This is a genomic window from Plantimonas leprariae (assembly GCF_008802405.1).
GTDB lineage: Bacteria > Pseudomonadota > Alphaproteobacteria > Rhizobiales > Rhizobiaceae > Plantimonas > Plantimonas leprariae.
In genome coordinates, this window is the sequence record NZ_VZDO01000014.1 from 108,307 (window position 1) to 157,373 (window position 49,067).

Below are 49,067 nucleotides of genomic sequence, written 5' to 3' on the forward strand. Positions count from 1 at the left end.
TGATGCCGACATGCTGGAACGGGCCGCCGCTGTCGAGATGCGCCCGGAAGTCCTCTGCGATCCGACCGAGCATCCGATCCGTGACGCGGACGCTGACCGACGGGTCCTGCAGGGCCGAATGGAACTCCTCCGCGGGAACGACTTGGCCGCCGGCGCCGATCACTCGTGCCAACGCCTCGACGCCGACTGTTTGGCCGGTGCGGATGTTGACGACCGGCTGGTAGTGCGGAACGAGCGAGTCCGACGCCAGGGCGGCCTCGACGAGCCGCAGGCTGCGCATGCGCCGCGCGGTGTCTTTGGACAGCCGTCGCTCGAAGGCGACGTAGCCGCCGCGCATCGTTTCCTTGGCATGGCAGAGCGCAAGGTTGGCGTTGCGGCGAAGCATGCCGGGATCGAGGTAGACGTTGCCGATCAGCGCACCGCCGATCGTCACGCGCGGCAGCACATCCTGGAACCCACCAAGCGGTCTCGCCATCGCGGTCAAAACCTTATTCGCGACGGCGTCGAGATGTTGCTGGTTGCGGCAGTCACGGATGATCACGGCGAACCCGTCGCCGTTCAAGCGGAACGCCGCGGTCCTCGTGCCGATGCCGCGCAGCCGTGAAGCGATTTCCGCGACAACCTTATCGCCGATCGTCCGGCCCTTCGCATCGTTGATCAGCTTCAGGTGCTCGATGTCGATCAGCAGCAGACCGGTCGGCGCCGGGGTAATCTGCAGATGCGAGGCCAGGAGCCGGTCGAAGCAGTGGCGATCCGGCAGGCAGGTGATGAAGTCGAGATGATGGATGCGATGGGACTGCTTGGCGGCGGTATCGAGCACCGCCAGGCGTCGCATGAGCTCGTCCTGCAGACGCTGCAGGATGACCGTGCTGGTATGCATTCGAAGAACTCCGCGGGGATCGCGATGCAACCTGTGCATTCGGAAGGGATGAGAAGCAGCTTGCCATTGCCCGGCCGGATCGTTCGACCGGGCAATGGCGTAAGCGAAGCGGTCAGCGGGCAAGCCGGCAGACTTGGACGAGGCTGTAGTCGTAGGCGTTCGGGTTGCCCATGATGCCGCGACAGGTTCGCCGGACGGCCGCCTGATCGTCCCGGTTCATCTCGCTGAACTGCGTGTAGCCGAAGAAGCTGCGCCTGCCGTTGTTGCCGACGTCGGTCGCGACGACGTTGTTGCCCGGCCGGTTGGCGATCGGCCCGATGCCGAGCGGATCGCTGTTGTTGGCACTGGTCCTGCCGGGGTTGGGAACACCTATGACGGGCCCGCTCGTCCCGGTGCGAGGACCGGTTCGTGTTCCACCGATGCCGATGCCGACACCGGCCCCGAGTCCGCCTGAAGCGAGCCCAACGCCAGCACCCGCTCGGACGCCGCTTCCGCCGCCGATCGAAGCACCGAGCCCGGCGGTCACGCCACGGCTGCCGCCAACGGATGCGCCTGTTCCGGCACGAACGCCGCCGGACCCGCCGACCGATGCACCAACGCCGGCCGACACGCCCTGACTGCCACCAACCGACGCTCCAGCACCCGCGTTGACGCCACGGTTGCCGCCGATCGAAGCACCGCCGCCCGCACTGATGCCGCTACTGCCCCCAAGGCTAGCCCCGACACCGGCGCTGATGCCGCCGCTGCCACCGACATTCGCACCGACGCCGGCGCGGGCACCGCCCGTTGCCGCGCCCACAGCGTTGCCAAGGCCACCGACCGCTCCCCCGACCGCACCGCCAAGTCCGCCGCCGAGACCACCACCGTTGCCATGCCGACTTTCGGCAGCGGCATGGCCGCAAGACAGGCCAGCTGCAACCGACAGTATCAACGCAGACGAAACCAACGTGGAAACACGCATTGCATCACCTCCTCCGTTTTCCCATTTGGGATTGTTTTTACGAAGGAATTACGCGCTCGACGGCCAAAAAGTTCGCTAGCAAATCAACTTGAAGTTGCTGTAGTTAATGCATTCTTACCTGATTGGATGGAGTTGCCCCGGCCGTTGTTTCCGCGGGACACTCGCCACTGCGTCAAATTTTCCGATACGAGTTCGCTGAGCTTTATCCTGCGATAAAGACCGCTCATTGGTTGTGCGGCTACGTTTCTACCTGGAAGGTAGCTGGATCGATATCGTCAGTGCATTTGGCTTTCGAAAGCTGTCCCTCGTCGGGTCTGTATGTCTGGGATGTCGCCGATGATCGCGTTGTCAGTTGCGCGACGACGGCTTCGCTGTTCGGCCTCTGCCCGGATGCGGCAGGCCGAGGGTTGCCGATCGCAACGTTCTTCGACCTCATCCATCCCGACGACCGGATCAGGATGCGGCAAGCGACCCTCGGTGGAAACGAGGGCGTCTATCGTTACCAGTACCGGATCAAGCGAGAAGCGAACGACGAGATTGCGGTCCGCACCGTTGGCTGGCGCTTCGCGGCTGAAGACGGAGCATGCAGCCGGCATGTCGGAACGATCGCCGCTCTCGATGCAGCTCCGATTGGCACGACGATCGACATCGTTGATCACTGTCTGGCGGCTTACCAAAAAGCCCAGACGTCCGACAAACGGTTCGTGCAGTACCTGCTCGGCATGGTGCTGATGGAACTCGGCTACGATATCGCGAAAGGGCGCTGACAGCCGAGGGGCATCAGTGAATGGTGCTGTCCGGCTCGGGAAAGAACTGCATCATGCCTTCAGCTTCGAGCGCGGCTTCGAAAGCTTCGTAGGCGTCCCTATCGGTCGTGAACGCCTCGTTCCATTCCGTCGACATGCCGGTTGGATCAGCCACCTCAAGCGTCCAACCGTCATCGCTGCCGGCGACACGATAGATGTAGACCTGAACGCTGGTGCCATCTCGCGTCACGCGTCCGCCGAGCGGCGAGAACTCCAGTTCGGGCTCGTCGGTCATAACTCCACCTGCCGCTAGTCGATGTTGACGCTCATCGGCCGCGTGCCGCCCGGTGGAAGCCCGAACAGCGCTCGGATCCAGTTCAGGAATGCACCGTAGGGTCGACCGAGCGCCAGCATCATCGAGGTGGCACCGAGTACGCCGCGCACCAGAGCCCATCCGGAGGCGCCGCTGATCGCGATGATCGCCGCGTAGATCGGGACCTGAAAGCTGACCAGGGCGAAGGTGTCCCATAGCAGCTGGGACAGGCGCCCATGTCCGGAGCGCTGCATCAACCAATCCCGCCACATGCCGTACGGACGGCCGACCGGCACCATCAGCGCCGCGCCCAGCAGCCGAGCGTGCAGCACCTGTTCCCATTCCATGCCGGCGATGAAGCGCTCGTTGATGACCCCGGTCGTCGTGAAGAACAGGATCAGGGCCGTCGTGTCAGCGATGAAGGCGCGACGGGTTTCGGTCAATCGGATCTCGCGTCCTTCCGCAACTTGACGACGATCCCGCCACCGATCTCGGAAACGAACTCGACGCCGGCCCTCTCCGAGTTCACTGAAACTTCTTGCACCGCTCGAGCTTCGCGAGGATTTGTTCCATCCGCCTTGCTCGGGTTTCCGGACGCTTGGCTGTCTGAAGGCGATAGTAGATCGGGTAGAGGTTCTTGCGATCGAGCGTCTGGAAGAACGCCCTGGCGACCGGGAGCTTCTCCAGCGCGTCGAGGAAGTCCTGCGGGATCGTCATTGTGGCCGAGCCCGCATATGCGTTCTCCCATCGTCCGTCCGCCTTGGCCGCTTCGACGTGCGCGAGACCAGCAGGCATCATCCGCCCTTCGGCCATCAGCCGCATCGCATATTCGCGGTTCTTGGTCGACCAGTTGGATTTCGGCTTTCTCGGCGTCAGGCGCTGCAGAAAGGACTCGGCGTCGAGTGGCCGCTTCTGGCCGTCGATCCAGCCGAACGCGATCGCTTCGACCACGCAGTCGGACCACGTCACGGACGGCGTTCCCGAGGTTGCCTTATAGATCCTGACCCACAACTCGCCGGCGCTTGTGTGGTGTTCCGCAAGCCAAGCGTTCAACTCGGCCGGCGTGGCGAAAGATCGATGAGCGTCGGGCATCAGCGTCATGCACCGGTTGGAATGAGCGAGTGGGACGCCTTGCGAAGCCTCACCAGACCAACGGCTACCTTCTCAACCTAAAGACGGCCCCACCGTCTACCAACCGCGGGTCATATCGGGTGCCGTCAGTGGCGCGAAAACGCCGATTAGTTGGCGAAGGCCAAGGTCAAGAGCCGGGCGAGCGGCGACATCAGTGAGGGATGCAGGCTCGCTTCTGGCGCGTTCAGTACCACCAATAGCCAGATACGGCGAGCGTCGTGATCACCGTCAGAGCATGGCGCGCCGCGCCAGTTCCTCGCTCGCGTCCACGATGAAAGCTGAGTAGTGCGCCTCGATCATTGCGACGGACGTGTCGTGCAGGCTGGCGACGAGCCGCACCGGAAGACCGGCCTGCAGGCCGCGAAGGATCGACGTGTGCCGGAGGGCGTAGGGTACGACGTCCGCCGCCACGCCGGCCGCAAGCTTCACCTTCGCCCACGGCCGGATCATTTCGCTGTCGGCCCATGCCCGCCGCCCGTCGCGTTCCCACTTCAGCGGCGCCGTCTGGCGCCAGCCCCAATGATTGAGCAGGACACCGTCCGCGGGTCGGCCCTCGAAGGCGGGCCGCAGACGCGTCATAGTATCGGTCGAGATAGGAACGGCAATTCGTCCAAGGGGCCCCGTCTTCCGACCCTTTCTCGATCTCGGCACCATGATCCGGCCGTTGGCGACCTGCACGTCGCCGACCCTTATCTCCGCGACTTGGCTGTACCGCGCGCCCGTGGCCGCCAGCACCAGCACAAGCCGTCCGAGATCGCCTTCCTCGTCGACTGCAAAGGCCGCGTCGATCAGCGCCCGGACATCGTCGGCCGTCAGGAACTGCTTTCGGGCGTTCGCGGACGAGGGGAGGGCGCGCGTCCCGACCTTGATCTCGCCGACGAGATGCGGCGGCAGCTCTCGCCGGTACTTCTCGGCCGCGGCGTTCAGCGCTGCCCGCAGGTCGTTGAGCAATCGGTTCACGGTCGACGCCGCGATCGGCCGCCGCCCGTCGTCTGCCGTCTCGCCGATCGGCAGGCGGTCCCGCCAGCCCTCGATCGACGAGGCGCGCAACTTCTTCAGCGGCAGATCGGCGATCGCCGCGTCAGACAGGACATGCCGCTTCAGGCGCCGTTCGGCGTCGGCGCCGTCCTTGGCGCTCTTGCGGACGCGCTCCTTCACGTAGGCGTCGATCGCGCTGCGCACTGTCGGGACGTTCGCCATGCCCGTCTCGGCCGCGGCGAGCGCCTCGTACTGCCGCCGGCTCCACTCAAGCGCCGCGGCAACTGCGGCGCGGTAGGCGAGGGCGCCCGATGCGCTGCCGTCGTCGTCCGCAGGGCCGAGCTTCTCTTCGGCGCGCTTGCCGTCCACGACGACCTTGCCGATCCACGCACCCGCGCCGGACGCAGGCTTGCGATAGCCGAGCGAAACGCCGCCGCGGCCGCCGCTGACGCCGCGCCAGTACGGGTTCCGTCTGACGGCGAGGCGGGCTCGCTTGGAAGGGGTGTCGATCTCGGCGTTCGGCACGGCAGGATTTCCATCCGTCCCACACAGCGTCCCACACAGACGTTGGCGAACGGTCCTGACGTATATAACACGAAAACTGCTGAAACCCCTATGGCGTAGGCGTCTCATAGACGTCACGGACGTCAATGCGTCGAAGAATTTCGCCTGCCGTCACCCTCTCACGGCGCAAACAGGGGTTCGATTCCCCTTGGGCGTACCAGTTTTTCCTAGCGAATACAGTACCTTGCCGCGGCTGTCATTTTAGCTCGGAAGTCGTGGGCTAAAAATGGGCTAATATGCTGGGCGCACCCTGTGGTAGCGGCCGGCTCTTGCGGTCCGCCGGCTATCTGCGAGACTGCCGCCATCTTGGAGGTGGCATGTCAGCAGTACCGGAAAAGATCGTTCAGTTGCGCGACGCGTTCGGCGTCGGCCGCGAGGTTCCCCTGAACTACGTCGCTCGCGCGGACGTCGACGGCAAATTCGTTGAGAGTCTGACGCGGGACAAGCACGTGGTCATCTACGGCTCCTCGAAGCAGGGCAAGACGACGCTGCGCAAGCACTGCCTGTCCGACGACGACTACATCGTGGTGAGCTGCGTTAACACGATGTCGCTTGTCGATCTGAACGGCGCGATCCTCAAGGCAGCGGGCTATCGGATCGAGCAGTCCCAGACGAAGACCGTCAACGGTGCTTGGAAGTACGGCCTGGAGTTCGCTGGCGAGGGGCGCGTGCCGTTCGTAGCGAAAGCCGGGGCAAAGGGTACGGTCGGTAGGGAGAACTCAGAGAAGCTCGACGTCGTATCGAGCCGACTGGAGATAGACCTCGCAGACGTAAATGACGTCATCACCGCGCTCAAGGAGGCGGGCTTCAACAAGCTCATCATACTTGAGGATTTTCACTACCTCTCGGTCGAAATCCAGAAAAGCTTCTCGTTCTCTTTGAAAGCCTTTCACGAGAACTCGCCCTTCTGCTTCATAGTCGTCGGTGTCTGGCGCGAGAAGAATCGGCTCATCTACTATAACGGCGACCTTACGAGCCGGGTGGTCAGCATAGATGCCGACGTGTGGTCGGAGCAGCAGTTGCGCGAGGTCGTGACGGCCGGGGAGCACCTGCTGAACGTCAGCTTCGACGCTGAGGTCGTGAACAACCTAATCCGTCACAGCGCGGACGCCGTAGCGCTGGTCCAGGAGGGCTGTTTCAAAATCTGCGAGAAGGCCGGCATCTCAGAAACTCAGTCGGTACAGAAGGACATCGGCACGGGACTGGACGCGGAAGCGATCGTCCGAGAAATCGTCAACGATCAAGCCGGCCGCTACTCCGCGTTCATCGCGAACTTCGCAGAGGGGTTCACGCAGACCGAACTCGAAATGTACAAGTGGCTTATCTTCGCGGTTCTGACCAGCTCCGTAGAGGACTTGGAGAGCGGACTGCGAAGGCAGCAGATATCCACGATCATTAAGGCAAGTCACCCCGAGGGCGCGCGACTCAACGAGGGTAACATAACGCAGGCACTTCAAGGTGCTGCATCCCTACAGGTTCAGAAAAACATCCGTCCGATAATCTTCGACTACGATCAAACGACGCGCGTACTCACGGTCGTTGATCGTAGCTTCCTGATATGGTTGGCCCACCAGAACCGCGACGATCTTCTGGCAGAAATCGGTATTGAGCCTGAATCGGTCGGCGCCTCCTAAGCCGCTTCTCCTACAGCGCCACGCGCCGGACGGCGATCTCCGCCTTCCGCTCGCGCTGCGCGTTCATCGCCGCGAGGTAGTCGGTGATCGCCGTCTCGGCGTGGGGCGGGACCTCCGGCGTCTCGGCCGCGCGGGCGACGTTGCGGGCAGCGTCGCGCCGTCCGACTGCCGCCTCGATGCATCGCGCAAGATGGGGCGTCCGACACGACGACGCTGCCGATGTCGCGGCCGAGGAAGTCGAGGCCACCGTAAAGGGCCATGCGGTTCGGTCGGCGCGCGTAGTCCTCGATCGCCGACAGCGTCTGGTTCGCCTCCTCGCTCGGCATCGCGGAAGGCAAGGGCGAAGGCGCGGCGGAAGCGACGGTTGGCAGAGGACTAGGCACGATCGGTGTCGAGGCTGATACAGGCGCAGGCACGGCAGCAACTTGCGGGGAGACTGTAGTCGGAGCGGTTTGCACCGCTGCAGGTGTTGGGTCGCTGGCGTTGTGGTTCAAATGGTAGGAGGCGATCTCCTCCGGCGTGAACACGTGCATGTCGTTAGCCGGTGTCCGGAACATTACCGTCAGCACCTCGACCGGCGTTTCGAAGCGATTCAAGACGTCGATGATATCGGAGATCGATAGCTGTGCGCTTGTCAGGTCGGGCGCATCCTGCGCGATCTGGTGAACGCCGAGCTTCCCGTCGATCTGCCGCGCGGCACCTGCGAGGAAGAGATAGGCGCAGGCCGACATGCAGATGGAATCGGCCGGAACAAACGTCGAAAGCCTGCGCTGATGGATGTCGTCGGCGATGAGCAGGCCCATCGAGACGAGGCCGCCCGGGCTGTTGAGCACCACGAGCTTCGCGGTCGGAGCCGCCATGAGCGCCCGACGGAAGTCGAGCGCCGATCTCGCCGTTGAGTTCGATCGCCTCCGGCCGGTCGGTGTCGACGCGGAAGGGACCGAACGTCTTCAGTGCGGCACTAGTCGTTACAAGCGAGCAGAGCAGCAGGAACATCGCGAGAGCGCAATGCCAAAACGCACGACCAGCCATCGACCGCCCTTCCAAATGTGGCGAATTCTTGGCAAAGCAACTTACGGATGTCTGTAAGAACTGGAAGGCGTGTTCGCGTCGCGTTGCTCGACCATCGGCGTATGTGATTGCCGATGCTGAAGACGTTGGCAGCGGGGTCATCGCGGCGAAGGGCGGTGTGCCGGCGCCGGGTCGAGCAAGGAGGCGAAGCCCGATCGACCGTGTAGCTTCGCGGCCACCGCGCGCTTGCAAAGTGTCCTTAGCTGCGCAGTGAGTTCGATTGGAATTGACGACGGCCTTTTGGTGAAGGCAGGAATGCGTTCCCGCTTCCCTTCGGTCAGACAATGTCCCGGTCGCGCAACTCGGTCCTCGCCGCTGCCTTAGCGGCCGCCTCGTTCCTGACGGTTGCCGCCGCCGGCGCCGACCCGCTCCCGCGTACGCCGGCGATCTCGGGCCAAGTCGTGCAGACGCGGGTGGGCGAAGAGTTCGAACCGGTGGAGGACCCGGTCCTGCGTGGTGTCGAAGTGCGTCAGGACGTCAAGGCCGGCGACGTCATCCGCACCAACGCCTACGGTCAGATCGCACTGCTCTTCGCCGACCGGACGCAGGTGCGCGTCGCGCGCAACTCGACGCTGGTGGTGAAGGACGTGCGCGCCGACGGCGGCGTGACGCTCGGGCTGGAAACCGGCCAGATCTTCGCACGCGCGACGCGTGGCGGCTCCGGCGTTTCCGTCGACACGGCCGCCGCGACCGCCGCGATCCGTGGCACCGACTGGACGATGACGGTCGCGGGCAGCCGCACCACGCTGTCGGTGATCGAGGGCGTCGTCGATCTTTCCAATGCGCAAGGGTCGGTGACGGTGCGGGAAGGCGAGTCCGCTGCCGCGACGCTCGGCTCCGCGCCGACGAAGGTCGTGATCGCGGGCGGCGACCTTCGTGAGCAGGTGTTGTTCAACCTGTCGCTGCGCAACGCGTTCGAACTGTTCCCTTCGTCCTCCCTCGATGCGCGTGAGACTTTGGCTGAGGCCCGCCGCGTCGATGCCATTCCGCCCGAGCGTCGCACGGCGGCGGACCGGGTGCTCGCCGCCGAGATCGCCTACGAGCGCGACGGCCGCGTCGAGGCGGCGAGCGCCATCGCCGAAGCCCGGCGCGGCGGCCGCCTCTCGGCGGGCGAGGAAGCGCGCCTGCAACTGCTCGAAGGACAGATCGCCGCCTACGAGCGGCGTTATGGCGACGCGGTCCGGCTGTTCGGCCGAGCGGAGCCGGGGCTCGAAGGCGAGCGGCGGGTGAAGGCGCGTTATCTCGCGTACTACGCCCGCTCGCTCGCCGATCCGTCGAAGTCCGCGGCGCCTCCTAAGGCCGATCCCGCCTCGCTCACCTCCGTGATCGGCGAGGCCGTCACCGCCGCATTCCTCCAATCGCCGCGCGAGTCGCTGCGCATCCTGCAGGCCGCCGAGCCGCGCTTCGGCGACAATGCCGAGTTCCAGGCAAGCATCGCCGACGTCGCCTTTCTGATCAACGAGGAGGCCATCGGCGAACGAGCGTTGGAGAAGGCCGTCGCTCTCGATCCGAACGCCCCTGGCGTCCTCGCCAGCCGCGCCGGCTACCGGGCGCGCTTCAAGGGCGACGCCAAGGGCGCTCTGGCCGACGCGCGCGAGGTGACGCGCCTGACGCCGGGCGACTCGGGCGCATGGGATACGCTCGCCGGGCTGGAACTGGAGCGTGGCGCGACACGTGAAGCCGAAGTGGCCTATCGCCGAGCGATCGAACTCGATCCCAACGATCCGACATCGCGCGCCAATTACGCACTTTTCCTGCTGGGCCAAAGTCGCAACGCGGAGGCGAAGGTCGAGATCGACGCGGCGCTGGCGCTCGATTCGGCCTTCGATGTCGGCTACGTCGCCAAGGGGACGCAGCAGCTTGCAGCCGGCGACACGCAAGGGGCGCTGGACAATCTGACACGCGCGACGGCTGCCAATCCGACCTCTGGCGACTGGTTGGCGCTGCTCGGCTCCGCCTACGCCATCGCCGGCGACATTCAGGCCGCCGAGCAGTCCTTCGAGATATCCGACCGCTTCGATCCCAGGAACCCGACGATCGCGCAGTTCCGGTCCGCCCTGGCGCTCGACCAGTACCAGGCCGACGAGGCGATCCGCTTCGCTCGTCAATCCGTGGACCGCACGCGGGCGCGAGGCGGCGACTACGAGCCGATCGAGTCCAGCCGCGACACCGGCACGGCCCTCGGTTCCGCCTACCGCTTCCTGTCGCTCGACGCCTGGGGACGGTACTACGGCGATCGCGTTTTCGATCCGTTCTCGGCCGCGAGCTACTTCGACCAGGCGCTGTCGGGCAGCGTCACGCCCTTCTTCGTCTCGACGGGCCTTGTCGATCCCGATCCGGTTTCCGATTCCGGCAGCGCCTTCGCGTCCACCATCCAGGGCTCGCTGCTCGACCCGCTGTCGCTCGCGAGCTCCAGCTTTCATCCCGCCTTCGTGCGCGCACCCTTGAACGAAGTCGAAATCGGCGGCGGCGCGACCTTCGCCGGACACGACGTCGGGGGCAACGGCACGGCGACTTACCAGTCGCTCGGCTACGGGCCGTTGCCTTATTCGCTGACGCTGTCCGCGAGCGGCAGCACGATCGACCGCTCGTTCGCCGACCAGGACGACGAGGCGATCAACGGCGCGGCGCTCTTCGGCTTCCAGGCGGGCCCGAACGACCGGGTCGTCGGTTCCTTCACGGGCGCGCACAACGAGGGCGGCTCCGCCTTCCAGGGTCTGCCGCTGACCACGAGCGACAGGCAGGACGGCGACAGCTTCACCGGCCTACTCGGGTGGAGCCATACCTTCGGCTACCGCAACGTCTTGAACGCGGCCGTGTTCGGCACGGTAGTGGATCGCTCGCAGTTCGACGCCTCGTTGATCGACACACCGTTCTTTCCGGACACCTTCCCCGACGCGAACCTTCGCTACGACCTGGACGGGGACACGAAGGACAGGCGCATCCAGGCGGGCGTGTCGCATCTCTACGGCATCGGCGACGACGTGGTGCTGCGCTACGGCGGCGAATTCGGCTACGAACGCCAGAAGGCGGACTCGATCGGCGATCTGACGCTGTCGGATCCGACGACGGTCCTGAACGCCCGAGCCTGTTTCGATGCGGTCAGCCAACGGTTCGCAGCCCTCAACCCGAACCAGGGCCTCGACGAACTGCTGTCGTTCCTTGCCCTCTTCGACCCGGCGTCGCGCCCGTCGAACTGCTCCACCGATACGGACGAGGATTCCGGCGTCGGCCGCCTCTGGCTCGACGCACGGGCCGATCTCGCGCCGGGGCTGCAGGCGGAAGGGGCGCTCTTCGCCGAGCGGGCCCTGTCCGGCGATGAGGACGGCGACACCGATCTGTCACCACGCGTCGGCTTGGCGTGGGCGCCGATCGAGGGCCAGTACCTGCGCGCCGCTTTCCTCTCGACCGTGCCGACCGCCGAGTTCAATACGCTCGCCCCTGTGGACGTGCTCGGTCTTCGCCCCGACGCGGTGCCGACGACCAGCGGGAGGACCGACACGGTGATCCTGCGCTGGGACTCCGAATGGACGGAGCGCTTCTTCACCTCGACCGAATACCAGCACCAGTCCGTGGATGGTCTCGAACTCACCGTGCCGGTCTATCTCAACTCGGTCCTCGTGCCGGACGCGCAGATCGACCGCTTGTCCGTCACCGGCAACCTCTGGATCGGCGGCGGCTTCGGCGCCTTCGCCACCTATTCCCACGTCTGGTCGAGCGGCGACCTGGACGGGGCGCGGAACGGACTGCCCTTCCTGCCGGAGGACCTGGCGCGCATCGGCCTGACCTATGTCAGCCCGGAACGACTGCGCCTGACGGTCGCCGAGACCTATATCGGCGAGCGTTCGTCGAACGTCGTCGACGCGAGCCTTGACGACGCTTTCGTTACCGACCTCAGCGGAAGTTGGGAAACGCAGGACCGGCATCTCGCCTTGGAAGTCGGCGCCTTCAACCTCTTCGACGAGGATATCGAGGTTGCACCGCTCGTGCCGGCTGTCGGGCGCACTGTCACCGCGACGCTGAAGGCGCGCTTTTGACGGGATTCGCTCGGTTCTCCCGGTCCGGCCGCCGCCGAACGGGGGAAGGCCTTCTCGCTGCATTCGTGGCCTTCGCAGCCGCGGCTCTGATAGCTCTTCTGCCGCCCTTCGCGGAGACGGAGGCGCGCATCTTCGACTTTCTGTCGACAGTGGCGCCGCCGCCTGTCGCGGAGGGAGCAGCGAACGATGTCGTGATCGTCGCGATCGACGAGCCGAGCTTCTCGGAGATCGGGCTGCAGTGGCCGTGGCCGCGCTCGCTCCATGCCGATCTCGTCCGGGCGCTCCGGCAGGCAGGCGCGACGGCGATCGGGCTCGATCTCGTCTTCGCGGAAGCCTCGAAGCCGGAGGAGGACACGGCTTTGGCGAGCGCGCTCGGACCCGACACGGTGCTCGCCAGCGACGAGAGCCTGATCGAGACGCCGCAGATGCGTCAATTCGTGCGCACGGAGCCGCTGCCCGAACTGACCGCGAACGGCGCAGCAACCGGTCTCGCCGCGCTGCCGCTCGATCCGGACGGAACGCTTCGCCGCCTTCCCGCCATCGGCGATGCCTTCGCGAGGAAGGTCCTCGCGACCGTCGATCCCGAGTCTGCACACCGGCTGGAGGGGCGTGGCGACGCGCTCCTCCAAGCGCGCGGGCCGGCGCGTACCTATCCGACCGTATCCTACTATCAGGCTCTCGACCCAACGGCCTTCCTGCCGCCGGACACGTTCCGGAACAGGATCGTCCTTGTCGGTCGGAGCCTCCAGACGGCAGTGGATGCCGACACGGGAAGCCCCGACACCTTCGCGACGCCTTGGACGATCCGCTCCGGTACGCTGCTCTCGGGCGTCGAGGTGCATGCGAGCGTGGTCGATGCCCTGCGCGAAGGCCGAGCGATCCTGCCGTTGAGTCGATCGGCCAGCCTCCTCTCCATTGCCTTCGCCGCCGTCCTGGCGGCAGCGATCGCATGGCGACCCGCCGATCGTCGCACAGTGATCGCGGGGCTGGCGTTCGTGCTCCTGATCTTCGTCGCGAGCTTCGCGCTGCTGAAGGGCGCCGAGGTCTACATGCGTCCGCTTGCTCCCGCGCTCGCCGCCTTCGGAACCGCTGCTGCCCTCGGCACGCGCGACCTCGCCGAGGAGCGCCGGCGGCGGCGCGAGATCGTTCGGGCCTTCTCGCTCTACCTCGCGCCGGCGCAGGTGGAACGTCTCGTCGCCGAGCCGGACGCCCTGAAGCTCGGCGGCGAGACCCGTCGCCTCACCGTGCTCTTCAGTGACGTACGCAACTTCACGCCGCTCGCCGAGACGATGAAGAACGAGCCGGAGAAGCTGACGCAACTGATGAACCGCCTCCTGACGCCGATGTCGGAAGCCGTGTTCGCCGAGGGCGGCACGATCGACAAGTTCATCGGCGACTGCCTCATGGCGTTCTGGAACGCGCCGCTCGCCGACGAAGATCACGCGCTCCACGCCGTCAGAGCCGGCCGCGCCATGCTGAAGGCGGTGGAGGATCTGAACCTGGCCCTGAAGGCCGAGAGCGCCGACCCGGCCTCGGTGCCCGAACTCAGCGTCGGCGTCGGCATCAACACCGGCATCTGCGTCGTCGGCAACTTCGGCTCCGAAAAGCGCTTCGACTACTCGGTGCTGGGCGACGCCGTGAACTACGCCTCGCGCCTGGAAAGCGCTTCGAAGCAGGCCGGGGTGCCCCTCCTCATCGGCGCTGACACGGCTGCAGCGGTGGATGAAGCCCTCGGACCGGTGCTGGCCGACCGCATCGAGGTGAAAGGCCGCAGCGGCCGGGCTCCAGTCTATACCATACCCCCAGGGCCGCCGATCCGTGTCGACGAACGTAGACGCTTTGACGCGATGGTTGAACGCCTCATCCTTGGGGAAATCATTGCAGCAAATGATCAAATCTCGGATACGCGGCTGAAGGATCTGCTTCTCGCGTACCATGATCGGGAACAGGTGAAGCGCGGATGAACCGAGGGCCCAAAGTTGCGATCGGCCGCGAGTCCGGGGAACTTCGAGCCGAAGAACTTCTGACTGCTCTGACGATGCCTCGGCTCGCCGGTCGCTCGATCGGCAACCCAGCGAACTCGGCCGGAGTGCGCGTCAGCTTGGTCACGTTCGACGCTATGCTTCGGCGCGGCCGGCTGGCCTTCGCCCTGTTTCCGTTCGCTGCGGTGCTGGCAGGCTGCGGCTACGGACCGTACGATTACGGACGCACGCCAGTCGCTCCGACCCGCGTCGATCCGGTCCGGCTCGGTGCGCCGCCGTCGCTGGATCCTGGCATCACGCGTCGAGCCGGCTCGTACATCCGCCCGAGCGGACCATACATCAACCGCCCGGCATATCGCGCCCCGCGGTTTTGAACCAATCGCAGCGGATGCGGTTGGCTGTCGCCGTCCTATTCGAGACCGTCGACGCGGGCGACGACCTTCGCCTGGTCGTGCTCCACGCCAGCCATGCGAGCCTCGGCGAGCACGTCGGTTCCGACCTCGATAAGTTCGAGGTCTGCATCCGATGTCATGGCGTTCGCCGCCTGCTTCGCTTCATCGACCGAACGGGCGATGGCGAGAACGCGGGTTTTGCGAAGGCCGTCGGCCGGATTGAGGTCGTCTGTCGAGAACTCGAACAGATATCCAGTGTAGCCGCTGTCGGACATGAAGCGTCACTCTCGTCTGTATCCCTTCGAAGCGAGGTCTCACGCTGGCGCGATGGTGTCCAGTGTCGCCACCGGGTTGCCCTGCCCAGCAAATATGAACCCCGCTGGATGGATGCCGAGCGGGGCTCACCTCTTGTAGATGACGGACGCATGCGGGACCTAGTAGCCGCGGTAGTTGTGCTTCTTCTGGTAGATGTTGCGGGATGAACGGTTCTGCATCCGCTCGATGCGCTGGCGCTCACGCGGGCTCACGTATCCGTCGTAGCGGGCGCGTGCCTGTGCACGGTCGATCCTGCGTTGCTGTTGCGCCAGCCGTCTCGCTTCTCCCGGTGTCAGGCGACCGGTGCGAACGCCGTTCCGGATGCGCTGCTCCTGCCGGTATTCGCGCGCGTCGCCGCGATACATCTGCGCGACACTCGGAACGCTGCCGATGACCAAAAGCGCGAGCGCCCCGATGATGATCTTTCGCATGCCATTCTCCATTCCAGTCCGGACCCAAGCCGGTTGGCCGAGCATGCGTTCCGGCATCTGAACCTCGGATGAGTGACGAAAGTGTAATCCGAGCCACGCACTCGCTCCTCAACGCCTAGTACGTCTAGCGTAGGCTCGGGACTACGAGCGGTGCGGCCACGGCCGTTGCGCGACGCGAGAGGCCGAGGCGAAGGAGCACGCCGCAGCGCGTGGGCTGACCGTTGGAAGGCATCGTGGGAATGGCGACGACAAAGAGGCTGAGCGCTCTGCGGATGCGCCGACCGCCTGCGGAGAATGTAGTTAGCGGTACTTGGCGCGCTGATCCAACCAACCGCCGACGAGGATGACCGCTACTGCCGCGATGGCAGCGGCGGTTCTTCCCGCACCGATGGCTGCCAGCACGACCGCAGCCACCAGCACAAGCACCCAAACCAGCCAGACCGAGTGTGCCCACGGCAACCGGTGGCGTGGCGGTGGCGCCTTTGAGTTCGGCCTGAAGCGATGCACATTGCTCATATGAACGATATCGCTGGCTTATCGCCATACCGCAACCGGCCGCTGGGAACGCAAATTTTCGATATATCTTGATTTGCGACCTATCTAGATATATCTGAATTGCATGAGACATGATCATCATCACGACGGCTGCGGCCGCAGACATTTCTTCGAGGGCATGTTCCGGCACCGGGACCACCGGTCGGGGCATCCCGAACACGGCCCTGGTCGACGGCACGGCGGCCGGGGCGGCCGGCTGTTCGACTATGGCGAACTGCGCCTCTTGATCCTCGCCCTCCTCGCCGAACAGCCGCGGCACGGCTACGAACTCATCAAGGCGATCGAGGAACGGCTTTCGGGCAGCTATTCCCCGAGCCCCGGCGTCATCTACCCGACCCTCGCCTGGGCGGAGGACATGGGCTACGCGGTCGCGGACCCGGAGGGCGGCGGACGCAAGACCTATCGGCTGACGCCCGAAGGCGAAGCCTTTCTTGCCGCCAACCGAGCGGCTGCGGACGAACTCCTGTCACGCGGCGGTATGGGCGGCCCCGGCGGCCGCCCCGATCTGCCGGCGCCAGTGTTGCGGGCAATGGAGAACCTGAAGCTGGCGCTACGCCTGCGCCTCCGAGAAGGAGCGCTGACTGCCGGCCAGGTCGAGGCGATTGCTGCCGCCCTCGACGCGGCGGCGCAGGCGGTGGAGAGAAGCCGATGAGCGACGTCGCGGCCACGGTTCCGCCGTCCGGCGAGGTGTCGGGGGTGCACAGCGTCGCATCGGTCGCGACGCCGCACGCGTCGCGCTACCTCCAGCAGCTTTGCAAGCACTTCGCCCACAAGCGCGCCGTTTCATTCGACGAGCGCCACGGCCGCATCGACTTCGCGATCGGCATCTGCGATCTGGAGGTCGTGGACGGGGCGTTGCGAATGCGCCTTGCCGCTCCGAACGGTGCGGATCTGGCGCAACTCGCCGATGTCGTGCAGCGCCATCTGGTGCGCTTCGCTTTCCGGGAAGAGCTGGCAATCCGCTGGGAAACGCGCTGACAAGTCAACCGACGCGCGATGAACTCGTCGATAACGCATCCCGGGCCCGCCCGATGTCGGCTGGATCCAGCCCAGGTGCCGGCGAAGTCCATCAGGTCCGCTTCGCTCGTCATGAGAAAATCGAGCAGCCCGATCTAGAATGCCGGCTTGAAAGACTAACCGCGAGCTAGCTTCAGATTTGCGTTTAGCCGTTGGTTGCGCGTTAACTCGAAGCGGCGGATGGCGGGGGACGGTGGGTAGCCGATGTCGACTGATACGAGGGAAACCGGGCACGGCAAAACTCAACCAGGCATCCAAGCAGAAGCATGCTGCATCGCCGCCGGCGCTGTCGAGGCCAGCAGCAAGCACCAGAACCCCGACAGCGTCCTTTCGACCTGATGGCATTGCTTGCCAGCATTCGCGAACCGTGCGCACTCTTGCAGCAGCAGGAGGAAGACGATGCTGAACTCCGGTGCCGTGAACTCATCCGTTGTTGCGTCAGTCGAAAGCTTCGCCGAGGTGTCAAGCGCGACGGGCAATGCCATCATCTACGCCCAGCGGTATGCTGCGGACGGCAGCACGATCGGAAGCCCGATCCAAGTTACGTCGGACGATGTCGCGGCAAACCCGGTTTCGACGACGCTCCTGTCGGACGGCAAGTTCGTTGTCGCCTACAACTCTGTCGATCCGAACGACACGTCGACACCGTACCCGTTCTTTCAACTGGCGACGAAGGAGTTCGGCGCGGACGGGGCACCCATCGCCACAAACGAATTGGGCCTCAACGACTTCAACACGTTCAAAAACTACAAGGCCGTTCCTCTCAGTGATGGTTCCTATGGCTATCTCCTCGAAACCTTCGTGGACGATCGGGGCAGTTTCTCGGACACGAAGACGTTCGGCTTCGTCGATGCCGCCGGACACCTGGAGGAAACCGTCCTGGCGGTGACGTCCAATGGCGATACGCCACTGCCGCAACTGCATCAGAGCACCGGCTCGATCAGACTGCTGCCCGATGGCGGCTTCGTGGTGTCGTTCACGGAGGCCTATACCGAGGGAAGTCCCGACTATCCGCCGCCCGAGCCGGTGCCGACTGGCGAGCAGCAGTTCAACCGCGTTTACGACCGCGACGGAGATCTGAAGACCACCGTATTCGTCGACTTCGACGGCACGAAGACCATCGAGCGCTTCGATCCCGCTACCGGCATGGAGACAGCCTCCGCCATCTTCAACACGGACGGCTCGCGCCTCACCACGCAGTTCGGCATCACCGGCCGCTATTACGTCGAGCAGTCGATCGCGACGGACCCGAGCGGTGCGATCACCGAACAGAAGCGCTACTACGGCGATGCTGAGCACACGCTGGCGTTCAGCTTGACGAACAACCCGGACGGTACGACGGAGGTGCACAACTACGACACGGCCGGACGGGAGACGGTGCGCCAGATCGGCAACCTGCGTGCGGAGCACGACGTCTACCAGTTCGCTTACGCCAATGCTGCCGGCACAGCCCCGTCGACCACGACGTTGACGCACTATGGCGCGGACAACACGAAGACGTTCGTCGACATCACGAAAGCCGACAGCAGCCACAGCCAGCGCAGCTACGCGGACGGCGTGACGCTGATCTCGCACGAAGGCGTTGCCGACACGCTCTCCGGGTTTGCGAAGGGTTCGGACGCTTTCGCCTTTGGCCCCGACTTCGGCAAGGATGTGGTCAACGGCTTCGCGGCAGGTGCCGGCCCGAACCACGATGTGCTACGCTTCGACGCGGCCCTCGCCGCGGACTATGCCTCGTTGCTGAGCCACATCACGCAAGTCGGACCCGATACGTTGATCTCGTTCGGTAATGCGGACAGCGTCCTGCTCAAAGGCGTCTCGACCGCCAGCATCCTACCGGAGAACGTGCAGTTCACGCACGATGCCGGATTGCTGGTCTAGCTCGGCGATGCTCCCGCTGAACGAGGAGCGGAGCCACAATACTGGATCACCGTCGTTCCGCCTTCAGCTTCTCCGGCCTCGGCAGGATGTCGGTGGTCTCGATCGCTGTCCTCTGCGCTTCGATGACGGCGACGAGCTGCTGCGCCTCGGCCGGCGATAAGTCGCCGTAGGACGCGGCCTCGATCACCGCGGCGATGGCATCGCGGACGCCGTCCGCCGTCGAAGTGTCCGGCAGCGCGATGGTGATGCGCTGCTGCATCGGCGCAAGGCGCGGATGCACGAAGGGCGCGACGGCGTTCGCCGCCCACGCTCGGTCCTTCGGGTCGGCATTCTCGTCGCGGAAGATGCTGAACAGGTATTCGGCCGGCGACTGGCCGGACGTCATCAGCTCGGCAACGGTTTCGATCGATCGCCGGCTCGCCGTGCCTGCCTTCCGTCCTGAGCCTTCCCGTGCCCCTCCGCGCGACCTGCCGTTTGATTTCCTATGATTTTTTCAAACAGCCGGCGGCTTGGTGTAGCCGACAAGCTGAATTACGAGATCATTGGTACGCTGCACCACGCCCATCGCGGCGAGTTGTTCGGCCCGGTCCTCGTCTTCGTGCCCCATGCGCCGATGCAGAGGAAGACGCGACCGTACTGCGGCAGATCGGTGCCGCTGACGCGCTCCAGCTTCGCCACGCGGTTTTCTAGCGTTCCCATCTCAGCACCTCGGTCCTGTCACTCGCGGAATGAAGTCGGCCGGCACCACGTCGGTGACCGGCCAGGGCACGATGACGCGGCGGACGATCATGTCATCCACCGCGGGATGCTGGCCGAGCGCGGCGAAAGCCTACGCCTCGTCGTCGGCTTCATGCCCCCACCCGGACGACCGTCGAGAACGCGCGGCGCGTCGGATGGCGGGCGGCGTGGCGTTTCTCCAGCTTGGCGATACGGTTGCCGATGGCGTTGCTCATCCGATCCTCCTACTGCATCCGCTCCGAGTAACGATCCGAAAGTTGCAGGAGGCCGATAGCCAACCAATAAGTTCTTGCAATCAAAGGTTTCGCGGCCGTCGGCACATCGACCGCAAGCCAAGAGTAAGGAATACGGCTTACAAGCTCACTCGAACAATGGACTGTCTAGCCTTAGGCGCTGCGAGAAGCCATCCATGCTTTCCAAAGGCGCTCTTCGTCTTCTCGCTCTCGCGACTTGCGTTCTGACGACCGAGGCCTCCGCGGCAGAAGTCACAGCGCAAGATGTCCAAGTCATCGGCAGAGCGATCTCCTTCAAAGAGGGCCGCAAACGCGGAACGATGTCGTTGGCGATCGTCTACGTCGCTGGCAGTGCCCGCTCGCAAGGCGAGATGCGCGCAGCCATCGATGTCCTCGGAACAGGGCTGAAGGTCGGCGATAGCGTGTTCAGGGGTGTCGCGGTCGAGCAGTCGAGCTTCGCCTCGGCTGCTGGCTACGACGGGGTCTTCACTACAAGCGATGTCGACCAGAACCGTCTCCGGAACGCGCTCAACGGTCGCGGCGTCCCATGCTTCACTCTGGATGCTCAGCAAGTGAGGAACGGAGCCTGCACGATCGTGGTGCGCTCCCGGCCAGCGGTTTCGATTTCAATCAGTGCCGACAATGCGGCGGCGGCGGGCGTGCGCTTCGCCACCGCCTTTCTCATGATGGTTCGTGAAATATGAAGCCGCTCGGGTTTTATGTTCTAGCGGCGTCGATGCTGGCGATTGCTGCCACGGCGCAAGCGCAGACCGTCGACTACACCGCGTCCGAGCAGATGTTCGGCGAGCCGGTGACGGTTTCGGCGACGGGCAAGCCGCAGCGGGCGAGCGAGGCGCCGGCCAGCATCGACATCATCACCGCCGACGACATCCGACGCTCGGGCGCGACCGATATCCCCTCTATCCTGCGCTTCGTTCCGGGGATCGACGTGCGGCGTTACGGCCAGTTCGACTCCGCCGTTGGCATTCGGGGCTACAATACCGCGCTCAATCCGCGCGTCCTTGTCCTCGTCGACGGCCGCCAAGTCTATCAGGACGATTACGGATACACCCTGTGGTCGCAGATACCTGTCACGCTCGGCGAGATCCGGCAGATCGAGATCATTCGCGGCCCGAACGCAGCGCTCTACGGCTTCAACGCCGTGTCGGGCGTGATCAACATCGTCACTTTCGATCCCCTGCGCGATAAGAAGAACAGCGTCGATCTGCGCGGGGGGACCCAGGCCCAGGTCTATGGGGAGGCGGTCGCGACGCTGCAGCCCTCCGACCGGCTGGGAATGCGCTTTTCGGCAAAGGGAACGCGCGCCGACGAGTATTCCGGCTACCGCGCCAGGGACACAGTCGACCATCCCGATGTCGAGACAGGCGCAGCCGACATGCGCTACCGCATCAACGATAAGGTCGAACTCGACCTGTCGGCCACGGTCGGCGCCATCGATACGGATTTCTATCCCGACCTCGGCTCCTACCTGCCGCTCGACGTCGTCTCGAACAGTCTGCGCGGGCTTCTCAGCGCCGACACCGACTTCGGACTGATGCAGCTCGACCTCTATCGCAACGGCATGGACTTCCGTTCGAGCGGCTCGAAGATCGACCTCGCATGGCAACAGGACGTCACTGTCCTGAAGGCCAGCGATCTCGTTCGCCTCGGCAGCGATCATACGGTCCGGATCGGCGCCGAGTACCGGCACAACTCCATCTCGTCCGACGACTATTTCGGCGGCGAGATGCATAGCGATCTCCTGGCCGGCTCCGCCATGTGGAACTGGCAGATCCTGCCCAGCCTGTCGCTGACGAATGCCGTTCGCCTCGACGGAATGCGGATTGAACGGGACGATTCCGATCTCGTCATCCCGCATATCGGATCGCCTTTCGGCGACCGCGACCTTCTCGAGCCGAGCTTCAACAGCGCGTTGCTCTACTCCCCGACGGATTACGATACGTTCCGGCTGACCGCCGCGCGGGCGCTGCAACTGCCGAGCCTCATCTCGTTCGGCTTGTTCTACTCGAAGGGGCCATTTCTGGGAGCCGGCTCGACCGATCTCGATCCGAGCGCCGTCACCAACTACGAGGTCGGCTACAGCCGCAAGCTGCCCGTTCTCGACTCGCAATTGAACGTGTCCGTCTTCATTCAGGACACCGACAAGACGATCGGATCGCCGTTCGCTTCGCCTTTCACCTTCACGCCCGAAGGCCAGATCCTGACGTTGGCACGCAACTTCGCCGGCAGCAGCGCTTACGGCGGCGAGATCGGGATCGAGGGCCAGAACGCTGCCGGCTGGCGCTGGAACCTCAGCTACTCGCTGGCCGAAATCGACGATCGCTCGCCTGCCGCCATCCTGTTCGATTCCCCATCGATCAACTACGCCGAGCAGAACCCCGTCCACTCGATCATCGCGGGGCTTGGCTTCACCTGGCAGAAGCTGGAACTCGATACGCAGGCCCGCTGGCAGTCTCGCTTCGAGGACTTTCGCTTCGACGACACGGTGGCCGCCAACATCGCCGTCGATGTTCCCGACTATGTCACCGTCAACGCCCGCGCTGGTTACAAGCTGAACGACAACGCGACCGTATCGCTGACAGCCGAGCAGCTGAATGCTGCGGATATTCGGACTTCGGCCGGCCGACGCAACGAACGGCGCCTGCTTGCGGGTCTCAAAGTAGAATTCTGACGTGTTGCCGCCTTCGGCAATGGAAAGCGATGCGAGATGAGTCACCTGTTGGCCGATCTCACCAGTTACCACGACCCTTATTGGGCCATTCTCGTCCTGCTTGCCGCCGTACCCGGCATGACCGTGATGCTGAACCTGCTGCATGGCGCGCATCGGTCGAGCGGCCGGCGGCGTGCGATACTTCTGATCCTCGGCGCGATCGTATCAGCCGCAGCGAACTGGGGGGCATTCCTGGCCTCGCTGAAAAGTGCCTATCCTCAAATCGAAGTAGCGGTTCCGCTCGGCCACACCGTGGCTGCACTGGCGACTTCGTTCACCTGCAGCTTGCTTGCCGTCCGTATCGCTGCGATCGGTCGCCGGTCGGGAAGGAACGTACTTCTCGCCGGCTCGCTGCAGTCGTTCGGACTGTCCTGCATGATCTTCGTGAGCATGTCGGGAATGGTCAGTCCGTTCGCCCTTTCCTACGATCTCACCGCCGTGCTCGTGGTGATGATTCTTGGTGCGATGCTCTCCAGCTTCGCCATCTGGGAAAACAGCAACACCTCACGCCGTCATCCGCTAATCATCGCGGTCGCACTCGGCGTCGGTTCCATCGCAGCGGTGGGGTTCGGCTCGCTCGCCGCCGTCCTGTCGTTCGGCGATTGGATGGACGCCGTCGCCCAACCCGACGACCTGACGTCGTCGCCGATCGTGGTCATTGGCGCCGCCGAAGCCGCGACGGTCCTCGTTCTCAGCCTGATTGGTTCGCTGGTCGACAACCGCGTCGCCGCACGTGACAAGTTGGAGGCGAATCGACTTCGGCAACTCGCCGACAGCACCTTCGAAGCGATCCTCATCCATAGGAACGGCGTCGTGCTCGACGGCAACGAGGCGTTCTCGATGCTGCTCGACGTCGCGAGCGGCGGAACGGTCGGCCTCGATATCCGCAATCTCGTTCCAGACGAGGCGCTGGCTTTCGCGATGCCTCTCGCCGGCTCTCGCCGGCAGGAATGCGAGATTCGCGTGCGAGGCGGCGAGCGCCTCCCGGTGGAGATGCTGTCGCGTTCGATCACGTATCGCGGCGAAGCTGCGGTCGTCACGGCGCTGCGAGACATCAGCGAGCGCCGCGCATCAGAAGCACGCGTCCGGTTTCTGGCTCACCACGACTTGCTGACCGAACTTCCCAACCGGGTCTTGCTGAAGGAAAGGCTGGACGACGCCGTCGCGATCGCGACGGCGACGGATGTGCCGCTCGCCGTCCTTTGCCTCGATCTCGACGGCTTCAAGCTCGTCAACGACACGTTCGGCCACGCGATCGGCGATGAACTCCTGCAACAGGTTGCGGTGCGCCTGCGCGCCTGCCTCGGCCCGGGCGAGTTCGTCGCGCGCATCGGCGGCGACGAGTTTGTAATCTTGCAGCCTTCGGGAGCGCAGTCCGCGGCGGCGAGCGATCTCGCGCAGCGCGTCATCGCCGCCCTGAGCGCCGCATTCGATCTCCAAGGACGGCGGGCCTGCATCGGGACCAGTATCGGCGTCGCGGTCTTTCCGAGCGATGGTGACACGCCGGCTTCACTGCTGAAGCGGGCGGACATCGCGCTGTACCGCGCCAAGCATGGAGGGCGAGGCTGCTTCCGATTCTTCGATGCCGAGATCGACCACGAGGTCGATGACCGCCCACAACTGGAACGGGAACTGCAGAGCGCGATCGCCGGAAACGAACTGGCGTTGGCTTATCAGCCGATTTTCGATCGGGACGAGAAGCTTCTTGGCTTCGAGGCGTTGATGCGCTGGACGCACCCGACGCTCGGCCCAATCTCTCCCGCGCGGTTCATCCCGATCGCGGAGGAGAGCAAGCTCATCGTCCATATGGGCGAATGGGCGCTTCGAAAGGCCTGTCGCACGGCGGCGGATTGGCCTCTGCCGCTCCGGATCGCCGTCAACCTGTCGCCGATCCAGATGCTTCAGAAAGGCCTCTGCAGTACCGTGGAGGCCGCCCTGAACGAAAGCGGTCTTCCGCCCGAGCAATTGGAGTTGGAGATCACGGAAGGGGTGCTGCTTCAGGATGCCGATGCCGCCAACTCCATCATCGGTCAACTTCGCGCCCTCGGGGTCCGTATCGTCTTGGACGATTTCGGAACCGGCTATTCCAGCCTTTCCTATCTGCATCGCTTCCAATTTCAGAAGCTGAAGATTGATCGGTCCTTCGTGCAGCGGCTGAGCGACGACCGGAATGCGCAGGCGATCGTGAAGGCGATCATCTCCATGAGCCGCGACCTCGGGATCGCCGTGACCGCCGAGGGTGTCGAAACCGCGGAGCAGTTGCAGCAACTGCGACTCCAGGGATGCGATGAACTCCAAGGATACCGCCTCGGACGGCCGCTGCCGCACGACGAGACTGGCGCGTTCGTCGCAAGATACGGGACCGAGGCAGCGCTGGCTCAGTTGCAGACGCTACGTGAACGTATGGCGAGCGAAGTTGAACAGCGACGCTTGGCGAACTAAGACGCGAGGTTCTCCTAAACGCGGGCCAAACCAGTCAACGCAAGATATCGCTGAACGGTCGACTCGTCCCGATGGCCGTTCCGGAGCAACTACAGCGCCTGATGATCGCCGCGGCGCAGCATCAGCACGGCGGGCATCGAAACCTCGATCGGCGAGCCAGGCCCCATCTGCCTTCCGATACCATGCTTGGCGTTCAGGCGCCGGATCGTGTCGACGGACAGGCGGACACGCCGAGCGGCCTCTTTTGGCGGGACGGCTTCATCCTGCGTCATCAGGAACGGTGGGCGCCTGTTCACAGCGCCAGCCCCGGTTTTGCTGAAACCCCGATAAGATCGGTAAGATGATAAGAAGCGGGGTTAGGCACAGGCCCCGCTCCCTTCGTTTCTTACCGTCTTATCGTTCTTATGGGGGGTATCGGGCTGCACCGGAATAGGATGCGAACGATCGGGATGCGCGTACTGTGCGTGGCCGGAAACCAACACTTCGCCGGCCTTTCGCAGCTTCGACAGCAGCGGGTCGACGTTGTTGCGCCTCATGCCGGTGTCGTTGGCGATCTGCACAGGGGTAAGAAGCTCATCGGCGATAAGAAGTGCCGATAAGATGCGCCCCCTTTCGTCCGAGCGTCTCACTTCGCCGGCCTCGCCGAGGATGGTCCACCAGCCGGCGTCGAAACGGATGGCGGTTTCCTTCTCCTCGGCATCGCGGCCCCGCACATACGGCGTCGTGCCGTTGCCGTCCCGGTCGAGAACGAGCGTCGCGTCCGCGCAGGCCGACAGGCCGTTCGAGCCGGACAGCGCCTCCAGCGGATCAGCAAGTCTCCTCGGCCGGGATCAATCCGCCGAAAGGGTAATGTTGGCATCAATCAACCGAATTGACGCGATACCACAAACGGTCTTCTCATCTGACGGTGTCAGCATTCGCCAAACAATCGCGAGCAGGAAAGATGCGTCATTCGTTAGTCTCGTTGGCGCTCGGCATGGTTGCTGCTTTTCCCTTCCCATATGGTTCGTATGAGTTCTCACTGCTTTCTCCATCCCGCGCGCTGGCTTATGATGCACAGTTCGCTCAGATGCTTTTCGCAGGAGCCGGATACGCTCATAACTCCCGTGTGATGCTACCTCCCGGCAATCTCCGGACTGCTGACAGCTTCCGTCGCGATACGGAAACGGTATGGGCTGAGTCGATCAGTTCGACGTGGTCTGTCTTGCCGCCGCAGCTGCTCGGGGCGGCCCGGCAAGCGCGGGCGAATTCCTACTGCGAATCCTGCATCAGCGCGCAAGCAATCATGATGACGGGTCAAATGGACGTGCCTCAACCGACCGCGTATTGAGGCTCAACACCCGCGAGCCGTTCAGAAAGAGTTAGGCCGAAGCCGTGCCGGATGCCTCCGTTCGTCAGGAGGACCGGAGCGCGAACGGTCAACGAAAGGAATCAGGCCCGTCTATGCACAGATGGGTAGAACAAGTTGTCGCAGTCCGATCGTCTGGCTTTGCATCGAGGAAATTCTCTCTCGACGACGTGGTCTCATGGGCGTACCAATTCTCGCGGAGGAAATACAAGTCCGGTCATGCTTTAAGTCGCCGAAGTAGAATGCGACTTCGGTTCTAGCTGCGCCTGTGTGAATGCAGGAGGAGGAAGCTGGAATGGTGGCCAACGTCATGGTGATCGTCGAGCGTCAGTTCGACTATCCGCGACAAACCCTTTTCGAAGCATGGACGGCACCCGAGCAGTTGTCGGAGTGGCGCGGAAGTCCCGGCTGGCACGTCGAGAAGGGAACCGTCGCTGCGGAGCTGAAGCTCGGCGGAAAGCACCATCATATGAAGATCCGCGATAGCGATGCGGCAACGCGGGTCGGCACCGATGGCATCTATACGGAGTTCTTCTCACCCGACGTATTCGTATCCCGTGAGCGGATCACCGGCGACCCGGGCATCGACCCCGATCGGCCACTCGAACTCCGGGTCGAATTCAACAAGATGGGGCGCGACGGGACGTTGGTCCGCATCGTGCAGGGGCCCTACGAGGCGACAGTCGCGGGCTACCACAGCGAAGGCTGGGAACGTGAACTCCTGCGATTGCAGGATTTTCTCGATCGCGCGGGAGGGCGCACCCGATGACCACGGCAACCATCGCGAGCGCCTCGGCCGCCGAGCCTACTGCCGGTGCGGCGCTAACTCATACCACTATCGCTCGGCAGAAGCCGCTGATGGACATGCGGCAGATCCTGCTCATGAACCTCGGCTTCTTCGGCATCCAATATTCGTTCGGGATGCAGCAGACGGCCGTCAACCCGATCTTCCAGTTCATCGGAGCCAGGCCCGACGATCTGCCGATCCTGAACCTCGCCGGCCCGATCACAGGCCTCCTGATCCAGCCGATGATCGGCGCGCTCTCGGACCGGACCTGGTCGGAGCGCTGGGGACGCCGCAAGCCGTTCTTCCTCGTTGGCGCAATCGGCTGCTCGATCTGCCTGTTCCTGTTCCCCTTCGTCTCAGCCGTCTGGATGGCTGTGCTGCTCCTGTGGCTGCTCGACGCCAGCAACAATACGGCGATGGAGCCTTACCGCGCTTTCATCGCGGACAAGCTGCCGCCCTCTCAGCTCGGCAAGGGCTTCCTGGCGCAGAGCTTCTTCACCGGGTTCGGCATCACGCTGGCCAACATCTCGCTGTTCGTCTTCCAGACCGTGATCACCGGTGCGACGGCGGCCGGCATCCCCTACTGGGTGGTCGGCTCGTTCATGCTGGGGGCGGTCTGCTCGATCGGGTCGGTGCTGATCTCGATCCTCTCGACCCCGGAAATCCCGCCCACCGAGGCCGAGCTGAAGGCGATGCGCGAGCACAAGGGCAGTGCCTTCGGGTTCATCCGGGAAGTCTGGGATGCGATCGTCGAAATGCCGATCGAGCTTCGCAAGCTCGGCCTCGTCTACCTTTTCCAGTGGTACGCGATGGTCTGCTACTGGCAGTTCGTGACGCTTTCGATGGCGCAGTCGGTCTGGGGAACGACCGACGCCCATTCCGAAGGGTTCAAGCAGGCGGTTGGTTGGACCGGCCTCGTCAACGGCTGGTACAACATCGTCACCTTCTCGGTCGCCTTCTCGCTGGTGGCCTTCGCCCGCCGGCGCGGAGCGCGGATCGTCCACATGGCGTGCCTGCTCTGCGCAGCGGCAGCCCTTCTGATCTTCCCGCACCTGACCAACAAGTACCTGCTGTTCATCCCGATCGTCGGGCTCGGCATCGCCTGGGCCTCGATCATGGGCGTGCCGTACATCATGGCGGTGCGGATGATCCCCTCGACCCGCTACGGCGTCTACATGGGCATCATCAACATGATGATCGTGGTGCCGATGCTGATCCATTCCGTGACGTTCGGCTCCATCTACTCGAACCTCCTCGGCGACAACCCGAACAACGCCATCACCTTCGCCGGCATCCTGCTTGCTGTAGCGGCGGTCGCGATGCTTTGGATCAAGGAGCCGCCTATCGTGCGGGACGTCGATGAGGTGATGGTCATGCCGAGCGGCCATTGAGGGGCGGGGAACCGTGATGAGCGACATGACCGATTACCGCGTCGTCGTCGTCGGCACCGATGGCAGCAGCCTCGCTGATCCGACCGTCGCGCGCGCTGCCTGGCTCGCGAAGCACGACGACGCCGATCTCGTGATCGTCTGCGCCTACAGCGGCCTTTCAAGGCGGGCTGAAGCGAAGAACGTGGCGACCCTTGGCGGCGACAGTCGCGGCGGCGAGGTGTTGGGCCGAACTGCGGCCGGCGATGCGATCAGTAGGGCGGTTGCGATAGCAGCGGCACAAGGGGCGACCGTTGCAGCGGCTCTGACGATGGAGGGTGATGCCGCTGCCGCTCTGATCGAAACCGCGGACGCTCGGAATGCAGAGCTTCTCGTGCTCGGTGCGCGCTCCGATCGCTCACTTGCCGAACGCCTGCTAGGGACGGTCGCCACCGAGGTCGTCAAACGCGCGCGTTGCGACGTGCTGATTGTACGTCCAACGGAGCCGGGTGAAATCCCGGTCCCTGAAGATGCAACAGGCAGGTAGTAACAGGCCAGCCACCCGAGATGTTTGGAATTTCGATATAGCGACGGACGGTGGCGTGGTTGCGATGTCCATGCCGCGGCAGCTAGTGCACCGCCGCCGGATCGATGCCCGGCTTGTCGTGCATTCCGAACCGCTCGACCATCGTGGCGCTCGCCTCGTTCAACCCGACGACTTCGACGATGCGGCCCTGGTTGCGCGCCTTGAGGACGACGCGGTCCAGCGCGCCGACCGCCGAGATGTCCCAGAAGTGCGCGCGGCCGACCTCGATCACGATGCGCTCGACTGGCTCCAGGACGTCGATCGCTTCCGCGAAGGTCGCGGCGGAGGCGAAGAACACCTGCCCCTCGACGATGTAGACCCGCGTCCGGCCGCCGTCCGACAGGGCGGAGGTCACGCGGCTGAGGCGCGCGACCTTGCCGGCGAAGAACACGCCGGACAAGAGCACGCCGACGAGAACGCCCTTGGCGAGATCGGCCGTCGCTACCGTCATCGCGACCGTCGCCAGCATCACGATGGAGGACGGCACCGGGTTGGTCCTGAGCCGCGCCAGCGAGCGCCAGGAGAAGGTGTTGATCGACACCATGATCATCACAGCCGTCAGCGCCGCCACCGGCACGATCGCCAGAAGATCCTGCAGCGCGACGAGGAGCACGAGCAGGAACACGCCCGCCACCAGCGTCGAGAGCCGGCCCCGCCCGCCGGACGAGACGTTGATCACCGACTGGCCGATCATCGCGCAGCCGCCCATGCCGCCGAACACGGCCGACGTCATGTTGGCGATGCCCTGGCCGACGCATTCGCGGCTCTTGCTGCTCGGCGTGTCGGTCATGTCGTCGACGATCTGTGCCGTCAGCAGCGACTCCAGCAGCCCGACCGCCGCCAGCGTCAGCGCCACCGGCAGGAGGATGCGCAGCGTCTCGAACGTGTAGGGCACCTCCGGCAGGCCGAACGACGGCAGCGCCGACGGTAGTTCGCCGAGATCGGAAACGGTCCTGACGTCCAACCCCGCACCCCAGGCGACGAGCGTCACGACGGCGATGGCGACGAGCGGCGACGGTATGGCTTTCGTCAGGCGTGGCAGGCCGTAGATGACGACGAGCCCGAGCGCGATCAGCCCGTAGGTGGCAGACGGCACGCCGATCAGTTGCGGGAGCTGGGCGAGGAAGATGAGGATGGCGAGCGCGTTGACGAAGCCGGTCATGACCGACTGCGAGACGAAGCGCATCAACCGCCCGAGCTTGAGGATGCCGCAGACGATCTGGATCGCGCCCATCAGGATCGTCGCGGCGAAGAGGTACTGGACGCCGTGGTCGCGCACGAGGTCGATCATGATGACGGCGGTCGCGGCCGTCGCGGCCGAGATCATCGCGGGCCGGCCGCCGACGAAGGCGATCACGGTCGCGATCACCACCGAGGCATAGAGGCCGACCTTCGGGTCGACGCCGGCGATGACCGAGAAGCCGATCGCCTCGGGGATCAGCGCCAAGGCGACGACGAGACCGGACAGGATGTCGCCGCGCGGGTTCGAGACCCAGTCGCGGGCGGAGAAGATGGCTGTTCGCATGGAAGATCCGCAAAGGAGAGGTGCCCGCCGAGGCTGACGCCGGCAGGTCGCGAAGAGATCGCGTCGATTGCGTTGTCCGGCGGATCGGCGGCCGGAAGAGCCACCCGGAGTTTCACCGGGTCCAGTCGAGTGATGGCGTCATAGCCGCTAGCGGCTTCCGGACGCAACCCGATCGTCATCCCGAACCGCGACGTCGGGCCCGTTCAGTCATTCGATGCGCAAAACGAAGGGAAGCGGGACGAAGGCAGCCGGCTCACGGTGGAACTCGCTGTTCGGCCGGCTCGTGGGCGTCCCCTCACATCGTCTGCGTCGCAGCGACTGTCCGCCACCGATCACGCCCTGACGAAGTGAGGGTCGTGATCAGGCCGCGAACCGGGCGAGCGTCACCTTCCGCTTGCCGTGCTGGTACGGACCGACGTCGAACGCCTCGCCGCTCTCGACCTGATCGGCCATCGTCTGCCCCATCGGACCGCCGACGGCGACGAGGGTCCGCCCTTCGCAATGGCGGGCGATCTGGAGGCCGAGGCTACGCATGTGGGCGCGAGCGAAGCAGTAGACCGCCAGAGCGGCGCGCTGGCCGCCGGAAAGCTGCCGGACGATCTCCGCGACGCGCGCCTCTTCCGAGCGCATCAGCAGCGACAGGACATCGAGCGGGACGGGACTGGTCGGCTCGTTCGGGCGGTAGCGGCTCGTCATCGTCGTTCTCGCAGCGGGTCTGCGCTGATGCTACCTGCGCGAGCTTATGCGGTGCTGGAGTGCATGCTGGCGTTGAAAGGCAAGGGCAGGCTTCGTCGAAAGCGACGCGAGGCATCGGCGCCTAGATGAGCTGGTCGTTCAGTCCGTTCCTCATGACGGCGAGGGAAGGCAGCTTGTGGCGCTGATAGTGCCTGATCGTCGCCTCGATGATGGCCCGCACACCTTCCGTCGCTTCGACCTGCGCCAGCCATGCCTGCAAGGCCGTCACCATCGTCTCCGACGTCGGCGCAGCGCCTCGGTCGGCGACGTCGACGATGCAGTTCGTGATGATCCTCTGAGCGCTGACATGATCGGTCAGGGCTTGCAGGGCCATCATCACCGGCTCCTCCATCGCCACGCCCGAAACCTCGAAGGTCTCGCTGCCGTTCTTGATGGTGATCGTCGCCATCGAAACACCCTTGTGCCGCACGGTCGCTCAATAGCATGAGGGCAGCAGACAGCGCTCAGGCGTCCTGATCGCCGGAGAGCAGAAGTTGCGGCTCCTGCGAGAATGTCCAGCCGTCGCCGTCGCGATCGAGCCGCCAGATCGGGTCGTAGCGATCGTCCGGCCATTTCGCCGGATGCGACGGCGGGTTCGGCAGAACGTCGATGCATTCGCCAATCTGCGAATGCTCCCACGCGATCAGCACCGTGCCGGAACGCTTCATGACGTCGGCCATCAGTTCGCTGGTATCGTACTTCAGATGCTCGAAGCACGTCTCGACGCTGCCACGCGATCGCAGGAAGTCGATGAGCGGCGCAACGGTCTGCGGCGGCCGCAGGCTCTCGCTGTCCGGTCCAACCCCGGACGCGAAGATCGTATCGGGGACGAGATCGGCCTCGCCATGCGAGGGACAGATACGGCGCACCAGGGCGCCGGCCCGCTGCCAGCCGCGGACGGTCAGGCTCTCCTCGTTCGGAACGCCGTGCTGATCGAAGCCGGGCGTCTCGTGCAGTTCGGCGTGACGGATGAACAGGATCCGGTGCGGACCGGCGGAGAAGGCGGCGTTCATAGGCATCTACGGATTATGGCCGGAAGCGCTTCTTCCACAAGGGTGCCTGCGGATCGCTTCACGAAAGTCGGTCTGCAGCGGGTTGAGGTCCCCCGACGCGCCTTCCGGGGCGAAGCAGCGTCTGGCTATGTTCGCCGTTCGAACTATCTGCCTGGTCGAACGGCGTTCCGATGGGAGACACATCCGTGTTGTGGGCAATTGCGATCGTACTGGTAATCGCGTGGATTCTCGGTGGCTTCGTCTTCCACGTCGCCGGCGGGCTGATCCACATCCTCCTCGTGATCGCCGTGGTGGTCGTGATCTATCAGGTCATCACCGGACAGCGCCGGGTCTGACAGTTCGTCGACCGGTCATCCGCCCGCTTCGCGTGCCGCGTATCCGCCTCCGCAAGCAGGGCAAGCGCAGGCCGATCATCGTGGACGAGTTGGAGGTGTCACGGGTTCGCTGCGCTTCGTCTCTTCGATGCATCCGCGGGTTTCTTGCGAAGCGCGCGGCCTAGCGGCTGTCGACGGCAGCGGGCGGTGAGGGTCGATCGGCGTGCAGGATCGTGTCGCGGTCGATCCATCCCAGCGCGACGACGGCGACGACGCCGACCGCCAGAACGGCGCCGATAACGAGACGAGCCATCATTCGGGCCCGTGCTGCGCTTCGTCGAGCTGCTCGCGCAGCGTACGTCCAAAATCCGCCAGCGCCTGTTGCACGCCTGCGAGAAACTGCCCGGCGACATCGGGATCGTCGGGCGAAGACGCGGAAACGGCATCCACGAGCGCCAGAACTTCCTCCTCCGCCTCGACCGGAAACAACCCCTTCGCAACGGCACGCTCGACGTAGAGCGCGCGGACGAGCATATCCAGCGCCTGCGTTTTCGCGTGCAGATCCTGCGCCGCGCCGGCGAGCGCCTTCAGGACGCCGTTGATCTCATTCATCGATTTTCCTTCCACGGTCAGCAGTTCGCCTCGCGGCTGTTCTCTATGTCAGGCTCTACATGGTCCAGCTATCGCTTCGGCCAGATCCATCGCGGCGGATCGACGTCCGGCGCGCCGGTCTCGCCGAAGCTCTTCTCCAGCCGGATTTCCTTGATGCCGCCCTCTTCGCGGAGCGCGTCGATCAGCATTTCGCTGTGGCTGACGAGAACGATCCGGCAGTTGGCGGAGGCCGAGGCCAAGAGCCGGGCGAGCGGCGACATCAGGGAGGGATGCAGGCTCGCCTCCGGCTCGTTCAGCACCATCAGTTCGGGCGGTCGCGGCGACAGGAGCGCGGCGACGAGCAACAGGTAGCGCAGCGTGCCGTCCGACAGCTCCGCCACACCGAGCGGACGCAGCAATCCGTGCTGATGCAGTTGCAGGCCGCCGTGACTGGACTCCTCGACGTCGAGCCGCGAGCCGGGGAAGGCCTGACGCACGGCCTCGTCCAGCGCGCCACGATCGCCGATCGCCCGGATCGTCGCGAGCGCGGCGGCGAGATCGGCGCCGTCGCCGGCCAGAACCGGCGTGTAGGTCATCACCTGACGTCGGCGGGCAGGGGCATCCGGATCGGTGCGCAGCGCATCATAGAAGCGCCAGTCCCGCATGCGCTCGCGCATGGCGAGAAGCTCGGCGCCGTCGAGGGGATCGGCGCAATGCGTCACCATCGAGTCGAACGGCGACAGGTCGTGCATCGCCTCGCGCCATTCGCCGGTGCGCGCGGTGCGCGCGGTGCGCAGTTTCACGAAGGCACCGCGGCGCTCGGCGAAGACCGAGGCGCGGCCGAGCACTTCGCCGGTCCACATCACCTCGACCTTGATGGCCGGATCGAGCGGAAACGGGTTCTCCTTGCTCGGCATGCCGAGATCGATCGCGTAGCCGAACTCATCGCCTGAGAAGCCGAGCTTCAGGCTGACGGGCCCCTTGCGCACCGTCCCTTGCACCGGATGCTGCCCCGAACGCACGGCTCGGCCGATCGTCTCCGGCCCCGCCCAGAGCGTCGAAGCCAAGCCGCCCTCGGCGGCGAGCGTCTGGACGAGCCGCCCTTGCGCCGTTTCCGCCAGCAGTCGGAGCGCACGATAGAGGCTCGTCTTGCCGCTGCCGTTGGCGCCGGTCACGACCGTCAGCCGTCCGAGCGGCACGACGAGGTCGCGCAGCGAGCGATAGCCGGAAACGGCGAGCGTCGTAATCATGGTCAAGACATAGCTCGCCGCGCCGGTTCCTCGCCCGCGTCCGCGATGAAGGCCGAACAGTGCGTCTCGATCGTTGCGACGGACGCGTCGTGCAGACTTGCGACAAGACGCGCCGACACTCCCGCCTTCAGCCCGCGCAGGATCGGCGTGCGGCGGAGAGCGTCGGGCAAGACGTACGCCGCAACGCCGGCAGAATCGCCCGAGGCGGTCGGATCAGTTCGATCGGTCGATCCGGATGCGCGGCCGGAAGCCGCTGCGCGAGCCGAACTGGCCCGATCCGCTTCCGTAGCCGCGGTCCCGGTCGAGCGAGCCGCGATCGAAGGCGTTGTTGCGGCGGAGGAAATCCTGCGATCGGTTGTAGGACGCGGGTCGATCGTAGCGGCGGTAGTAGGGACGCCGGGCGTTGTAGTAATCCACCCTGCGGTAACCGCGGTCGTAATCGTCGCGATACACGCGGCGATGGTGGTCGTAATAGCCGCGGTCGTATCCGGTATCGATGCAGCCGGCGGAGAGGAGGGCGGCCAGGCCGGCAAGGGCGCTCCGCAAGAGCGTGGTGAGTTTCATGGCGATCGTCCGCGTGGACCCCGGACATGGGGCGCGGGTGCGGAAAGGCGACCGCGGGGGATGGGCCGCAAACTTCAAGGGCGCCTGACGTGATCTCGCGGGATCGTTCCGCCTGGTCTTCTCGCCGTTCGCCGTGTTGCTGATGCGCCCCCATGCGCTGTGCTCGGCGCGGCAGGCGAAAATCCCTTGCCGGCCGTCCACCCGGAGGGTTTGTCAGGCGCTCCGGGCCGTGTAGTGCTCCGCCAGCCGCAGGACGTCCTCGCTGGAAATACCGAGCAGTTCGCCGAGCAGCGCGATGCGCATACGGGTGCGGTCCGCGTTCGAATACAACGGCTCATCCGCGCCCGTGACCGGCCGAAGCAGGCCGAGGCTTTCGTAGCGGTGCAGCGTCTGCGGATCGGTCCCGAGCTGCCGCGCCAGTTCGTCGGCGCGGTATGCCGGTTGGTTCGCCGCCGCCGGGGAGTTCAGACCGAGGATTTGCGTCAGGCTGGCCCAGTCGTCGGAAGATCTACGGTCCCCTTCATCGGCTGGATCTTCCATGTCGTCGAGCTCGCTTTCGCTGCTTTGGCGCCGGACAGATTTCAACGTAGATTTCGAAGGTGAACGGAACCTTACTCGTGACGGAAAACTCGTGTTTCGCGATTTGGAACTATTCGGCTGCCTGCTCGTCCCGAGCCTTGCGCGCCCGAGCCTTGCGCGATTGTCGAAGTGCCGCAATGACGTCTTCGTAGATCGGCTTCAGATCCGCCTCGGTATCCGGCAATGCGGCCGTCAGCCGGGAAAGCGCCGCGTCCTCGCCAAGTTCCGCAGCGAGTGCCGCTGCGACACTTCGCGCGAAACGATCCACCAATGCCGAGTCGTCGTTCCTGGCCATGCCGGGATTGCACCGCAAAGAGCTTAACGCAGCCACTCACGTCCGTGGCAACGGTGGAATTCCCTTCCGGGTGTGGCTTAAATGCCGTGGCGGAACATCGGCGCCGCGAGCGGCAGGCCCGAGGCACTCAACCGTCGGCCGGCGGAAGCGGTCCGTTTCGCCGAACCGCCGCTTGCCGGCCCACCGCCGCCAGTTCGTCCGCCCGCTCGTTGCCGGGCGTCCCGGCATGCCCTCTGGTCCAGCGGATGTTGGCCGATCCGGCCTGCAGCAGGTCGTCGAGGGCCTGCCTGAGGTCGGCATTGGCGAGCGCTCCCCCACCGCGCGTCCAACTCGCCTTCCGCCAGCCGTGCCGCCATTCGAGGCAGGCGCGGACGACATATTGCGAATCGCTCCAGACGATCGCGGGCGCCGCCGGCGCCAGCCAGCGCAGCGCGCCGATCACCGCCGTCAGCTCCATGCGGTTGTTCGTGGTCGCCGCCTCGCCGCCATGGGCGCAGTGCACCTCTGCGCCGCCGCGATAGACCGCGAAGCCCCAGCCGCCGGGACCGGGATTCGGCTCGCAGGACCCGTCCGTGAAGATCTCCATCGCGTCCCGCGGCATCACGACCAGCGCGGGCGTGGCGGCGAAGGCGAGGAGCGGGTTGAGGGGAACGGCCGAGGCCGCCGTGTCCGGCGCGAAGCCCTCCGGATAAGGGCAGGCGGCGGGAACGCCGCAGCGCAGCAGCTTCCGGCGCCAGCCGCCGGGCGGCGGCCATCGCACGCCCCAGGCCCGAAGCTGCGCGGCGCTCCAGCCGCCGCCCGGCAATCTCGCCGCCGCCATCTCCGCCTCGGTGATCGGCCGCCGGCTCATGCGCCGCTCCGTGACGCGGCGGATCGCCGGCGGCGGCAATGCCAGGCCTCGGTTCGCGCCGTCCGGTGGTCGTCCGACATGGCTGTCGTCGGTTCAGCGTCGATGTCCGCTGGCGGAATGCCACGGCGCCGCACCCCGCGCCGGGCCGAGGATTTCAGGTTCGCCGACGAGCGGGACAGGCTAAGGTCGCGCCCGGCGGGTCGTTTCGGGATCGGATGCTGCATCAGTTGCGAAGGTTGCGACAGTTCGATTGGCCCGGCCGAGCGGCGGTGGCGGCGGTTCGCCGCGTCACGTCGCGCGACCTGCGGCTCTTCTCCGGCCTCGCGATCGGCGGCTTCATCCTCTGCCATTTCCTGAACCACGCGCTCGGGCTGATCTCGGTCGACGCCATGGAGGCGGCGCGTCCCTTTCTGTCCGGCCCGTGGCGCTCGCCGCCGGGCACCGGGCTTCTCTACGGCTCCGTCGCGGTGCATTTCGTGCTGACGTTGCGCGCCCTCTACCTCCGCCACAGCCTTCGCATGCCGGCGAGGGAAGCGGCGCAGACCGCGCTCGGCCTGGTCCTGCCGTTCCTCCTGATCGGGCACGTCGTCGGCACCCGCATCGAGTTCGCCGCGACCGGCATCGAGGCCACCTACCCGGATATCGTCGCGAACTTCTGGGTCCGCAACCCGGTCGCCGGCGGCCGGCAGGTCGTGGCGCTCTTGATCGCGTGGCTGCACTTCTGCCTCGGCCTCTTCTTCTGGCTGCGGACCAAGCCGGGTTTCCCGGCGTGGCGCCCGACGCTGTTCGCCGTCGCCCTGCTCGTGCCGGTCCTGTCGGTGCTCGGCTTCGCGGAGGCCGGCAAGGAACTCGCGAACAGAGCCGGTCCGCTGCCGGAGCGGACCACGCACGCGCCCGAATGGGTCGATACCGTGCTGGCCCTCGGCCTCGCGGTGCCGCTCGCGCTCGTCGTCGCGGCACGGGGCGCCCGCGGCATCTACCGGCGGCGGGACCGCGTGCGCATCGCCTACCCGGACGGCCGCACGATCGAGATTCCGCGCGGGTTCAGCATCCTCGAGGCGAGCCGCAGCGCCCGCATCCCGCACCAGGCGGTCTGCGGCGGCCGGGCCCGCTGCTCCACCTGCCGGATCGAGATCGTCCACGGCTTCCACGGCCAGCCGCATCCGGGCGAGCCGGAGCGCGCGACGCTCCAGCGCATCGGCGCCGGGCCGCGCGTCCGCCTCGCCTGCCAGTTCCGCCCGTCGCGCGACGTCGGGATCGTGCCGCTCGTCCACCCGGCGGCGGCGGCCAGCGTCGCGCTCGAAAGCGGCCGGCTGCGATCCTACGGCGAGGAGCGGGAGATCGTCGTCCTGTTCTGCGACATCAGGGGCTTCACCAGCCTCGCCGAGCATCGGCTGCCCTACGACGTCGTGTTCATCCTGAACCGCTATGTCGAGCTCGTCGGCCGCGCCGTCACCGGCAACGGCGGGGCGGTCGACAAGTTCGTCGGCGATGGGGCTATGGCGTTGTTCGGCCTGTCGTCTCCCGCGCCGCAGGCGGCGCAGCAGGGCCTGGCCGCTGCCGAGCGGATCCTCGCCGACCTCGCCGAGCTGAACGAGACGCTCGGGCGCGAACTGCGCGAGCCGCTGCGGGTGGCCATCGCCCTTCACCAGGGGCCAGCGATCGTCGGCGAGGTCGGCTACGGCACGGTCGCGAGCCTGACGGCGGTCGGCGACACGATCAACGTCGCGAGCCGGCTGGAGGGACTGGCGAAGGCCGCCGACGCCGAACTCGCGGTGTCCGATACGGTGATGCAGTCCGCCGGGTTGTCGCCGGGCGGTTTCGAGACCAAGGTGCTGCCGGTGCGGGGCCGGTCGCGATCCCTGAAGGTCTGGCTCCGGCAGTCCCGGGACGGCTGAGGGACGTCGCCTCCCGCCGAACGGACGAACGCGGAAGGAGACGCGCGATGGATGCGCCCGCACGACCGGCGAAGCCCGTCGTCAACCTCGCCGACCTCGAGCTCGACCGCTGGACGCAGGGCGAGCGCTACGCCTCGGCGGATGCCTCGTTCGGCAGGCGCATCGGCCTCGCGAAGCTCGGCATCAGCTACGGCGAGGTGCCGCCGGGCAAGAGCGGCTGCCCGTTCCACAACCACCGGCAGGAAGAGGAGCTGTTCGTGATCCTCGAAGGCGAGGGGACCTACCGCTACGGCGGGGAGGAGCATCCCGTCCGTGCCGGCGACGTGCTCGGCGCGCCGGCGGGCGGTCCCGAGACGGCCCACCAGATCGTCAACACGGGCAGCGGTCCGCTGCGCTATCTCGGCGTTTCGGCGAATGTCGAGGCGGAAGTGGTCGAGTATCCTGACTCCGGCAAGTTCCTCGCCGTGTCGCGGCTGCCGGACGGATCGCGCTTCCGTTTCGTCGGCCGGCGCGAAGGCGAGGCCGACTACTGGGATGGCGAGCCGGGCGCCTGAGCGGCGACCTCAGACCCGGCAAGGCTTGCGGCCGCCGCGGCCGTCCCTGAACGTGCCGGTTTCCGGATCGTAGCTCGAATGCCGCTGGAGGCAGATCCGGTCCTTCTTCGACAGCCGCTTCACCACGGTGCCGCGCCGGTCGCCGTCGTCGTCGAAATAGCCCCGCCGGCCGTCGCGCCGGTTCCCGTAGTCCCGGTCGTCGTAGTCGCGGTCGTCGTACCGGCCGTAGCGACGATCGTAGGAGCGGTAGCCGTCGTCGCGCCCGTAGCGGCGGCCGCGGTCGTAGTAGGGATCGTCGTAGCTGCCGTAGTCGTCGTCGTAGCCGCGCGAATAGCGGTCGTCGTAGCCGCCGTACTGCGCCGTCACCACCTGCGCGCCCGCCGGCGCGATGCCCTGCGGCGCGAGCATCGTTGCCATCAATGCGACCGCCGCCACCAAACCGCGCATGTCGAGAACCTCCCGTTGATTCCGGCAGATTACGTAGCGCAAGCCGAACCGGAGATGAACGGCCGTGGTCAACCGCCTGTTCAGTCCTTCGTCGCATAGTCGCCGGCGACGAACCCTTCGGAGGAGGACGGCGGCCATGATGGCGAACATCGGCAACCTTCCGATCGTCGCGATCCTCGCCGCGATCGCGATCGGCGCGATCTGGAAGCCCGGCCTCGCCGTGTCGACGCTCGGCCTCCTCGTCTTCCTGATCGGCACCCTGCCGCTCGCGGGACTGGTCCGCGTGCCGGGCGGCTATGCCATGGCGGTGGTCGGCATGGGGGCGTTTCCGACCGCGATCACCGGCATCTTCGTCATGGCCTTCGGGCGGCTCGTCTCATCCGTCGAGGGCATCCTGAGGCGTCTCGGCGCGGCGCCGGCCGCGCAGGTGGCGGAGGGGGACGCCGTGTCGCGGCGCGAGCCGACCTTCCGGCGCGAAAGCCGGTTCGAGTTCTGATCAGGACGCGACGAGGCGGATCTCGCCCGCCCGGAAGCGGCCGAGCGCCTCGAACAGGATCGCGCTGCGCGTCGCGTAGACGAGGCGCGGGCCGGCGACGAAGGCGAAGGAGCGGAACGTCACCTTGCCCTCGTCGATGCTCTCGATGAAGACGGTCGGCGGCGGCTCGGCCAGCACCGCCTCGTGGGCCTCGTAGACGCCGATGAGCGTTGCCCGGACGGCGGCGACGTCGACGTCGAGCGGCGCGGAGAAGACGATCTGGATGCGCCCGAGCGGGTTCGCCATCGTCATGTTCCGAATCGATTTCGTGATCAGCTCGGAGTTCGGCACGATCAGCGTCGAGCGGTCGGCGATCTGGATCTCGGTGGAGCGGACGCTGATCCGCCGGACGTCCCCCTCGTCCGAGCCGATCCGCACCGTGTCGCCGATCTTCACCGGGCGCTCGGCGAGGAGGATCAGGCCCGACACGAAGTTCTGCGTGATCGCCTGGAGGCCGAAGCCGATGCCGACCGACAGGGCCGAGACCACCAGCGCGATGCGCTCGACGCCGATGCCGAGCGTCGTCAGCGCCCAGAAGCCGGCGATGATGATGCCGGCATAGCTGACGATGGTGGACACGGAGTTGCGCGCGCCGGGATCGAGGTCGGTCGCGGGCAGGAAGCGGTCGTCCAGCCAGCGCCGGACACCGCGCATGACGCCGAGGCCGATCACGAGCACGATCACCGCCTTCAGGATCGAGCCCGGCGCGATGGTGAAGCCGCCGATCTGGATCTCGGACGAGTTGCCGAACTGGTAGAACAGCGAGCTCGCGCCCGGCCCGAGCGGCCCGGACAGGAGGATCGCGGCGACGCAGAGGATGGCGATCCGGAGCACCGCCGAGGACACCACGCCGAGCTGGCCGACCTGCGTCCGGCGGAGGCCGAGGCCGGTATGGAGCGAGCGCCCGAGTCGGCTCTCGCTCGACAGGAACGTCGTGCAGAGGTCGTCGGCGACGACGAGGAGGAGGTAGGTCGAGGCCGCGACGATCGCGGTCCAGATCGTCTGCCGCGAAAGGAACAGCGCGAAGTTGACGTAGCCCTGCAGCGCGGCTGCGATCGACACCGCGACGGCGATCCAGGCGGCGAGCGTCGCGACGGTGACGAGCGTCGTCCGGGCGCTCGGCTCCCGGATGGCCGCTTCCGGGTGGCTGCGCCGCTGCCGGACCAGCGCGACGAGAACGGCGACGATGAAGCCGCAATAGCCGAAGGCGACGACGTAGTTCAGGACGATCGCGGCGGGCTGGCTGATGCCGACGGCCTGTCCGCCCTGCACCAGGAAGACGCCCGTGAAGGTCAGCCCCGCGCCGATGCCGGGATAGGGGCGTAAGCGCCGCGCCGCGGTCTCGTCGAGCGGCAGGAGCCGCCAGGACGGCTGGCCGGCCAGGAGCAGGCCTTCACCAAGCGAGACCACGAAGGCCCCGACCGAGGCGGTGATCGCGATCGTCCAGGCCAGGGGGCGGGTGCCGCGGGTCAGGATCTCGGCCCAGTCGAGCGCGAGGGTGACGAGGAAGAAGGCGAGCGCCGCGGTCAGCGCGCCGACGGTGACGAACCAGAGCGCCAGCGCCGAGCGGCGCGCCCGCGTGCCCGGCACTTGGCGAACGGCGAAGCGGCGGCCGGCCTCGCGCAGGCGCCGGCGCACCGGCACGATGAGGACGAACGCGAGCCCGAGGGCGCCCGCCACGGCGAGGAGCCGGAGGCTGAGATCCCCCGCCGGGATGCGCGCGGCCGAGACCCGGACGAAATCCCACAACCGCGCGCTGTCGTCGTCGAGACGGCCGGCGAAGTCGGCCCAGAGGGTCGGCGACAGCGGCGAGGCGACCTGTTTGAACGTGTCGCGGTTGAAGGCTTCGTTGATCTCCCGGATCATCCGGTCGATCATTTCCTTGGCGTCTGCGCCGACGATGCGGCCGCGCTTGATCGCCGAATCCACCGTGCCGCGCTCTTCGTCGAGCCGGGCGCGCTGCTCCTTGATGTCGGGCGCTTCGGCGTCCGTCGCCGGGCCGAGCTCGGCGATGCGCGCGTCGAGCGCGGCGAGGCGCGGCTCCAGCTCGCCGACGGCCGCGTTCGCAGTGGAGCCGACCGTCATGCCGCGGTCACGCAGTTCCGCCTTCTTGGCCGAATCGGTCGACGCGTCCGCCTCGCGGCCGATCTCCTCCAGCGCGCTCGCCTGCGCGTCGATCACGGCGATCGGATCGGGCGCGGCGGCGCCGGCCGGCGCCGGCTGCTGCGCGCCGGCCCGGACGAGGCCGAGGAAAAGCAGCGCGAGCGCGAGCGCGACCGCCGCCGCGAAACGTCCGATCGATGGTCTGCCGTGCATAGCTGCCCCGTCGTGCCGCCGCGTGATGCCGTCGCCGTTTAGAGGCTCTCCGACAGGATGGAAACGGCTTCGCTCAGTTCCCGCCCTGCCATGGACCCAGCCGGCCGAGCGCCCAGCGCCGGCCGTCGCAGGTGAATTCGGCGAGCGTCAGCGGTTCGACGTCGAGGGCGCGGGCGGCGCTCGGGTGCGCGCCGAGGACATGGAGCACGGCCGCACGCAGCACCGCCGCGTGAGTGACGGCGAGCACCCGGCCGCCCGCTTCGCGCCGGCCGTCGAGCCAGATCCCGATCCGCCGGATCACCGCCGCGAGCGGCTCGCCGCCGGGCGGTGCAGGGTCGTCGCCGGCGATCCAGCCTTTGAGCGCGTCCGGTTCGCTCGCTGCGATCTCGTCCAGCGACCGACCTCGCCAGCGTCCCCAGTCCTGATCGCCGAGAGCCGGCTCGGGCGCGGCCTCGACCCGGAGCGCCTCGGCTGATTCCCGCGCCGCCCGCGCCGGGCTCGCGAAGGCCCGGTCGAGGCGCGGCAGGCGCTCCGCCAGGCGGCGGACAGCGGCGAGCCCCTTGTCGCTCAAGGATTCGTCGTCCGGAAAGCCGACTGCGGCCTCGCCGGCGGTCCGGCCGTGCGACAGGAGAAGGAGACGGGTCGGCATCTTGGCTCCATTGACAGAAGGGCACCGCCGTTCCAAGGCTGCGGATAGCGACCGCGGTGCGGAAGCCGGTGGGAACCCGGCACGGTCGCGCCACCGTGACCGCTCGGGGCTGGCCCCGTAGCGGAAGTCGGACCCGCCCGCGGAGATCGCGCCGCAGCCGTCCGGGACGCGTCATCCCGAGGGAGCCTTTCGCATGACCAACGCCGTTCTCGCGCCGGCCGCCCGGCCGCTCCGGATTCCGCTGCGGGAGATCCTGCCCTGGGCGGTCTTCGCCGGCCTGCTGCTGCTGCTCGCCATCTATTTCGTCGGCGCGGAAGAAGGGGCGACTTCGCTCATCGCCGGCATGGCCGTGCACGAATTCGTGCATGACGGCCGCCACCTCCTCGGCTTCCCCTGCCACTGAGGAGGAAGCCATGGTCGGATCGCTGCTTCTGCGCGGCATGATCGTCGGCTTTTTCGCCGGCCTTCTCGCCTTCGGTTTCGCACGCGTCTTCGGCGAGCCCGCCGTCGACTACGCCATCGGCTTCGAGGCACAGGCCGCCGCCGCTCCGGCGCACGCCCACGACGGCGCGGCCGCACACTCGCACGGCGACGAGGAGGAACTCGTCAGCCGCGAGACGCAGGCCGGCCTCGGCCTCCTCACCGGCGTCGTCGTCTACGGCACCGCGATCGGCGGCCTGTTCGCTCTAGCCGGCGCCTTCGCCTTCGGGCGGTTCGGAACCTTGAGTCCGCGCGCCGTTTCGGCGCTCGTCGCGCTCGCCGGCTTCGTCGCGCTCGTGCTCGTGCCGCAGTTGAAATACCCGGCCAACCCGCCGGCCGTCGGACTGGACGAGACGATCGCGCTGCGCACGCAACTGTTCTTCGCCGTGCTCATCGCCTCGCTTGTGGCAACGGGCCTTGGCCTTGCGACGCTGAAGCTCCTCGCGGGGCGCGGCGTCTGGACGGCCGGGCTCGCGGGTGCCGGGGCGTTCTTGTTGGTAGTCGCCGTCGCGGCGCTGGCGCTGCCGGCGATCGACGAGGTGCCGGCCGGCTTCTCCGGCTCGGTGCTCTGGCGCTTCCGCCTCGCCTCGCTCGGCATCCACGCGGTGCTCTGGACCGGCCTCGGCCTCGGCTTCGGCGTCGCGGCCGAGCGGCTGCTCGGGCGAGCGGCCGCCGGCGGCGGACGCCTGCGCGCCGCCTGAATCGGCTCCGAACGACCGCTCGCCCACCGCCGCCAAGCGGCGTGCGGCGGTCCGTCCCCTTGCGAATGCCGGCGCGCGGGCCGAAGTGCTGGCCGTCGCGCTTGCTCAGAGGTCTCGTGCCATGCTCCGAAATACCCGCCTCGTCGCGGCCGTCGCGTTTCTCGCGGCGGTGTTCGCCCCGTTCGCCGCGTCTTCCCACGAGTTCAAGGTCGGCTCGATCGTCGTCGGCCATCCCTGGAGCCGCGCGACGCCGCCGGCTGCCAAGACCGGCGGCGGCTACCTGACGCTGACGAACGGCGGCACGAGCGACGACCGCCTCCTGTCCGCCCGCTCGCCGGCCGCGCCGGACGTGCAGATCCACGAGATGAAGGTCGAGAACGGCGTCATGACCATGCGCCGGCTCGAAAACGGCCTCCCCGTGCCGGCGGGCCAGGAAGTGGCGCTGAAGCCCGGTGCGTCCCATCTGATGCTGATCGGCTTGAGGCAGCCGCTCAAGGCCGGTGACAGCGTGCCGCTGACCCTCGTCTTCGAGAAGGCCGGAGCGGTCGACGTCACGCTCAAGGTCGAGAAGCTGGGCGCGCCGGAACCCGGCGCCGCCGGCGGAAAGGACAACATGCAGGGCATGGAGGGCATGACGCATTGACGGAACGCGGCCGTTCCTTCGCGATGCTCGGCGCGGCGGCGCTCGCCGCCGTCGCCGTGAGCGGTTGCGAGCAGCGGCGACCGGATCTCGCCGAGGCGCTGGCTCCGGCGCGCGGCCATCTGGAAGACGGCACCGGCGGCGCGGCCAGCGTGGACGAGCTTCTTGCGGCGGCGCGCGGCCGGCCGGTCTCGGTCAGCTTCGCCTATGTCGGCTGCAGCGGCCGGACGCCGCGCCTGGAGCGCCTGCGGCAGGCCGAAGGCGCGGTGGCGGGCGGCGACGTGTTCCACATCGTCCTCAACGTCGTCGACGGGCCGAGCCGCTATGCCGACGTCGTGCGCGACCTCACCGGCGAAGCGCCGGAGCGGCTCGATCCGAACGCGCTGCGCATCCTCTTCGTGGAGAAGGGCGAGCGCTGGCCGGTGGAGCCGAGCGCCGCGGCGGAAGGCGTGATGGCCGCGATGGGCCTGCGCTACGGCCGCGAGCGCTTCATCGAAACCGTCAGCGGCATCGGCCTCTTCGACAGGGACGGACGGTTCGCCGGCCTTCGTTACTGACGGCCTGACGCCGGGGCTCGGCTCTTTCCCGGCGGCGCTTCCGCTCCAGTTGCCGGCGCCGATGGCATGGTTCCAGCGCGAAGGTTGCATCCGATGAGCGAGTCCTCCGAATACACGCCGCCGAAGATCTGGACGTGGAACAAGGGCGGCAACGTCGCTCAGGTCGCCAGCCTCAACCGTCCGGTCGCCGGGGCGACGCACGAGAAGGAGCTGCCCGTCGGCCGGCATCCGCTGCAGCTCTATTCGCTCGGCACGCCGAACGGCCAGAAGGTGACGATCATGCTGGAGGAGCTCCTGGCACTCGGCCACGCCGGAGCCGAGTACGACGCCTGGCTGATCCGGATCGGCGACGGCGACCAGTTCGGCTCAGGGTTCGTCGGCGTGAACCCGAACTCGAAGATCCCGGCGCTTCTCGATCGCTCCGGCCCGAGCCCGATCCGGGTGTTCGAGTCCGGCGCGATCCTGTTCTACCTCGCCGAGAAGTTCGGCGCCCTCCTGCCGACCGACCCGGCCCGGCGCGCGGAGGCGATGTCCTGGCTGTTCTGGCAGATGGGCTCGGCACCCTATCTCGGCGGCGGCTTCGGGCACTTCTACGCCTATGCGCCGGTGAAGATCGAATACGCGATTGATCGCTTCACGATGGAAGCGAAGCGCCAGCTCGACGTTCTCGACCGCCGGCTGGCGGACAACGAGTTCCTGGCGGGCGACGAATACACGATCGCCGACATCGCCGTGTTCCCCTGGTACGGCGGCGTCGCGAAGAACTGGGTGTACGGCGCGGCGGAGTTCCTGTCGGCCGGCGACTACAGGAACGTGCAGCGCTGGGCGGACGCGCTCTACGCGCGGCAGGCGGTCAAGCGCGGCCGGATGGTGAACCGGCTAAGCGGCGAGCCGTCGGAGCAGTTGCACGAGCGGCACGAGGCAAACGACTTCGACACCAAAACGCAGGACAAACTCGCCTCGAAGGATTAAGCGCTTCCGGCCCGACCCGTCATTTGCCCGAAAGATCGCGTCCTGGCGCGAAAGCTGCGCATCGAAGCGCCATTTCCACCAGCTGCCCATTTTCCGCGTAGCTGCTATGCGACGGCGGGCATGGCGGAACGGGCAAGCGCGGCGTAGATCTTCGTGCATACAAGGTTCGTGTCGACCCATCCTCCTCCCAGGGTCGGCATGGAACGACCGGCGGCATCCTCCTCCCAGCCGTCAGGTCCAAGCACGACGCCCGCCGGTTCCTCCCCCGGTGGGCGTTTTGCTTTTCGGGCTCATCCCCGCGAAACCTGCACGTCGCGACGATGCTCCTGCCGCCTCTGGCAGACGGGCCACACGTTAACCGGAAAATTCCTCAATCCCTTGCGGCTGTTGACGAATGCACTGAGCAATCGTTAACGAGTTCCTTAGGGGAAACCAACGGATACCGGCCTCCGCTCTTCCTTCGGAAGGGTTTTCGCATCCGGCCGGATCGTCGAGGGAGCTGCCGTCCGATGATCTTCCTGCAACGCGATGCCTCGAACGCCGCCGACGTGCACTTCACGGGGGAGCAGGCCCGCATCCTGAAGGACGGCTCGGTCGTCCGCGACTGGACGGGCGGCGGCGTCATCGGCGGCGTGCCGCAGGGCTCGGGCTACACGCTCGAAGTGGTCAAGAACGGGCAGGTCGTCACCGATACGCTGGCGATCGGCATGGTGGTCGGCACGATCGGCCAGTCCAACATGGGCTACTGGTACTCGAACGGCACTCCATCGCGCGGCGTCGTCGACGCCTCGCCCGAGACATTCCAACTGAAGAACGGCGAGTGGGCGACGATTTCCGGCGACGCCGCCCGCACCTTCGCCAACGCGCTCGCCGCCAGCACCAGCGTGCCGGTCGCGCTGGTCGACGGGTCGTTCGGCAGCACGTCGCTTCTCGCGAAATACACCAATTCCAACGGCAACTGGCAATCGACGGCGGAGGGGAGCCTCTACGACAGGTTCCTCGACAAGCTGAATGTCGTCGGCGGCCATGCGGAGCTCGTCCTCTGGATCCAGGGCGAGAACGACGCGCGAGCCGGCGCGACGACGGCCGAATATCTCGACGGTCTCAACGACCTCTTCGCGCGCCTGCGCGCCGATGTCGGGCCGACCGCGATCCTCGCCTCGAAGCTCGGCACCACGATCTACGGCGACCCGCAATGGTCGCCCTACATGGCGAAGGACTATGCCGACGCGGTCCGCCTGGCGCAGACCATGGCCGACGAGGCGAACGGCGACGTCACCTTCCTCGGGGCGGACGACCTGTCGCTGCAGGACCCGATCCATCGCACCACGGTCTCGTCGGCGATCGAAGGGCTGCGGCTGCTCGATGCCTATCTCTCGAAGCTCGGCGTCGATCCGATCTTCCACTCGGTCGCAGGTACCGACGGGCAGGACGCCCTCGCCGGGTCGTCCGGCATGGATTTCGTCGATGCCGGCGCGGGCGACGACACGATCGACGCCGGCGCGGGCAACGATCTCGTGCGGGGCGGCGACGGGGCGGACACGATCGACGGCGGCGACGGGAACGACCTCCTCTCCGGCGGGCTTGGCGCCGACCGGATCCTCGGTGGCGCCGGCAACGATCGCATCACCGGCGATGAGGGCGACGACCGGATCGAGGCGGGCGCCGGCAACGACGTCGTCGCCGGCGGCTTCGGCCACGACGAGATCCACGGCGGCGACGGCGACGACGTGCTGGAAGGCGGGCTCGGCGACGATGCCGTGTTCGGCGACGCCGGAAACGACACGATCAAGCTCGGCGGCGGCAACGACCGCATCGACGCGGGCGACGGCGACGACGTGATCCTCGTCGAGAACTTCAGCCACTCGAACTATTCCGGCCCCGGTTACGGCATCAGTTCCGTCGAGGGCGGCGCCGGCTACGACGTGCTCCAGGCCTCTGCCAACAAAACCGTCATCGCGCTGAACGGCCTGTCCGGCGTGGAACTCGTGACGGCCGGCGGCTTCACCGGCGTGACACTGACCGGGTCGAACGCCGCCGACACCTTCGATCTTCGCTCGACGGTCCTCGACGGCATCGACGCGATCGACATGGGCGAGGGCGACGACTCCGTCTTCGGCTCCGCCGCCGCCGACCGGATCTCGGGTGGAGCCGGCGCGGATCGCCTGACCGGCGAGGGCGGCAACGACGTCCTGATCGGCGGCGACGGCGACGACGTCATGGACGGGGGCGAGGGCATCGACTTCGTCCAGATGGTCGGCCGCTTCTCCGACAGCACGATCGATCGCGCGACGGGGCGCATCGCGAACGCAAAGGACGGCGTCGACACCGTCTCGAACGTGGAGTTCGTCAACTTCCTCGACGGCGTCTACGACTGGGTGAACGACCGCTTCGACCCGACCCCGCCCTTTTCCGGCGTCCGGGTCGACGGGACGAGCGGGAACGACATCGTCAGTCCGCTGACCTCGGTCGGCAAGCAAGC

53 protein-coding genes and 1 other annotated feature (1 of these 54 running past the window's edge) are annotated in these 49,067 nt (G+C 66.4%); of the genes, 26 read left to right on the forward strand and 27 right to left on the reverse strand.

All coding sequences use genetic code 11. The features are described from left to right. Window positions 1–1,003 carry the 5' portion of a putative bifunctional diguanylate cyclase/phosphodiesterase gene (locus F6X38_RS16765; protein ID WP_150971609.1) on the reverse strand. 524 nt of this gene lie to the left of the window's left edge, so 1,003 of the gene's 1,527 nt are visible here — the first part of the coding sequence; its start codon is at window positions 1,001–1,003; its stop codon lies beyond the left edge, outside the window. Then, window positions 993–1,841: a hypothetical protein gene (locus F6X38_RS16770; protein ID WP_150971611.1), complete on the reverse strand. Its 849-nt coding sequence runs from the start codon at window positions 1,839–1,841 to the stop codon at window positions 993–995. Before F6X38_RS16770 ends, F6X38_RS16765 begins: the two co-directional genes overlap by 11 nt. A gap of 278 nt (window positions 1,842–2,119) precedes the next feature. On the opposite strand from F6X38_RS16770, the gene F6X38_RS16775 reads away from it, so the two are divergent. Further along, window positions 2,120–2,608 carry a PAS domain-containing protein gene (locus tag F6X38_RS16775; RefSeq protein ID WP_150971613.1) on the forward strand — a complete coding sequence of 163 codons (489 nt, stop codon included), beginning with the start codon at window positions 2,120–2,122 and terminating at the stop codon, window positions 2,606–2,608. A gap of 13 nt (window positions 2,609–2,621) precedes the next feature. Here F6X38_RS16775 and F6X38_RS16780 read toward each other — a convergent pair whose 3' ends face one another. The 4 genes from F6X38_RS16780 to F6X38_RS16795 all read right to left on the reverse strand — a co-directional run bounded on the left by F6X38_RS16780 (window position 2,622) and on the right by F6X38_RS16795 (window position 5,534). Beyond that, entirely contained in the window at window positions 2,622–2,882 is a 261-nt protein-coding gene (locus tag F6X38_RS16780; protein WP_150971615.1) for a hypothetical protein, read from the reverse strand. Between the two features lie 14 nt (window positions 2,883–2,896). Next, complete coding sequence (gene alaE / locus F6X38_RS16785) at window positions 2,897–3,343, reverse strand: L-alanine exporter AlaE (protein ID WP_246191393.1); 447 nt, start codon at window positions 3,341–3,343, stop codon at window positions 2,897–2,899. Between the two features lie 82 nt (window positions 3,344–3,425). After that, on the reverse strand, window positions 3,426–3,869 hold the full coding sequence (locus F6X38_RS16790) for a YdeI/OmpD-associated family protein (RefSeq protein ID WP_246191394.1): 444 nt from the start codon (window positions 3,867–3,869) through the stop codon (window positions 3,426–3,428). Between the two features lie 390 nt (window positions 3,870–4,259). Further along, a complete protein-coding gene (locus tag F6X38_RS16795; RefSeq protein WP_150971619.1) occupies window positions 4,260–5,534 on the reverse strand; it encodes a tyrosine-type recombinase/integrase in 1,275 nt (424 codons plus the stop codon). A gap of 356 nt (window positions 5,535–5,890) precedes the next feature. Between F6X38_RS16795 and F6X38_RS16800 the strand changes: the two genes are divergently transcribed. Beyond that, window positions 5,891–7,207 carry a hypothetical protein gene (locus F6X38_RS16800; protein ID WP_150971621.1) on the forward strand — a complete coding sequence of 439 codons (1,317 nt, stop codon included), beginning with the start codon at window positions 5,891–5,893 and terminating at the stop codon, window positions 7,205–7,207. Here the strand turns inward: F6X38_RS16800 and F6X38_RS16805 are convergent. Further along, a complete protein-coding gene (locus F6X38_RS16805) occupies window positions 7,204–8,067 on the reverse strand; it encodes a hypothetical protein (RefSeq protein WP_150971623.1) in 864 nt (287 codons plus the stop codon). The genes F6X38_RS16800 and F6X38_RS16805 overlap by 4 nt on opposite strands. 495 nt (window positions 8,068–8,562) lie before the next feature. On the opposite strand from F6X38_RS16805, the gene F6X38_RS16810 reads away from it, so the two are divergent. The 3 genes from F6X38_RS16810 to F6X38_RS23465 all read left to right on the forward strand — a co-directional run bounded on the left by F6X38_RS16810 (window position 8,563) and on the right by F6X38_RS23465 (window position 14,671). Beyond that, the gene (locus F6X38_RS16810) at window positions 8,563–12,315 is read left to right on the forward strand and encodes a FecR domain-containing protein (RefSeq protein WP_150971625.1); all 3,753 of its coding nucleotides are present in this window, start codon (window positions 8,563–8,565) and stop codon (window positions 12,313–12,315) included. A gap of 65 nt (window positions 12,316–12,380) precedes the next feature. Then, window positions 12,381–14,279 (forward strand): CHASE2 domain-containing protein, encoded by a 1,899-nt coding sequence (locus F6X38_RS16815; protein ID WP_161992798.1) that lies wholly within the window; start codon window positions 12,381–12,383, stop codon window positions 14,277–14,279. Between the two features lie 74 nt (window positions 14,280–14,353). Continuing rightward, on the forward strand, window positions 14,354–14,671 hold the full coding sequence (locus tag F6X38_RS23465) for a hypothetical protein (RefSeq protein ID WP_161992799.1): 318 nt from the start codon (window positions 14,354–14,356) through the stop codon (window positions 14,669–14,671). Window positions 14,672–14,706: 35 nt separating this feature from the next. On the opposite strand, the gene F6X38_RS16820 is transcribed toward F6X38_RS23465, so the two are convergent. Both F6X38_RS16820 and F6X38_RS16825 read right to left on the reverse strand, forming a co-directional pair. After that, window positions 14,707–14,964: a hypothetical protein gene (locus F6X38_RS16820; RefSeq protein ID WP_150971629.1), complete on the reverse strand. Its 258-nt coding sequence runs from the start codon at window positions 14,962–14,964 to the stop codon at window positions 14,707–14,709. A 159-nt stretch (window positions 14,965–15,123) separates the two neighbouring features. Next, entirely contained in the window at window positions 15,124–15,435 is a 312-nt protein-coding gene (locus tag F6X38_RS16825; RefSeq protein ID WP_150971631.1) for a hypothetical protein, read from the reverse strand. 673 nt (window positions 15,436–16,108) lie between these two features. Between F6X38_RS16825 and F6X38_RS16830 the strand changes: the two genes are divergently transcribed. From F6X38_RS16830 to F6X38_RS16840, 4 genes are all read left to right on the forward strand, one after another. Beyond that, window positions 16,109–16,642: a PadR family transcriptional regulator gene (locus F6X38_RS16830; protein WP_246191395.1), complete on the forward strand. Its 534-nt coding sequence runs from the start codon at window positions 16,109–16,111 to the stop codon at window positions 16,640–16,642. After that, window positions 16,639–16,968: a DUF2218 domain-containing protein gene (locus F6X38_RS16835; protein ID WP_150971635.1), complete on the forward strand. Its 330-nt coding sequence runs from the start codon at window positions 16,639–16,641 to the stop codon at window positions 16,966–16,968. The genes F6X38_RS16830 and F6X38_RS16835 overlap by 4 nt, the downstream gene beginning before the upstream one ends. 243 nt (window positions 16,969–17,211) lie before the next feature. Continuing rightward, a complete protein-coding gene (locus F6X38_RS24135; RefSeq protein WP_281353074.1) occupies window positions 17,212–17,346 on the forward strand; it encodes a hypothetical protein in 135 nt (44 codons plus the stop codon). A 60-nt stretch (window positions 17,347–17,406) separates the two neighbouring features. Further along, window positions 17,407–18,888, forward strand: coding sequence for a hypothetical protein (locus F6X38_RS16840; protein ID WP_150971637.1), 1,482 nt, complete (start codon window positions 17,407–17,409; stop codon window positions 18,886–18,888). A 46-nt stretch (window positions 18,889–18,934) separates the two neighbouring features. Here F6X38_RS16840 and F6X38_RS16845 read toward each other — a convergent pair whose 3' ends face one another. Continuing rightward, a complete protein-coding gene (locus F6X38_RS16845; RefSeq protein ID WP_150971639.1) occupies window positions 18,935–19,273 on the reverse strand; it encodes a hypothetical protein in 339 nt (112 codons plus the stop codon). Window positions 19,274–19,419: 146 nt separating this feature from the next. Continuing rightward, window positions 19,420–19,587 carry a hypothetical protein gene (locus tag F6X38_RS23470; protein ID WP_161992800.1) on the reverse strand — a complete coding sequence of 56 codons (168 nt, stop codon included), beginning with the start codon at window positions 19,585–19,587 and terminating at the stop codon, window positions 19,420–19,422. Between the two features lie 598 nt (window positions 19,588–20,185). Here F6X38_RS23470 and F6X38_RS16850 point away from each other — a divergent pair. From F6X38_RS16850 to F6X38_RS16860, 3 genes are read left to right on the forward strand one after another with little or no spacing between them, the layout of a single operon-like run. Next, window positions 20,186–20,563: a hypothetical protein gene (locus F6X38_RS16850; RefSeq protein ID WP_161992801.1), complete on the forward strand. Its 378-nt coding sequence runs from the start codon at window positions 20,186–20,188 to the stop codon at window positions 20,561–20,563. A gap of 32 nt (window positions 20,564–20,595) precedes the next feature. Next, the gene (locus F6X38_RS16855; RefSeq protein ID WP_161992802.1) at window positions 20,596–22,551 is read left to right on the forward strand and encodes a TonB-dependent receptor plug domain-containing protein; all 1,956 of its coding nucleotides are present in this window, start codon (window positions 20,596–20,598) and stop codon (window positions 22,549–22,551) included. A 36-nt stretch (window positions 22,552–22,587) separates the two neighbouring features. Next, entirely contained in the window at window positions 22,588–25,032 is a 2,445-nt protein-coding gene (locus F6X38_RS16860; RefSeq protein WP_150971645.1) for a putative bifunctional diguanylate cyclase/phosphodiesterase, read from the forward strand. 89 nt (window positions 25,033–25,121) lie between these two features. Here the strand turns inward: F6X38_RS16860 and F6X38_RS23475 are convergent, their stop codons facing one another. Next, window positions 25,122–25,328 (reverse strand): hypothetical protein, encoded by a 207-nt coding sequence (locus F6X38_RS23475; protein WP_161992803.1) that lies wholly within the window; start codon window positions 25,326–25,328, stop codon window positions 25,122–25,124. Window positions 25,329–25,388: 60 nt separating this feature from the next. Further along, window positions 25,389–25,745: a helix-turn-helix domain-containing protein gene (locus F6X38_RS16870; RefSeq protein ID WP_150971650.1), complete on the reverse strand. Its 357-nt coding sequence runs from the start codon at window positions 25,743–25,745 to the stop codon at window positions 25,389–25,391. Window positions 25,746–25,939: 194 nt separating this feature from the next. Here F6X38_RS16870 and F6X38_RS23480 point away from each other — a divergent pair, with 194 nt between their 5' ends. From F6X38_RS23480 to F6X38_RS16885, 4 genes are all read left to right on the forward strand, one after another. Next, window positions 25,940–26,362 (forward strand): hypothetical protein, encoded by a 423-nt coding sequence (locus tag F6X38_RS23480; protein WP_161992804.1) that lies wholly within the window; start codon window positions 25,940–25,942, stop codon window positions 26,360–26,362. 313 nt (window positions 26,363–26,675) lie between these two features. Further along, complete coding sequence (locus F6X38_RS16875) at window positions 26,676–27,149, forward strand: SRPBCC family protein (protein ID WP_150971652.1); 474 nt, start codon at window positions 26,676–26,678, stop codon at window positions 27,147–27,149. Next, window positions 27,146–28,558, forward strand: coding sequence for an MFS transporter (locus F6X38_RS16880; protein ID WP_150971654.1), 1,413 nt, complete (start codon window positions 27,146–27,148; stop codon window positions 28,556–28,558). The genes F6X38_RS16875 and F6X38_RS16880 overlap by 4 nt, the downstream gene beginning before the upstream one ends. Window positions 28,559–28,574: 16 nt before the next feature. Further along, entirely contained in the window at window positions 28,575–29,081 is a 507-nt protein-coding gene (locus F6X38_RS16885) for a universal stress protein (protein ID WP_202618005.1), read from the forward strand. 82 nt (window positions 29,082–29,163) lie between these two features. On the opposite strand, the gene F6X38_RS16890 is transcribed toward F6X38_RS16885, so the two are convergent. The 4 genes from F6X38_RS16890 to F6X38_RS16905 form a co-directional block, all read right to left on the reverse strand. Then, window positions 29,164–30,645, reverse strand: a complete 1,482-nt coding sequence (locus F6X38_RS16890) for a SulP family inorganic anion transporter (protein WP_150971656.1) — start codon at window positions 30,643–30,645, stop codon at window positions 29,164–29,166. Between the two features lie 70 nt (window positions 30,646–30,715). Next, window positions 30,716–30,771: a sequence feature (sul1 is cis-regulatory element that is thought to sense ions involved in sulfur or methionine metabolism; They are found in Alphaproteobacteria), on the reverse strand. Between the two features lie 234 nt (window positions 30,772–31,005). Next, complete coding sequence (locus F6X38_RS16895; RefSeq protein ID WP_150971658.1) at window positions 31,006–31,341, reverse strand: hypothetical protein; 336 nt, start codon at window positions 31,339–31,341, stop codon at window positions 31,006–31,008. A 121-nt stretch (window positions 31,342–31,462) separates the two neighbouring features. After that, window positions 31,463–31,789 (reverse strand): hypothetical protein, encoded by a 327-nt coding sequence (locus F6X38_RS16900; protein WP_150971660.1) that lies wholly within the window; start codon window positions 31,787–31,789, stop codon window positions 31,463–31,465. A 55-nt stretch (window positions 31,790–31,844) separates the two neighbouring features. After that, window positions 31,845–32,399: a histidine phosphatase family protein gene (locus F6X38_RS16905; RefSeq protein ID WP_202618006.1), complete on the reverse strand. Its 555-nt coding sequence runs from the start codon at window positions 32,397–32,399 to the stop codon at window positions 31,845–31,847. Between the two features lie 179 nt (window positions 32,400–32,578). On the opposite strand from F6X38_RS16905, the gene F6X38_RS16910 reads away from it, so the two are divergent. Beyond that, window positions 32,579–32,728 (forward strand): lmo0937 family membrane protein, encoded by a 150-nt coding sequence (locus F6X38_RS16910; RefSeq protein WP_150971662.1) that lies wholly within the window; start codon window positions 32,579–32,581, stop codon window positions 32,726–32,728. A 160-nt stretch (window positions 32,729–32,888) separates the two neighbouring features. Here the strand turns inward: F6X38_RS16910 and F6X38_RS24140 are convergent, their stop codons facing one another. The 7 genes from F6X38_RS24140 to F6X38_RS16940 all read right to left on the reverse strand — a co-directional run bounded on the left by F6X38_RS24140 (window position 32,889) and on the right by F6X38_RS16940 (window position 36,836). Then, a complete protein-coding gene (locus tag F6X38_RS24140) occupies window positions 32,889–33,020 on the reverse strand; it encodes a hypothetical protein (protein WP_281353075.1) in 132 nt (43 codons plus the stop codon). After that, complete coding sequence (locus F6X38_RS16915; protein WP_150971664.1) at window positions 33,020–33,319, reverse strand: hypothetical protein; 300 nt, start codon at window positions 33,317–33,319, stop codon at window positions 33,020–33,022. The genes F6X38_RS24140 and F6X38_RS16915 overlap by 1 nt, the downstream gene beginning before the upstream one ends. Window positions 33,320–33,387: 68 nt before the next feature. Next, window positions 33,388–34,548, reverse strand: a complete 1,161-nt coding sequence (locus F6X38_RS16920; RefSeq protein ID WP_150971714.1) for an AAA family ATPase — start codon at window positions 34,546–34,548, stop codon at window positions 33,388–33,390. 213 nt (window positions 34,549–34,761) lie between these two features. Beyond that, window positions 34,762–35,112 (reverse strand): hypothetical protein, encoded by a 351-nt coding sequence (locus F6X38_RS16925; RefSeq protein ID WP_150971666.1) that lies wholly within the window; start codon window positions 35,110–35,112, stop codon window positions 34,762–34,764. Between the two features lie 213 nt (window positions 35,113–35,325). Then, entirely contained in the window at window positions 35,326–35,697 is a 372-nt protein-coding gene (locus tag F6X38_RS16930; RefSeq protein WP_150971668.1) for a MerR family transcriptional regulator, read from the reverse strand. Window positions 35,698–35,761: 64 nt separating this feature from the next. Beyond that, complete coding sequence (locus F6X38_RS16935; RefSeq protein WP_150971670.1) at window positions 35,762–35,986, reverse strand: hypothetical protein; 225 nt, start codon at window positions 35,984–35,986, stop codon at window positions 35,762–35,764. Between the two features lie 127 nt (window positions 35,987–36,113). Next, on the reverse strand, window positions 36,114–36,836 hold the full coding sequence (locus F6X38_RS16940) for a ribonuclease H family protein (RefSeq protein ID WP_246191396.1): 723 nt from the start codon (window positions 36,834–36,836) through the stop codon (window positions 36,114–36,116). A 269-nt stretch (window positions 36,837–37,105) separates the two neighbouring features. Between F6X38_RS16940 and F6X38_RS16945 the strand changes: the two genes are divergently transcribed. Beyond that, window positions 37,106–38,734: an adenylate/guanylate cyclase domain-containing protein gene (locus tag F6X38_RS16945; RefSeq protein ID WP_246191397.1), complete on the forward strand. Its 1,629-nt coding sequence runs from the start codon at window positions 37,106–37,108 to the stop codon at window positions 38,732–38,734. 47 nt (window positions 38,735–38,781) lie between these two features. Further along, window positions 38,782–39,288 (forward strand): cupin domain-containing protein, encoded by a 507-nt coding sequence (locus tag F6X38_RS16950; RefSeq protein ID WP_150971674.1) that lies wholly within the window; start codon window positions 38,782–38,784, stop codon window positions 39,286–39,288. A 9-nt stretch (window positions 39,289–39,297) separates the two neighbouring features. Here the strand turns inward: F6X38_RS16950 and F6X38_RS16955 are convergent, their stop codons facing one another. Then, window positions 39,298–39,735: a BA14K family protein gene (locus F6X38_RS16955; protein ID WP_150971676.1), complete on the reverse strand. Its 438-nt coding sequence runs from the start codon at window positions 39,733–39,735 to the stop codon at window positions 39,298–39,300. Window positions 39,736–39,871: 136 nt separating this feature from the next. Here F6X38_RS16955 and F6X38_RS16960 point away from each other — a divergent pair, with 136 nt between their 5' ends. Continuing rightward, complete coding sequence (locus F6X38_RS16960) at window positions 39,872–40,231, forward strand: hypothetical protein (protein ID WP_150971678.1); 360 nt, start codon at window positions 39,872–39,874, stop codon at window positions 40,229–40,231. Here F6X38_RS16960 and F6X38_RS16965 read toward each other — a convergent pair whose 3' ends face one another. After that, window positions 40,232–42,586, reverse strand: a complete 2,355-nt coding sequence (locus F6X38_RS16965) for a DUF3772 domain-containing protein (RefSeq protein WP_150971680.1) — start codon at window positions 42,584–42,586, stop codon at window positions 40,232–40,234. Between the two features lie 73 nt (window positions 42,587–42,659). Then, a complete protein-coding gene (locus F6X38_RS16970; RefSeq protein WP_150971682.1) occupies window positions 42,660–43,235 on the reverse strand; it encodes a histidine phosphatase family protein in 576 nt (191 codons plus the stop codon). A gap of 193 nt (window positions 43,236–43,428) precedes the next feature. Here F6X38_RS16970 and F6X38_RS16975 point away from each other — a divergent pair, with 193 nt between their 5' ends. From F6X38_RS16975 to F6X38_RS17000, 6 genes are all read left to right on the forward strand, one after another. Next, a complete protein-coding gene (locus tag F6X38_RS16975; RefSeq protein ID WP_150971684.1) occupies window positions 43,429–43,638 on the forward strand; it encodes a CbtB domain-containing protein in 210 nt (69 codons plus the stop codon). Window positions 43,639–43,648: 10 nt separating this feature from the next. Then, window positions 43,649–44,416, forward strand: coding sequence for a CbtA family protein (locus F6X38_RS16980; RefSeq protein WP_150971686.1), 768 nt, complete (start codon window positions 43,649–43,651; stop codon window positions 44,414–44,416). 121 nt (window positions 44,417–44,537) lie between these two features. Then, window positions 44,538–45,059, forward strand: coding sequence for a copper chaperone PCu(A)C (locus tag F6X38_RS16985; RefSeq protein WP_150971688.1), 522 nt, complete (start codon window positions 44,538–44,540; stop codon window positions 45,057–45,059). Next, window positions 45,056–45,613, forward strand: coding sequence for a hypothetical protein (locus F6X38_RS16990; protein ID WP_150971690.1), 558 nt, complete (start codon window positions 45,056–45,058; stop codon window positions 45,611–45,613). Before F6X38_RS16985 ends, F6X38_RS16990 begins: the two co-directional genes overlap by 4 nt. Window positions 45,614–45,706: 93 nt before the next feature. Next, the gene (yghU, locus tag F6X38_RS16995) at window positions 45,707–46,585 is read left to right on the forward strand and encodes a glutathione-dependent disulfide-bond oxidoreductase (protein ID WP_150971692.1); all 879 of its coding nucleotides are present in this window, start codon (window positions 45,707–45,709) and stop codon (window positions 46,583–46,585) included. 509 nt (window positions 46,586–47,094) lie between these two features. Continuing rightward, window positions 47,095–49,067, forward strand: a 1,973-nt coding sequence (locus F6X38_RS17000; RefSeq protein WP_161992806.1) for a sialate O-acetylesterase, incomplete at its 3' end; no start/stop codon positions are given.

Bases quoted from the DNA above. Each gene is read 5' to 3' on its own strand.
- F6X38_RS16770 (WP_150971611.1), bottom strand. From the start codon at position 1,841: ATGCGTGTTTCCACGTTGGTTTCGTCTGCGTTGATACTGTCGGTTGCA.
- F6X38_RS16780 (WP_150971615.1), bottom strand. From the start codon at position 2,882: ATGACCGACGAGCCCGAACTGGAGTTCTCGCCGCTCGGCGGACGCGTG.
- F6X38_RS16800 (WP_150971621.1), top strand. From the start codon at position 5,891: ATGTCAGCAGTACCGGAAAAGATCGTTCAGTTGCGCGACGCGTTCGGC.
- F6X38_RS16805 (WP_150971623.1), bottom strand. From the start codon at position 8,067: ATGGCGGCTCCGACCGCGAAGCTCGTGGTGCTCAACAGCCCGGGCGGC.
- F6X38_RS16810 (WP_150971625.1), top strand. From the start codon at position 8,563: ATGTCCCGGTCGCGCAACTCGGTCCTCGCCGCTGCCTTAGCGGCCGCC.
- F6X38_RS23465 (WP_161992799.1), top strand. From the start codon at position 14,354: ATGCCTCGGCTCGCCGGTCGCTCGATCGGCAACCCAGCGAACTCGGCC.
- F6X38_RS16820 (WP_150971629.1), bottom strand. From the start codon at position 14,964: ATGTCCGACAGCGGCTACACTGGATATCTGTTCGAGTTCTCGACAGAC.
- F6X38_RS16825 (WP_150971631.1), bottom strand. From the start codon at position 15,435: ATGCGAAAGATCATCATCGGGGCGCTCGCGCTTTTGGTCATCGGCAGC.
- F6X38_RS16830 (WP_246191395.1), top strand. From the start codon at position 16,109: ATGTTCCGGCACCGGGACCACCGGTCGGGGCATCCCGAACACGGCCCT.
- F6X38_RS16835 (WP_150971635.1), top strand. From the start codon at position 16,639: ATGAGCGACGTCGCGGCCACGGTTCCGCCGTCCGGCGAGGTGTCGGGG.
- F6X38_RS24135 (WP_281353074.1), top strand. From the start codon at position 17,212: ATGTCGACTGATACGAGGGAAACCGGGCACGGCAAAACTCAACCAGGC.
- F6X38_RS16840 (WP_150971637.1), top strand. From the start codon at position 17,407: ATGCTGAACTCCGGTGCCGTGAACTCATCCGTTGTTGCGTCAGTCGAA.
- F6X38_RS16845 (WP_150971639.1), bottom strand. From the start codon at position 19,273: ATGACGTCCGGCCAGTCGCCGGCCGAATACCTGTTCAGCATCTTCCGC.
- F6X38_RS23470 (WP_161992800.1), bottom strand. From the start codon at position 19,587: ATGGGAACGCTAGAAAACCGCGTGGCGAAGCTGGAGCGCGTCAGCGGC.
- F6X38_RS16855 (WP_161992802.1), top strand. From the start codon at position 20,596: ATGCTGGCGATTGCTGCCACGGCGCAAGCGCAGACCGTCGACTACACC.
- F6X38_RS16860 (WP_150971645.1), top strand. From the start codon at position 22,588: ATGAGTCACCTGTTGGCCGATCTCACCAGTTACCACGACCCTTATTGG.
- F6X38_RS16875 (WP_150971652.1), top strand. From the start codon at position 26,676: ATGGTGGCCAACGTCATGGTGATCGTCGAGCGTCAGTTCGACTATCCG.
- F6X38_RS16880 (WP_150971654.1), top strand. From the start codon at position 27,146: ATGACCACGGCAACCATCGCGAGCGCCTCGGCCGCCGAGCCTACTGCC.
- F6X38_RS16885 (WP_202618005.1), top strand. From the start codon at position 28,575: ATGAGCGACATGACCGATTACCGCGTCGTCGTCGTCGGCACCGATGGC.
- F6X38_RS16890 (WP_150971656.1), bottom strand. From the start codon at position 30,645: ATGCGAACAGCCATCTTCTCCGCCCGCGACTGGGTCTCGAACCCGCGC.
- F6X38_RS16895 (WP_150971658.1), bottom strand. From the start codon at position 31,341: ATGACGAGCCGCTACCGCCCGAACGAGCCGACCAGTCCCGTCCCGCTC.
- F6X38_RS16900 (WP_150971660.1), bottom strand. From the start codon at position 31,789: ATGGCGACGATCACCATCAAGAACGGCAGCGAGACCTTCGAGGTTTCG.
- F6X38_RS16905 (WP_202618006.1), bottom strand. From the start codon at position 32,399: ATGCCTATGAACGCCGCCTTCTCCGCCGGTCCGCACCGGATCCTGTTC.
- F6X38_RS24140 (WP_281353075.1), bottom strand. From the start codon at position 33,020: ATGGCTCGTCTCGTTATCGGCGCCGTTCTGGCGGTCGGCGTCGTCGCC.
- F6X38_RS16915 (WP_150971664.1), bottom strand. From the start codon at position 33,319: ATGAATGAGATCAACGGCGTCCTGAAGGCGCTCGCCGGCGCGGCGCAG.
- F6X38_RS16920 (WP_150971714.1), bottom strand. From the start codon at position 34,548: ATGATTACGACGCTCGCCGTTTCCGGCTATCGCTCGCTGCGCGACCTC.
- F6X38_RS16925 (WP_150971666.1), bottom strand. From the start codon at position 35,112: ATGAAACTCACCACGCTCTTGCGGAGCGCCCTTGCCGGCCTGGCCGCC.
- F6X38_RS16935 (WP_150971670.1), bottom strand. From the start codon at position 35,986: ATGGCCAGGAACGACGACTCGGCATTGGTGGATCGTTTCGCGCGAAGT.
- F6X38_RS16940 (WP_246191396.1), bottom strand. From the start codon at position 36,836: ATGAGCCGGCGGCCGATCACCGAGGCGGAGATGGCGGCGGCGAGATTG.
- F6X38_RS16950 (WP_150971674.1), top strand. From the start codon at position 38,782: ATGGATGCGCCCGCACGACCGGCGAAGCCCGTCGTCAACCTCGCCGAC.
- F6X38_RS16955 (WP_150971676.1), bottom strand. From the start codon at position 39,735: ATGCGCGGTTTGGTGGCGGCGGTCGCATTGATGGCAACGATGCTCGCG.
- F6X38_RS16960 (WP_150971678.1), top strand. From the start codon at position 39,872: ATGATGGCGAACATCGGCAACCTTCCGATCGTCGCGATCCTCGCCGCG.
- F6X38_RS16965 (WP_150971680.1), bottom strand. From the start codon at position 42,586: ATGCACGGCAGACCATCGATCGGACGTTTCGCGGCGGCGGTCGCGCTC.
- F6X38_RS16970 (WP_150971682.1), bottom strand. From the start codon at position 43,235: ATGCCGACCCGTCTCCTTCTCCTGTCGCACGGCCGGACCGCCGGCGAG.
- F6X38_RS16975 (WP_150971684.1), top strand. From the start codon at position 43,429: ATGACCAACGCCGTTCTCGCGCCGGCCGCCCGGCCGCTCCGGATTCCG.
- F6X38_RS16980 (WP_150971686.1), top strand. From the start codon at position 43,649: ATGGTCGGATCGCTGCTTCTGCGCGGCATGATCGTCGGCTTTTTCGCC.
- F6X38_RS16985 (WP_150971688.1), top strand. From the start codon at position 44,538: ATGCTCCGAAATACCCGCCTCGTCGCGGCCGTCGCGTTTCTCGCGGCG.
- yghU (WP_150971692.1), top strand. From the start codon at position 45,707: ATGAGCGAGTCCTCCGAATACACGCCGCCGAAGATCTGGACGTGGAAC.